This is a genomic window from Nonomuraea sp. NPDC003560 (assembly GCF_042878785.1).
GTDB lineage: Bacteria > Actinomycetota > Actinomycetes > Streptosporangiales > Streptosporangiaceae > Nonomuraea.
The window spans coordinates 1-56,851 of sequence record NZ_JBIAOF010000022.1 but is presented as its reverse complement, the minus strand read 5'-3'; the positions used below and the strand labels follow the sequence as shown (position 1 = coordinate 56,851).

At 69.9% G+C, this 56,851-nt stretch carries 48 protein-coding genes; 16 read left to right on the top strand and 32 right to left on the bottom strand.

Annotated elements, in window-relative coordinates:
- Positions 1-56: 56 nt before the first annotated feature.
- From ACFYUV_RS49540 to ACFYUV_RS49495, 10 genes are all read right to left on the bottom strand, one after another.
- On the bottom strand, positions 57-1,334 hold the full coding sequence (locus ACFYUV_RS49540; RefSeq protein WP_387682800.1) for a TIGR02679 family protein: 1,278 nt from the start codon (positions 1,332-1,334) through the stop codon (positions 57-59).
- Positions 1,331-5,458 (bottom strand): TIGR02680 family protein, encoded by a 4,128-nt coding sequence (locus ACFYUV_RS49535; RefSeq protein WP_387682798.1) that lies wholly within the window; start codon positions 5,456-5,458, stop codon positions 1,331-1,333. Before ACFYUV_RS49535 ends, ACFYUV_RS49540 begins: the two co-directional genes overlap by 4 nt.
- The gene (locus tag ACFYUV_RS49530) at positions 5,458-6,609 is read right to left on the bottom strand and encodes a TIGR02678 family protein (RefSeq protein ID WP_387682796.1); all 1,152 of its coding nucleotides are present in this window, start codon (positions 6,607-6,609) and stop codon (positions 5,458-5,460) included. The genes ACFYUV_RS49535 and ACFYUV_RS49530 overlap by 1 nt, the downstream gene beginning before the upstream one ends.
- Positions 6,606-8,138 carry a TIGR02677 family protein gene (locus ACFYUV_RS49525; protein ID WP_387682794.1) on the bottom strand — a complete coding sequence of 511 codons (1,533 nt, stop codon included), beginning with the start codon at positions 8,136-8,138 and terminating at the stop codon, positions 6,606-6,608. The genes ACFYUV_RS49530 and ACFYUV_RS49525 overlap by 4 nt, the downstream gene beginning before the upstream one ends.
- Before the next feature lie 551 nt (positions 8,139-8,689).
- Positions 8,690-9,256 carry a site-specific integrase gene (locus ACFYUV_RS49520; protein ID WP_387682792.1) on the bottom strand — a complete coding sequence of 189 codons (567 nt, stop codon included), beginning with the start codon at positions 9,254-9,256 and terminating at the stop codon, positions 8,690-8,692.
- Positions 9,257-9,376: 120 nt separating this feature from the next.
- Positions 9,377-10,360 carry an MBL fold metallo-hydrolase gene (locus tag ACFYUV_RS49515; RefSeq protein WP_387682869.1) on the bottom strand — a complete coding sequence of 328 codons (984 nt, stop codon included), beginning with the start codon at positions 10,358-10,360 and terminating at the stop codon, positions 9,377-9,379.
- Between the two features lie 2 nt (positions 10,361-10,362).
- The gene (locus ACFYUV_RS49510; protein ID WP_387682790.1) at positions 10,363-10,779 is read right to left on the bottom strand and encodes an SRPBCC family protein; all 417 of its coding nucleotides are present in this window, start codon (positions 10,777-10,779) and stop codon (positions 10,363-10,365) included.
- Positions 10,776-12,023 carry a M24 family metallopeptidase gene (locus ACFYUV_RS49505; protein ID WP_387682788.1) on the bottom strand — a complete coding sequence of 416 codons (1,248 nt, stop codon included), beginning with the start codon at positions 12,021-12,023 and terminating at the stop codon, positions 10,776-10,778. Before ACFYUV_RS49505 ends, ACFYUV_RS49510 begins: the two co-directional genes overlap by 4 nt.
- 68 nt (positions 12,024-12,091) lie before the next feature.
- Complete coding sequence (locus ACFYUV_RS49500) at positions 12,092-14,806, bottom strand: AAA family ATPase (protein ID WP_387682786.1); 2,715 nt, start codon at positions 14,804-14,806, stop codon at positions 12,092-12,094.
- Positions 14,807-15,010: 204 nt separating this feature from the next.
- Positions 15,011-15,259 carry a cupin domain-containing protein gene (locus ACFYUV_RS49495; protein ID WP_387682867.1) on the bottom strand — a complete coding sequence of 83 codons (249 nt, stop codon included), beginning with the start codon at positions 15,257-15,259 and terminating at the stop codon, positions 15,011-15,013.
- 613 nt (positions 15,260-15,872) lie between these two features.
- Here ACFYUV_RS49495 and ACFYUV_RS49490 point away from each other — a divergent pair.
- A complete protein-coding gene (locus ACFYUV_RS49490; RefSeq protein ID WP_387682784.1) occupies positions 15,873-16,931 on the top strand; it encodes an FAD-dependent monooxygenase in 1,059 nt (352 codons plus the stop codon).
- Positions 16,932-17,407: 476 nt separating this feature from the next.
- On the opposite strand, the gene ACFYUV_RS49485 is transcribed toward ACFYUV_RS49490, so the two are convergent.
- The 3 genes from ACFYUV_RS49485 to ACFYUV_RS49475 form a co-directional block, all read right to left on the bottom strand.
- Positions 17,408-18,319, bottom strand: coding sequence for a hypothetical protein (locus ACFYUV_RS49485; protein ID WP_387682782.1), 912 nt, complete (start codon positions 18,317-18,319; stop codon positions 17,408-17,410).
- Positions 18,316-18,654 (bottom strand): PadR family transcriptional regulator, encoded by a 339-nt coding sequence (locus ACFYUV_RS49480; protein WP_387682780.1) that lies wholly within the window; start codon positions 18,652-18,654, stop codon positions 18,316-18,318. Before ACFYUV_RS49480 ends, ACFYUV_RS49485 begins: the two co-directional genes overlap by 4 nt.
- 348 nt (positions 18,655-19,002) lie before the next feature.
- On the bottom strand, positions 19,003-19,893 hold the full coding sequence (locus tag ACFYUV_RS49475) for a LysR family transcriptional regulator (protein ID WP_387682778.1): 891 nt from the start codon (positions 19,891-19,893) through the stop codon (positions 19,003-19,005).
- Positions 19,894-20,021: 128 nt separating this feature from the next.
- Between ACFYUV_RS49475 and ACFYUV_RS49470 the strand changes: the two genes are divergently transcribed.
- The 3 genes from ACFYUV_RS49470 (at position 20,022) to ACFYUV_RS49460 (ending at position 22,903) form a co-directional block, all read left to right on the top strand.
- A complete protein-coding gene (locus tag ACFYUV_RS49470) occupies positions 20,022-20,468 on the top strand; it encodes a carboxymuconolactone decarboxylase family protein (RefSeq protein ID WP_387682776.1) in 447 nt (148 codons plus the stop codon).
- 69 nt (positions 20,469-20,537) lie between these two features.
- Positions 20,538-21,986, top strand: coding sequence for an MFS transporter (locus ACFYUV_RS49465; RefSeq protein WP_387682774.1), 1,449 nt, complete (start codon positions 20,538-20,540; stop codon positions 21,984-21,986).
- Positions 21,987-22,018: 32 nt separating this feature from the next.
- On the top strand, positions 22,019-22,903 hold the full coding sequence (locus ACFYUV_RS49460; protein ID WP_387682772.1) for an NAD(P)-dependent oxidoreductase: 885 nt from the start codon (positions 22,019-22,021) through the stop codon (positions 22,901-22,903).
- A gap of 106 nt (positions 22,904-23,009) precedes the next feature.
- Here ACFYUV_RS49460 and ACFYUV_RS49455 read toward each other — a convergent pair whose 3' ends face one another.
- Entirely contained in the window at positions 23,010-23,507 is a 498-nt protein-coding gene (locus tag ACFYUV_RS49455; protein ID WP_387682865.1) for an SDR family oxidoreductase, read from the bottom strand.
- On the opposite strand from ACFYUV_RS49455, the gene ACFYUV_RS49450 reads away from it, so the two are divergent.
- The 3 genes from ACFYUV_RS49450 (at position 23,488) to ACFYUV_RS49440 (ending at position 27,140) form a co-directional block, all read left to right on the top strand.
- Positions 23,488-24,078, top strand: coding sequence for a hypothetical protein (locus ACFYUV_RS49450; RefSeq protein WP_387682770.1), 591 nt, complete (start codon positions 23,488-23,490; stop codon positions 24,076-24,078). The two genes, ACFYUV_RS49455 and ACFYUV_RS49450, sit on opposite strands and share 20 nt — an antisense overlap.
- Positions 24,079-24,661: 583 nt before the next feature.
- On the top strand, positions 24,662-25,882 hold the full coding sequence (locus ACFYUV_RS49445; RefSeq protein WP_387682768.1) for an FxsB family cyclophane-forming radical SAM/SPASM peptide maturase: 1,221 nt from the start codon (positions 24,662-24,664) through the stop codon (positions 25,880-25,882).
- Between the two features lie 10 nt (positions 25,883-25,892).
- Positions 25,893-27,140 (top strand): HEXXH motif domain-containing protein, encoded by a 1,248-nt coding sequence (locus ACFYUV_RS49440; protein ID WP_387682766.1) that lies wholly within the window; start codon positions 25,893-25,895, stop codon positions 27,138-27,140.
- On the opposite strand, the gene fxsT is transcribed toward ACFYUV_RS49440, so the two are convergent.
- Positions 27,094-29,532, bottom strand: coding sequence for an FxSxx-COOH system tetratricopeptide repeat protein (fxsT, locus tag ACFYUV_RS49435; protein WP_387682764.1), 2,439 nt, complete (start codon positions 29,530-29,532; stop codon positions 27,094-27,096). The two genes, ACFYUV_RS49440 and fxsT, sit on opposite strands and share 47 nt — an antisense overlap.
- 238 nt (positions 29,533-29,770) lie before the next feature.
- On the opposite strand from fxsT, the gene fxsA reads away from it, so the two are divergent.
- The 5 genes from fxsA to ACFYUV_RS49410 all read left to right on the top strand — a co-directional run bounded on the left by fxsA (position 29,771) and on the right by ACFYUV_RS49410 (position 37,146).
- Positions 29,771-29,926, top strand: coding sequence for an FxSxx-COOH cyclophane-containing RiPP peptide (fxsA, locus tag ACFYUV_RS49430; RefSeq protein WP_358300759.1), 156 nt, complete (start codon positions 29,771-29,773; stop codon positions 29,924-29,926).
- Between the two features lie 86 nt (positions 29,927-30,012).
- Positions 30,013-31,965 (top strand): tetratricopeptide repeat protein, encoded by a 1,953-nt coding sequence (locus ACFYUV_RS49425; RefSeq protein ID WP_387682762.1) that lies wholly within the window; start codon positions 30,013-30,015, stop codon positions 31,963-31,965.
- 152 nt (positions 31,966-32,117) lie between these two features.
- Positions 32,118-33,386 carry an MFS transporter gene (locus tag ACFYUV_RS49420; protein WP_387682760.1) on the top strand — a complete coding sequence of 423 codons (1,269 nt, stop codon included), beginning with the start codon at positions 32,118-32,120 and terminating at the stop codon, positions 33,384-33,386.
- Between the two features lie 11 nt (positions 33,387-33,397).
- The gene (locus ACFYUV_RS49415) at positions 33,398-36,085 is read left to right on the top strand and encodes a P-loop NTPase fold protein (RefSeq protein ID WP_387682758.1); all 2,688 of its coding nucleotides are present in this window, start codon (positions 33,398-33,400) and stop codon (positions 36,083-36,085) included.
- Positions 36,086-36,234: 149 nt separating this feature from the next.
- Entirely contained in the window at positions 36,235-37,146 is a 912-nt protein-coding gene (locus tag ACFYUV_RS49410) for a CPBP family intramembrane glutamic endopeptidase (RefSeq protein WP_387682756.1), read from the top strand.
- Positions 37,147-37,154: 8 nt separating this feature from the next.
- Here the strand turns inward: ACFYUV_RS49410 and ACFYUV_RS49405 are convergent, their stop codons facing one another.
- A complete protein-coding gene (locus ACFYUV_RS49405) occupies positions 37,155-37,844 on the bottom strand; it encodes a response regulator (RefSeq protein ID WP_387682754.1) in 690 nt (229 codons plus the stop codon).
- Entirely contained in the window at positions 37,841-39,025 is a 1,185-nt protein-coding gene (locus tag ACFYUV_RS49400; RefSeq protein WP_387682752.1) for a sensor histidine kinase, read from the bottom strand. Before ACFYUV_RS49400 ends, ACFYUV_RS49405 begins: the two co-directional genes overlap by 4 nt.
- 227 nt (positions 39,026-39,252) lie before the next feature.
- Between ACFYUV_RS49400 and ACFYUV_RS49395 the strand changes: the two genes are divergently transcribed.
- The gene (locus tag ACFYUV_RS49395) at positions 39,253-40,929 is read left to right on the top strand and encodes a DUF4328 domain-containing protein (protein ID WP_387682750.1); all 1,677 of its coding nucleotides are present in this window, start codon (positions 39,253-39,255) and stop codon (positions 40,927-40,929) included.
- A gap of 53 nt (positions 40,930-40,982) precedes the next feature.
- Here ACFYUV_RS49395 and ACFYUV_RS49390 read toward each other — a convergent pair whose 3' ends face one another.
- The 11 genes from ACFYUV_RS49390 to ACFYUV_RS49340 all read right to left on the bottom strand — a co-directional run bounded on the left by ACFYUV_RS49390 (position 40,983) and on the right by ACFYUV_RS49340 (position 49,775).
- Entirely contained in the window at positions 40,983-41,378 is a 396-nt protein-coding gene (locus tag ACFYUV_RS49390) for a MerR family transcriptional regulator (protein WP_387682747.1), read from the bottom strand.
- Positions 41,379-41,924: 546 nt separating this feature from the next.
- Complete coding sequence (locus tag ACFYUV_RS49385) at positions 41,925-42,674, bottom strand: PP2C family protein-serine/threonine phosphatase (protein WP_387682745.1); 750 nt, start codon at positions 42,672-42,674, stop codon at positions 41,925-41,927.
- A 79-nt stretch (positions 42,675-42,753) separates the two neighbouring features.
- The gene (locus tag ACFYUV_RS49380; RefSeq protein ID WP_387682743.1) at positions 42,754-44,553 is read right to left on the bottom strand and encodes an ABC transporter ATP-binding protein; all 1,800 of its coding nucleotides are present in this window, start codon (positions 44,551-44,553) and stop codon (positions 42,754-42,756) included.
- Positions 44,550-45,035, bottom strand: coding sequence for a TlpA family protein disulfide reductase (locus tag ACFYUV_RS49375; protein ID WP_387682741.1), 486 nt, complete (start codon positions 45,033-45,035; stop codon positions 44,550-44,552). The genes ACFYUV_RS49380 and ACFYUV_RS49375 overlap by 4 nt, the downstream gene beginning before the upstream one ends.
- Positions 45,035-45,532 carry a MauE/DoxX family redox-associated membrane protein gene (locus tag ACFYUV_RS49370; protein ID WP_387682739.1) on the bottom strand — a complete coding sequence of 166 codons (498 nt, stop codon included), beginning with the start codon at positions 45,530-45,532 and terminating at the stop codon, positions 45,035-45,037. Before ACFYUV_RS49370 ends, ACFYUV_RS49375 begins: the two co-directional genes overlap by 1 nt.
- A 67-nt stretch (positions 45,533-45,599) precedes the next feature.
- The gene (locus tag ACFYUV_RS49365) at positions 45,600-45,779 is read right to left on the bottom strand and encodes a hypothetical protein (protein ID WP_125645566.1); all 180 of its coding nucleotides are present in this window, start codon (positions 45,777-45,779) and stop codon (positions 45,600-45,602) included.
- A gap of 96 nt (positions 45,780-45,875) precedes the next feature.
- Positions 45,876-46,748 (bottom strand): ArsR/SmtB family transcription factor, encoded by an 873-nt coding sequence (locus ACFYUV_RS49360; RefSeq protein ID WP_387682737.1) that lies wholly within the window; start codon positions 46,746-46,748, stop codon positions 45,876-45,878.
- Between the two features lie 51 nt (positions 46,749-46,799).
- A complete protein-coding gene (locus tag ACFYUV_RS49355; RefSeq protein WP_387682735.1) occupies positions 46,800-47,243 on the bottom strand; it encodes a S26 family signal peptidase in 444 nt (147 codons plus the stop codon).
- A gap of 239 nt (positions 47,244-47,482) precedes the next feature.
- Entirely contained in the window at positions 47,483-47,674 is a 192-nt protein-coding gene (locus tag ACFYUV_RS49350) for a hypothetical protein (RefSeq protein ID WP_352356176.1), read from the bottom strand.
- 122 nt (positions 47,675-47,796) lie between these two features.
- Positions 47,797-48,381 (bottom strand): hypothetical protein, encoded by a 585-nt coding sequence (locus ACFYUV_RS49345; protein WP_387682733.1) that lies wholly within the window; start codon positions 48,379-48,381, stop codon positions 47,797-47,799.
- A gap of 116 nt (positions 48,382-48,497) precedes the next feature.
- Positions 48,498-49,775, bottom strand: a complete 1,278-nt coding sequence (locus ACFYUV_RS49340; RefSeq protein WP_387682731.1) for a serine hydrolase domain-containing protein — start codon at positions 49,773-49,775, stop codon at positions 48,498-48,500.
- 193 nt (positions 49,776-49,968) lie between these two features.
- Here ACFYUV_RS49340 and ACFYUV_RS49335 point away from each other — a divergent pair, with 193 nt between their 5' ends.
- Positions 49,969-51,042: a serine hydrolase domain-containing protein gene (locus ACFYUV_RS49335; protein WP_387682729.1), complete on the top strand. Its 1,074-nt coding sequence runs from the start codon at positions 49,969-49,971 to the stop codon at positions 51,040-51,042.
- A gap of 68 nt (positions 51,043-51,110) precedes the next feature.
- Here the strand turns inward: ACFYUV_RS49335 and ACFYUV_RS49330 are convergent, their stop codons facing one another.
- Positions 51,111-51,251 (bottom strand): hypothetical protein, encoded by a 141-nt coding sequence (locus ACFYUV_RS49330; RefSeq protein ID WP_352356170.1) that lies wholly within the window; start codon positions 51,249-51,251, stop codon positions 51,111-51,113.
- Positions 51,252-51,478: 227 nt separating this feature from the next.
- Between ACFYUV_RS49330 and ACFYUV_RS49325 the strand changes: the two genes are divergently transcribed.
- Entirely contained in the window at positions 51,479-52,807 is a 1,329-nt protein-coding gene (locus ACFYUV_RS49325) for a WD40 repeat domain-containing protein (RefSeq protein WP_387682727.1), read from the top strand.
- A gap of 46 nt (positions 52,808-52,853) precedes the next feature.
- Here the strand turns inward: ACFYUV_RS49325 and ACFYUV_RS49320 are convergent, their stop codons facing one another.
- Positions 52,854-53,462: a DUF6461 domain-containing protein gene (locus ACFYUV_RS49320; RefSeq protein WP_387682725.1), complete on the bottom strand. Its 609-nt coding sequence runs from the start codon at positions 53,460-53,462 to the stop codon at positions 52,854-52,856.
- 161 nt (positions 53,463-53,623) lie between these two features.
- Here ACFYUV_RS49320 and ACFYUV_RS49315 point away from each other — a divergent pair, with 161 nt between their 5' ends.
- Positions 53,624-53,830, top strand: a complete 207-nt coding sequence (locus ACFYUV_RS49315; RefSeq protein WP_352356164.1) for a hypothetical protein — start codon at positions 53,624-53,626, stop codon at positions 53,828-53,830.
- 148 nt (positions 53,831-53,978) lie between these two features.
- On the opposite strand, the gene ACFYUV_RS49310 is transcribed toward ACFYUV_RS49315, so the two are convergent.
- Together ACFYUV_RS49310 and ACFYUV_RS49305 are read right to left on the bottom strand one after the other, a co-directional pair.
- The gene (locus ACFYUV_RS49310; RefSeq protein ID WP_387682723.1) at positions 53,979-54,953 is read right to left on the bottom strand and encodes a threonine/serine dehydratase; all 975 of its coding nucleotides are present in this window, start codon (positions 54,951-54,953) and stop codon (positions 53,979-53,981) included.
- Between the two features lie 17 nt (positions 54,954-54,970).
- Positions 54,971-56,851, bottom strand: a 1,881-nt coding sequence (locus ACFYUV_RS49305) for an MFS transporter (RefSeq protein WP_387682721.1), incomplete at its 5' end; no start/stop codon positions are given.

Genomic DNA, 56,851 nt, shown 5'->3' with positions numbered 1-56,851 from the left:
TCCACGTCCGGTAGATCGGGGAACATGCGGGCCGAGCGTTGAGACTACCTGGATGATCACAAGGAAGTCCGCAACTTCAGGTCAGCCATCAGCTCAGCGAGTACGAGCTCCTCCTCGACGCGTATGCCCCGTCGCTCCATCGCCACGGACAACTCCGGATCCCAGGGGGTCGGGCGTACCTGCCCGGCCAGCGGAGCCGACGAGGGCACGGCTCGGTAGGAGGCGGCGTCGAAGCGCCATGGCAGGAATCCGACCCGTTCGTGGACCGCGGCGGCGATGGCGATCCCGCCCCAGTCGAAGTCCCCGTGGTAGGCGAACGTCGCGCCGCCGGCTGCGAGCAGGTCCAGCAGCCGCCAGACGGCTGCCGACGGCCGGCCGCCGCCGCACACCAGGGGTGGGCACGAGGCTCCGAGTTCGTCGGCCGCCGCCGCGACCACCACCGGGTTCTCGCAGATCCTGACCAGGTTCGCGCGCAGTGGTGCTTCGTGGCGGAGGAGCTGACGCAGGGTCAGCACGCATGGCTCGCCCGCCGCCCTGGCCGCGCTGAGCATGCGTCCGGTGGGGGAGTGGTCGTCACCAGGAAGCCCCAGGCAGAGCACGAAGGAGGACAGGTCATCGAGGTGCACGCCGACTGCGGCCCAGGCCGAGCGGCGGGCGTCCGCGCCGCCTTCGCTCGCGTACGGCAGGCCGGACAGGGCACGCGCCGCAGACAGGGCGAGGGTCGCCAGCGGGCGTCCTTCGTCCAGCGCGTGGGCGTCCGCGCAGGTCTCGGCGGCGAGCCGGCCGAGGCGCGTGCCCGGTGACGGCAGTCGCTCCAGCACGGTGCTCAGCCGGTCGAGCAGGGTACGTGCCTCTCCGGCCGTGGTGGCGAGCCTTCTGACCAGGCCGGTGGACTCCAGCCACGATCGCCACCCGGACAGTTCGGGCCGCTCGCAAATGAGGGCGTCGAGCTTGGCGAAGGCCCGTTTCCAGTCCGCTGCTTGCGCGGCCTTCTCCCCCGTCAGGTCCCGGATCGGGCCACGTAGCCGGATGACGGCCTCGCTCAGCCCGTCCGCGGCGATGCCGCCCACTCGCAGGATGCGATCCACCTCGTCCAAGGAGACCGACAGGGAGGACCCGGCTCCCGCGCGGCGGCCGAGCAGCACCTCGGCCGCGCGGCGCTGTGCGGAGGTCGCCGTCGTGAGCGTCACCGTTCCTGTCAGCGGTTTGCCCTGTTCCAGGCGGCGGCGTGCCCGGTCGACCAGCCAGGCGGTCTCGTCGCCGCCCAGCAGCCGCCCCAGCCGCTCGCTCGCACCGCTGCCTGCCACGGAGCCGTTCGTGCTGCTGTCGCTCATCCGGCCGTGCCGTCCTCGTCCATGCCGAACAGACCGTCCTGCCGTACGGCGGGTACGGGGGAGGGCGCGGGCACAGCGATGGTGGGGCGTTCTGCCCGCCGCCGCTCGCGCCCGTCCCATCGCCAGGGCGTCACCAGCACGGCGTCGATGCCGTCACGTCGCGAGAGCTGGCAGATCGCCAGGCCGGGCACCTGTGGGTAGCAACCCCATTCGCGCTCGCTGGTCATCACCACGTCCATGTCGAACGTGGCCAGCAGACCCAAGCACTTGGCCCGGGAGTCGTCATCCACCCCGGCGAAGGCCTCGTCCAGTGCGACCAGGCGCGGCGCGTACGGGTTGCCCGCGGACTTGTAGTGGGCCGAGGCGGCGGCGAACAGCGGAACCGACGCCGCCAGCACTCGTTCTCCGCCGGAGGCGGGGCCGGTCGCGGCCCGCCACTGGCCGTCCTGAAGCCGCTGGATCGCGAACTCGTGCCAGGCACGATAGTCCAGCGCTCTGGTCAGGGCCTCGGTCCAGCCCGCGGCTGGATTGTCGGTGTGCTCACGGGCGATTCGCTCCTGAAGGAATGCCCCGACAGCGGACCGGTCGGCGGAGGACCAGGCATCCACGGTCTGGCGGAGCTTGCCTCTGATCCGGTCGAGCCCGTCGGGGGCGTTCTTGGCCGTCTTCCAGATCAGGCGCAGCCGCATGCCGGTGGAGGTGGGGCGGGATTCCAACTCGGCATTCATCTCCTGGACCTCCGACTCGGCCGCGGCGATCAGCTCATGCAGCGTGCCGGCGACTTCGTTGAGAAGGTGGTTCTCCAAGATCTCGCGTTCCTTGGCCGACAGAAGCTGTGCGCGCTGCCCGGTCTCCTCGGCCAGCGCCGCGGCCAGCTCGGGCATGTCCCTGGCGCGCCCCTGGAAGATCACATCGACGATCATGACGCCGTCGTGCAGGGTCAGGCCGACGGAGTGCCCGTGCCTGTCCATGGCGTCCGACAGCAGCTTGTGCTCCTCAGTGACCTTCTTCTGCACCCGGTCCCACGGGCCGTCGCCGTCGTCCACCGCGTCGAGCTCGGCGTTGACCGTCCTGGCCAGAAGCACGGCGGGTGTCGCCGCCCACTCCCCGCCCGTGTCGGGCACGTCCAGGCCTGTCAGCGCGACGTTCAGCAGGCCAGTGGCGGCGAACACCTGGAACTCGTGCACGGCGGCGTCGCGTGCGGTGATCGCATCCTCGATCTGTTTGCGCAGGTTGTCGCGTTCGCCCTCGGCCTTGCCGCGTTCCTGCAGAGCCTGCTGCTCGTGCAGGCGAGTGGAGCGTTCGGCGATGGCGCGCTCGCGTAGCTCGTGCTGCACCTGGTCGAGCCGGCGGAACAGCTCTTCCACGGCGGAGCCCGCGGTCTCGACCAGTGTGCGGTATGCCTCGGCTGCGGCGCCCGCCTCCTCATCCGCCTTCGCTGACAGTTCGGCGGCGTCGTCGAGCTGTTCCTTCGTCCTGTCGAGCTCCCCTGCGGCGTCCGCGGCGGTCTCGTGCGCGTCACGCCAGACTTGTATGGCGGGCCACAACTGGGCCAGGGCCAGCCGATAGCGGTTGAGCGCACCCTTGACCTCATCGAGCGCCGCGGGATCCGCGGGCAGGCCGACGTCCGCGGCGAACTCCTCAGCCCGGATGCCCGCCTCTCGGAGCTCGTCCTGCCGCTCGCGAAGCGCCATGCCCGCCGCGACGTGCGCGGCGTTGACCTCGTCACGCCGCTCGTAGGCGGTGGCGCGCTTGACGTTCGCCTCTCGCAACTCAGTGTCCGAAGGCAGGCCGCGGTGTTCCGCGGCGAGCCTGTCCCGGCGGGCGGCGAGCAACTCAAGCCGGCCGCGCAGCTCTTGGATCCGCCGATTGACCTGATCCAACTCCCCGCGGAGGGTCGCTAGCCGGGTCCTCCGCGCCGCCTCTCTGGCGCCCTCGCCGATGTAGCGAGCCTCACTCTTGCGCCAGGAGCCGGTGAGCACGCCGTTCGCCCATCTGCCGTCGGCCGCCACCCAAGCCCGGCCGTCGTGACCCGGCCCGAGCCCGATGGCGGACAACACAGCGTCCACGGCGCTGTCGGCCAGTGTCGCGGCCTGCCGATCGGCCCGGTCAACAGCCGGACGCAGGACGGCGGCACAGGACGGGCCGGACAGCGGCTCACCGGTGACGATGACGGTGTCGTCCGCAGCCAGCAACGTCCCGCCCGGCGTCACCCAGGCGTCCAGGATGCCGGCGGCCTCCAGCGCGGCTTCCAGCCCGGCCCGATGGTCGGCGGGCACCGCTTCGGTGAAGTCCACCACCTTCCACAGAGGTGCGCCGGGACGGTCGAGGCGGGTGGCGGGGTCACGCGTGTGAGGCACGGGCGGCGCTTCGTGGCCACCGGCCTCCGAACGGGAGATCTCTTCGGACAGGTCCGCGGCGGCCCGCCTCGCCTCCTGGATCTCGGAGTCCAGCGCTGCTCCCAACCGGCCGAGCGCGTCAGTGGCCGTTCTGGTCGCGTCGCCCACGGCGTTCGCGGCAGGGTTGGGGCCGTCGGTAGAGGCAGCCCAGGACTGCAGCGCCGAGATCACCTCATCGGGATCGTCCAGCCGCAGCTCGACGAGACCAGCCAAGTAGAGGGTGTACTTCTGAACGAGCCCGGTGACGGCCCCGCCCACCGCCTCTTCCGCGGCGACGACGCGCTGAGCCACGGCCTGTGTCTCCGCGGTCAGCCGCTCCACCTCGGTGCGCGCGGCCCTCATCCGCTCCTGGGCCCGGCGGATGCGGTCGATGAGCCGCTCCAGCTCGCCGATCGCCTGCTCCTGACGATCCGCCAGTGCCTCGGTGTCATGCTTGATCCGCGCCAGCTCCGGCTGGTCGGCCACAAGGAGATGATCCGGCCCCGTACGGGCCGTCCCGGGCTCGCACCGCGCCTCACGGGCGGCCAACACGGTCAGATCGTGCACCCTGTCGAGGTCGCGCCCTGCCGCGTCGGCCTTGTCCCGGGCCGTACGGGCTCGCTGCTCGCGCCGCTGCGCCTCGCCTGCGAGGCGGTCGCGTTCCTGCGCACAGCGGCGAGCATGATCGGCCAGCCGCTCGGCCTCCTGGCCGTACTGCTTGAGCCGCTCCGCGTCACGCATCTCGGGGCTCTCTCGAAGCGCGTCCCGGCGTGCCTCCAGCAGAGTCCGCTGTTCCTCCAGTTCTTCCAGCATCTGCTGCGCTGCCGCCAGACTCGCCTCCGCTGCGGCGTGGCGGCCCTCGGCCTCGCCGAGGTCCCGGCCCAGATGCTCGTAACGGCTGTGTGCCAGTCGTGGTACGGCGGCCTTGCGCTTGGCCGCGATGGCGGCGTAGCGACGGTAGTGGATCAGGAAGCCGGTCGCCGCCTCGCGCGCTTCCTCCAGTCCCCGCAGGGCGTCGCGCTCCTCGTCGAGGCCGCGGAACGCCTCGGCGACCGTGGCGATCAGAGCAGGGCTGAGTGGTGGCAGCGCCTCGGTGAGGGCGCGGGACAGCAGCTTCTCGTCCGGCTTCTTCGACAACTGCGGCTGGCGCAGCTGGATGAGCAAGTTCACCAGGGCCTCGTAGCGGTGCTCGCCGAGCCCGAAAAGCGCCTCGTCCACGGCCCTGCGGTAGTCAGCGGCCCGGTCGTACACCATCCCGCGGCCCTCGACGGCCTCGCGTAGCTTCTCCCTGGTGAGTACCACGCCGGTGGAAGAGAGCAGATGAAGTTCCGCACCGATGCGCTGTGGAGTGAGGAAGAACCAGTGCCGGACGATGCCGCGGTCCTTGACCGCTTTCAGCCCGCATCCGATCGTACGGAACTCCTCAGAACCGTCCGCCGTGCGTCGGCCGAACTCCATCCACGCGTAACCCAGCCGCTCGGAGTGCGGGTGCTTGCCGCCCAGCAGCAGGTTCCACTCCATACGCTTCTGCCGGTCGCCGTCCGGTTCGACGCGATGCGGGGCCAGCTCTCCGTCAAGCAGGAACGGCAGTGTCAGGGCCAGCACCTTGGACTTGCCGGTGCCGTTGTTGCCACGCAACAGCAGACGGCCGTCGTGAAAGTGGAACTCCTCTATGTCGTAATAGAACAGGTCGACGAGCCCGGCGCGCAGCGGCTTCCAGCGTTCGGAGGTGGGGGAAGTCAGCATCACTGTCCTTTGATCACGGGTTCGGCCAGTGCGTAGCGGGCGATGGCGGGCAGCCCCACAGCAGCGCCATCGGCGACGCGCACGAGCCGCAGCGCCGTCAGCTTGTCCAAGGCCGTGGCGAGCAGGCCGGTCTCGGCGCCCGGCTCGGTCACACCCTTACGCCAGAAGGAGGTGTGCTCGCGGGCCGCCTGCTGGACGAAGGCCTTCAGCTCTTCGAGCGTCAGCTCGCCGTGGACGGCCAGCTGCTCGGCCACCAGCAGTGTCACGTGGCCGTCGGTGTACTGCTCCGGCATGCGGACATCGGTCAGCTGGTCCTCGGGATCGACCATCGCGATGCCCTCAGCCCGAACTTCGGCCACCAGCCCGGTGGCCTCTTCCAGCCGACGGACGATGGCATGTCGCTGGGAGGCCAGGTACGCGCGCTCGGCTTCGTCGAGGTCGGCGAAATAGATCACTGGATCCTCCAGGAGCTTGCGGGTCAGCCGGCGGCGCAGCGCCTGGTTGCGCAGGTCGTCGGTGTCTGCGACCGGCTCAGCCATCAGCTCGGTGAGCCGCTCCCCGAACGAGGACGCGGAGATCGTGGACGGGCCCCGCGCGCCGGTGAGCAGCGTGGCCAGTACTGGCCTGCGTACGTCGTACAGCACGTCACCGGTCTCCGACAGGTACGCCTCCTCATCGCCGGCGACCCTCCTCAGCACGCCCCAGTCCAGCAGCATCCGCACTACCGCCACCAGATCGGCCCGCTCGGCACGGCTGTCGAGGGTGAAGACGAAGTCCAGTTCCGGCTCTGCCGCGGCCGACAGCACCTCTTCTGCCAGCCGGCCGAGCGTGGTCTGCGCGTCCGCCCGTTCGAGCGTGGCCAGAGCCAGGCAGAACAGTACGTAACGGCGCCGGCCGTACGGCTCTCCCGCCTTTCCCCGCGCCGGGTGCGTCGCGTCTTGCGCGTCGGGGGCGGTCTTGAACAGCCGCGCCGTGCCCGAGTCCGCCATCAGCCGCCAGCCGGTCTCGCGTGCGAGCCAGGCGCGCAGCTCGGTCACATGGCGGCGCACCAGCAGGAGCGCCTCGGGATCACGCTCGGCGGTGAGCAGCGGCCTGGCCAGCAGCGCGCGTAGCGCGGCACGCCGCTGGGCCCGCTCCTCATCCCCGATCATGGACCGGCCGTCAGGTCGGTGATCTCGATCACGTGCTCGGGCCCGGTGAGCACACCGTCCTCGGTACGGATCTGAACCTCGCCGCCATCGGCAACGAGCATCAGGCGTATCTCCATCGATCCGTCGGCACTCACCGTCTTCACCTCCGTGTCGCCTGGGCGGCGGGTCGCGAGCGCGTCGCCCAGGAGTCCCAGGAACAACCGGAAGGCTCGTGGATCGAGACTGTCCAGCTCCGACAGCAGGACCGGACCGTCGGTCCGCAGCGCGGCCCGAGCCGCGGCCGTCTCGCTCGCCTCCCGCTCGGCCTGCTCCACCAGCAACCTGCGGGCCTGAGAGCGGTCAGCCACCTTGTTCGGCTTACCGCGCCGCTCATAGGAGCCGGTGCGGCGAAGTTGCGGCGAGATCCTGATGGGTGGCGCCTCACGCCAGGGGACTCCTGCGTCGACCTCGTGCCATTCCGCCAGAGTCGCGGCCGTCACTGTCAGATGGCGGGATGGAGTCAGCCCGAACGCCGCCCGCCACAACCGATGCGCCGCCGCTTCATCGGGAGCCTCGGCGAACCAGCGCGCCAGCGCCCGGAAGTCCGCACTGCGATCGGAACGCCCGGACCGCCGCTCATTGAGCAGCCCCACCGTGTCGATCAGCTGCTTGATCGCCGTGATCGCCGCCTGGCGCAGCAGTCGTGCCTGCGACGGCCGACCGGCGCCCGTGGAGACGAACCAGTCCCGGAGACCGCGCCAGCGATTCGACCAGGAAGCGAACGCCGCTTCCTCGGCTCTGACGTACGCCTCCGCCGTCTCCTCCTCGTCGGGCACCGCGTCAGCGGCCTCGCGTCGCGCGGCCAGCCGGAGCAGCCGATCATGTTCGAATTTGTCCAGCTCACCCAGGAGCGTGGCGATCCGCGCGCCGGAGTTGGCGAGGTCGGCGATGAAACGGTTGATGTAGTCGATCAGCCGCTCCTTGTAGGCGATGAACCCCGCCACGTCGCCGTCGGAGAAGTCGATCGCGCGCCGCAACGAGGCCATGAACGCCTGCGCGTTGTCGGCCAGCGACGAGAACCGATCGGACAGGGACAGCAGCAGCAGGTGCGCGCGGGCAGGGTCGGGGTCCGCATCGCGAGCAAGAACGACCAGCGACTGCAACTGCTCGGCGATGTCTCCCAATGCCACAGACTGCAGCGCCCCGCGCTTCCCGATGGCGTCTTCGTAGAACGAGATCGCCTGCTCGGCAGCCTGTCCGGCATGCGTGAGCTGGAACAGGTACCGCTTACGGTGGAAGTCCTCCACGCTCGTGACCCTGCCGGTGTCGGCGTCGGCCCGTAGGTTGCCCCATTCCCGCAGCTTGTCCAGTGCCTGCGCGAGCGCGTCGTCATTGTCCCGCCGCAGCTCCGCCGCCACGTCCTCGGGCCGGAGATGCACGATGAATCGCTCCTTCGCTCGCGCGAACGCTCGGAGGATCCCCCGGTAGAAGGCCGAGTTCGGCGTGCTCAGGTGAGCGAAAGGCTGATGCTCCTGAGACGGGAATGCCATACCGACAGTTTCCCTGTTTAAAGGGAGTGTCGTGTTCAATGTCGGCGGAAGAGTTGCGGGAATGAGCAGAGTCTTTCCGCGCGGCCACATCACCACGCCTCTTGGCGCGGGGGCAGGTAGAGGACATCAGAGCGCTGATCGGGTACGGCTCAGGAGCAACACGCGCGACGGCCGCGTGCTCGATGCGTGCTCGTACGCCCCGTCACACGCCGTCAGGACACGGCACTGCCGGACGCGCGGAATGCGTGGAGACAGCACGAACCGCCACCAGATGGCACCGCGCGACACAAAAAGATTTTGCTTCTAATCCGACGGTCGCAGGTTCGAATCCTGTAGGGCGCGCTTTGATCATGGCCTGACCTGCGGCTATGTGGGATCGGATGCGTTCTAGAATTTTCGTCTAGCGGTTGCGTGCTCCGTACGTGCTCGGTTGCACCAACCCTGCACACCCCATGATCATCCGCCATCCCCGAGCCTGTGCGGCAAGAGCAGCGGCCCCGCCTCGCCGCGAGCAAGCGGCCGAACACGGGGCCGGACGCTTAATCCGACTGTCAGCTCCTCAACGAGACCACTCTCCCGCTCTCGCCCTGCTCTTCCTTGTCGAACAGCAGGGCCGCGGTCTTCTCGGCCGCCGCGGTGGCCACCTGCGGGTAGACGGAGGTGTAGGTGTCGGCGGTGAACGCGCTGGAGGTGTGGCCCAGCGTTTCCTGGACCACTTTCATCTCCACCCCGGCCGCCAGCATCAGCGAGGCCGCACCATGCCGCAGGTCATGCAGCCGGATGGGTGGCAGGCCGGCCAGGTAGGCCAGCCACAGGAACTGGTCGGAGGCGTGCTGGGGGTACAGGCGGTTGCCGTCAGGCTGGGTGAACACGAACCCGGTGTCGACCCATGCCTCGCCCATGGCCAGGCGTTCCTGCAGTTGCTGCTGTCGGTGGGCGCGCAGCACTTGGGCGGTGTCGCTGTCCAGAGCGATGGTACGTACCGAGGCGTCGGTCTTCGGGGTGCCTTCGTGGACCTGCCTGTGTCCAGGCCATGACGGGGGAGGGGCGGGACACGCTGGTGTAGGCGTCGATGGGATCGACCCGTCGACGCCGCCGGCCGACGCCCTGGTTGCCATGGGATGCCCGGCGGAGGATGGACACCAGCCAGGGCGGGACGGGGACGGTGCGGGTCTGCTTCATGTCCCGATGCTTCGGACCGCGTTCGTCGTGGGCCTGCCCCGAATCGGTGAACCGCTCTATCCGGCGGACGCCTCCATCGTGTAGAGGCGGTAGGTGGTCAGGATGTTGAGCCTGTGCAGGTTGCGGCACAGGTGCAGCATCGCGTCCTGAGCCTGGGGCGGCCCGAGGGCGGAGGCGAGCGCCGGGTCGAGGCGTTCGGCCCACGGATCTGTGCAGGACCGGGTGGTCTCCTCCAAGGTGCGGCCCTGCCGTGTCGCGGTGTGGACCTCCTCGTGGAGCCGTTCAAGGTAGGAGATCAGGGCATCGATGGCCCGGTGGCCGTCGCCGGCGGGGCCGTGGCCGGGCACGATGGTCCGCATCTCGGGCAGCGCCGCCTTCATGGCACGCAGGGTGGCGAGGTACGGCGCGGGTCCGCCCTGCAGCAGCATGTGGGCGATGCCGGCGTGGCACAGCAGGTTGCCGGTCCACGCCGTCCTGACGTCGGGCACGTAGACCACGGTGTCGCCTGGGCCGTTGCCGGGCCCGAAGTGCCACAGCTCAACCGTCCGGCCGCCCAGGTCGACCTCGGCGAAGGAGTCGAAGACGACATCGGGAAGTCGCCAGGTGGTCACCGCGTCGAAGAGGGCCTCGTCGCCGTACATGTTGCCCGATCTGACCTGCTTCTCGAAGCCGAGGTCGGTCATGTTGTCGCGGTTGGCGCGGGAGGAGATGATCACGGTGTCGGCGGGGAAGGCCATGTTCCCGAACGTGTGATCACCGTGGTAGGTCGTGTTGACCAGGTAGCGCAGCGGCCGGTCGGTCAGCTCGGCGGCCAGCGACTGGATCGTGCGCGACACGTCAGGGGTGATGCCGGCGTCGACCACCAGCGCGGCGTCCCGTCCGGCGATGAGCCCGTTGTTGTCCTTGGGCGCCGGGACGGCCATCAGCGCGTGGACGCCGTCGGCGAGCCGCCTTGGGACGAGCTCCAGACCGACCGGCGACAGGTTGGGACCGTTGTAGGCGGCGGGCCGCTCGGCGATCTCCCGCTCGGGGATGTGCATGCTCACAGCAGCGTCCCCAATCGCTCGAAGAGCTGCGGCACCTGCTTGCCGAGCTGGGTGCGCACCAGGTGCTCGGCCATCTTCGGCACCCCCTCCAGCTCCAGCCGGAACTCCACCCGGCAGCCGCCGTCGACGTCGCTGACTCGGTACGCCTGGCTCACCCCCGGCTTGGCCTGCGGCGGGGTGTGCAGCGTGAGCGATTCACCCGGCACGTAGTCGGCTACCGTCAGGCCGATCTCGGTGCGGCGGCCCATCACCTTGCGTACCTGCTCGACGTGGACGCCGTCACGCAGCGGCCCGTCCGCCCGCGACTCCAGGACGTCGGCCTGCCATTCGGGGAAACGCGCGGGGTCGGACAGGACGGCGAAGACAGCGGCGGCGGGACGCGCGTACGTCGTGGTGTGGTCGATGGTGATCACGGCCGGCTCCTCAGCAGCTGGGCGGTCAGCGGGTTCAGTTCGATGGGGTCGTCCTCGCCGATGACGACGGTGCCGCCCAGGTTGGTCAGGCGGTCGCCGATGACGGCGTTGGGTTCGAAGGCGAAGGTCATGCCGGGGGCGAGGGGCAGTTCGCCGCCCATCGTCGGCACCTCGAACAGCCGTCCGTAGCGGGCGGCCTCGGGCAGGCGGCGAAGCCCGGCGCCGAACCCGCACACCGGCCCCATGGGGTTGAGCGTGTGCACCAGCGGGTGCACGTTCCAGGCGCCGGCCTCCTCCAGCGGCGCGCGCATCGCCTCGACCAGGTCGCCGAAGGTGTTGCCGGGACGGGCGGCGGCCAGCCCGGCCTCGTAGGCGGCGCGGGCGACCTTGGCGCCCACCTCGATGTCGGGATGAACCTCGCCGACGGCGATGGCGACCTGGTGCTGGGTCTCCTTCATGCCGAACCGGCAGAACACCTCCGCCATGATCACGTCGCCGTCCTCGATGACGCGCGGCGCCTGCGGCCGGTAGGACCAGGCCGGCGGGCCCCAGGAGACGAACCCGGGCCCGGAGGAGATCAGCATGTCGGGAGCCGCCAGCCCGCGGCGGAAAGCGGCCGTCATGCCCGCGGCGTACACGTCGGCCTCGCTGGCGCCTGGCCGGGCCGCCTCGACCATCGCCTCGGCCATGGCGTCACCGGTGGCGGCGGAGTGGCGGACGACGGCCAGCTCCTCTTCCGACTGGCAGATGGTGGCGAACAGGTAGCTGAGCCCGACCGGCTGGAACTCCACGCCGGGCAACTCGGCCAGCACCTGGTTCCACAGGCCGTGCGGCATGATCGGGTTGATGTGGAAGGGCGGATATGGGTCCAGACCGAGCACGCCGACCTTCCCGCTCTCCAGGCGGTGCTCGCGCAGGACCTCCACCACCCCGGCCGCGTGCTTGGCGACGCGGATGCGCTCGGGCCGGATCCACAGCTCCTCGCCGCGGCGCAGCGCCTGGATGTGGTCGGCGACCGGCAGGGTCGACCAGGTCAGTTCGATCGGGTCGGCGTCACGGCAGAAGATGACGATCGCGCCGGGGCGGTCGTTGGTGAAGTAGACATCCGGCGCGAAGGGCGCGAGGTCCGCGCACTCGTGCTCGCCGTAGGCGATGAGCGCCTGCACGCCCTCGGCTTCCATGATCTCCCGTGCGAGTGCCCAGCGGCGGTCGCGCTCGGCGAGGGAGTAGGTGGGAACGTTCATGGAGGAGACGCTACGAAGGGTCGCCCTGACGTCGCTTCCGTCATCCTGCTGGAGCCGCCGCGGCTCGCTTAGGTCATCGGGCCCAACGCGGCCAGTTCACCGCGCGAGGAGACGCCCAGCTTGGGGAAGGCTTTGTACAGGTGGTAGGCGACCGTGCGCGGGCTGAGGAACAACTGAGCGCCGATCTCCCGGTTCGACGCGCCGGTGACGGCCAGCCGTACCACTTGGAGCTCTTGCGGGGTGAGCGTGGCCAGCGGGTCGTCGTCCTTGACGCGGCGGGCCGGCGAGGCGCCGGTGGCGCGCAGCTCCGCGGCCGCGCGGGCGGACCACGGGGAGGCGTCCAGCCGGTCGAAGGCCTCCATCGCTGTCTCTAGCTGGATGCGGGCCTCGGCGCGCCGCCGCTGGCGGCGCAACCACTCGCCGTACACCAGGCGGGTCCTGGCCTGGTCGAAGGGCTGCTCGTGCCGGCCGTGCACGGCGAGCGCACGCTCGTAGAGGCCCGCGGCCTGATCGTCGGAGGCCAGCAGGGCTCGTGCCCGATGCAGTACGGCGAGCGGACCGGGTTGCCCGACGCCCTCGGCCCAGGCCGCGTAGCGTCGCAGGACCGGTTCGGCGCGTCGCGGCGTGCCCGCCCTGACGGCCGCCTCGATGTAGTCCGGCCAGGCATACCTCCAGATGAACGCGTGCCGCGAGGTGCCCTCCGTCACCCTGTCCAGCCGGTCGAGCACCGCCTTGTTGCGACCTAGTCCGAGGTCGAGGATCACGCGCCCGTACTCGGCCCACGTGCCCGCCGGCAGCCAGGACCTGTCGTCGGCGTGCCGCAGGGCCTCGGCGGTGCACGCGGCCCACTCCTCCTCCATGCCCGCCACCCCGTACAGCCAGGCTTGGACGCCTCCCAGGTAGCCGCGCCAGAACGGCTGGCCGACGTCGGCGGCCAGGTTCAGCCCCTCGGCCACCGTGGCACGCGCCGGCCGGTGACGCCCGTCGATCAGCTGGGCGATGGCGAGGACCGTCATGGCCTGGGGGAGGCGGCCCAGGCGCCCCTGTGCCCGGCACTCCTCGACCAGGGTGGTCGCGCCGGTGAGCATCTCGTCGCGTTCCGCGCGGACGATCGCGTGGTAGGTGATGACCATGCGAACCTCGAACGGCACGGCCGTCAGCTCGCCCATACCGTCGGGGAAGGCCGGTACGGGGGTGGTGTCCCCTTCCAGGATCATGCGGAAGCCACGGTTGATCGCGCCCATCGCGGCGGCGAGCCCGCCACCGTCGGGTGCCAACTCCTCGGTGCGACGGGTCAGGGCGATCTGATCGGGGTGGGGCGCGCTGGTCCAGACGTAGAAGCCGGCGAGGCCGAGCAGCGAGAGCATCGTGGAGGGATCCGCCGTCTCGGCGCCCTCCTGCAGCAGCCGGGCGGCCTCGAGCGGCCTGTCGGCCTCGAATGCGAGCTGTGCCCGCACCCGGGCGAGTTCGGCCAGGACCGATCGGTCCAGCGTGGACGAGCCCGCCTGCCGCAGCGCCGCGGCGACCAGCTCGGCCGCCCGCCGGCTCAGCCCAGCCTCGGCGGCCGCCCCGGCGGCGGTCGTCCACCGGCGTACGGCGTGGGCCGGGTCGGCGGACAGCTCGGCCGCCCGCGCGTAGGCTGCCGAGACCGTCGCCTGCCCGCCGCGCTGCCGGGCGCGCAGCGCCACGCTTTCCAGCTCTCCGGCCACGCCCTCGTCCGGTCGCAGGGTGACGGCCGCCAGGTGCCAGGCGCGCCGGTCGTCGTCGACCGCATGTGCCAGGGCCCGATGTGCGGTCATCCGGGCGGCGATGTCGCAGGCGAGCAGGACCGCTGTGCGTACGAGTGGATGACGGAAGACGACACCGGCCGCGCTGACCTGGACCAGTCCGGCTCGCTCCGCCGGCGCGAAGTCCGCCAGCGAGGCGTCGAGCCGGCCGAGTGCGGCGGCGAGAACCTTCAGCTCGCCGCGGTCGTCCAGGGCCGCGGTGAGCAGGCAGGAGCGAGTGGCGGCGGGGAGAGCGGCGATCCGGGTGCGGAAGCTGGCGAGCACGCGGTCCGTCACCGGCTCCACCGGCCCGAGAGAGAAGGCCAGGGGGGTGAAGGCGCCCGCCCGTTGCTCGGGACTGAGCATGCGGGGCAGCTCGATCAGGGCCAGCGGGTTGCCCTGCGCCTCGGCGACGAGTTGATCGCGGACGGCGAGCGGCAGGTCCGCCGCCTGCTCGGCCAGCAGATGCCCCGCCGTGTCGGCGTCGAGCTTGTCCAGCCGGAGCTCGGGCAGCCCCCCGCCGGGGAAGGTACCGCCGTCCTCCCGCGCCGCGAACAGAACGACGACGGGCTCGATGTGCAGGCGACGCGCGGCGAACACCAGGGCGTCGGCGGATTCGCTGTCCAGCCACTGCGCGTCGTCGACCAGGCAGACCAGGGGTTCCTCCGCGGACAACTCCACGAGGAGGCTGAGTGTCGCCAGGCCGACGAGGAAGCGGTCTCCTCGGGGCGCCTCGCCGAGGCCGAGCGCGCCCAGCAACGCCTCCGCCTGCTGCGCGGGCAGCGCGCCGACGCCGTCGAGTACGGGGCGCAACAGCAGATGCAGGGCGGCGAAGGGCAACTCGGCCTCCGACTCGACCCCGGCGACTCGCAGCACGCGCCCGGGCGTCCGCCGGGCGGCGTACTTCAGAAGGGCCGTCTTGCCGATGCCCGCCTCGCCGCGCACCACCAGAGCGCCGCCCGGTCCGTCGAGCATCTGGTCGATCCGGGCCTGTTCCGCCTGACGGCCGTGCAACATGAAGATCCTCAGCAGTCACGGCGCATCCACTCGATCGCCGGAGGTGCACGACCTTCCCCTGCGCCCAATCCGATCATATGGGCTTTCGGCGGGCATAGTCGGACTCGCCGCTCGGTCATCGTGGAGTGTGACCTGCCGGTACTTTGCACGTGGTCGGGACGGATCGGAGCACCGCGGGGTGGAGCCTCACGACAGACCGTCGAATCAGCCGGGGGCAAGGCTCGCGGAGCGAGGGTCTCGGGCGCCGGCATAGATCACTACCATCGTGAAGTGGGCCGGTTCTGGGCCTCGGCTGCCGTAGGCGCGCGGGCGGTCGCCTCGCATACGGAGTGCGTCGCCCGCGGCGAGTTGGAAGAGCGCTCCGCCGACGGTGACCGCGACGCTGCCCGAGTGGAGTTGCAACAGTTCTCGGGCCGGGCGGATGCGCGGGCGTGGAGATCTTGTCGCCGGCAGGCAGCCGGAACTCCCGGAGCTCGGTGAAAGGCGGCTGGCTGTCGTTGATCAGGAGCCTGGCGCGGCCTTCGGAGCGAACCACGGCGTCGGCGGCACGGGACACGCGGTCAAGTCCCGCAGGGGGCGCCACCAGCTCTGCGCCTGCCGAAGATTCCGTCCACGCAGGTCAAGCCGCTTGTCGTGCCGGCACGACTGGGCCCACCGCTCCGTGATCGAGTTCATCCGAGGCATCCGAATACCGGTGAGCACCCTCGTGATGCCGCCTTCGGCGAGGACCTCGCTCATGAGCACCGGAACCTCCCATCCCGATCTCGGATCAGGAAGCGCGCCCGGCAGCCCGCGTCGTTCAGATCCGTCACCAGATTCCTGATCACCTGGATGACCCGGCTCGCGCTCGGGTGAGCGAGCTGGCTCGGGTCCGGCGTGGCGTAGCGCGGCCGATAGCGTACCGTGCGCGTATAACTACTCTGTGCCAAATGAAGTGCAGAAGGTGATTTGTGTCGGCGGCGGGCCCGCCGGCCTGTATTTCGCGATCCTGATGAGGCTGCGCGATCCTTCGTGTGACATATCCGTTTTCGAGCGCGATCCGGCGGGTTCGACGTACGGCTGGGGCGTGACGTACTGGGGCAGCCTGCTCGACCGGCTGTACGCGAGCGATCCCGAGTCGGCCCGCGCCATCGGCGAGGCGTCCGTGCGGTGGCATGACGGGATGGCCCTCGTCGGCGGCCGCACCACCACGCACCGCGGCGACGAGGGCTTCGGCATCGGCCGCCACCGGCTGCTCGGCATCCTGGCCGACCGGGCGATCGCACTCGGTGTGCGGGTGGAGTTCGAGCGCGAGATCCTCGGCGAGGTCCCGGACGCCGACCTGGTGGTGGCCGCCGACGGGGTGAACAGCCCGCTGCGCGGCCGCCACGACTTCGGCACCGAGGTCGCCACTGGGGGCAACACCTACATCTGGCTCGGGACCACCAAGGTCTTCGACGCCTTCACCTTCGCCTTCGTGGAGACCGAGCACGGCTGGATCTGGTGCTACGGCTACCCCTTCGACGACGAGCGCAGCACCTGCGTGATCGAGTGCGCGCCCGCCACGTGGCGCGGGCTCGGGCTCGACCGCGCCGACGAGGCGGGCAACCTGGAGCTGCTGGACAAGCTGTTCGCCGACCTGCTCGACGGGCACCGGCTCGTCGGGCGCGGGCAGGGCGTCGCGCAGTGGCTGCGCTTCCAGACCGTGACGAACCGCTCCTGGCACCGCGGCAACCTCGTCCTGCTCGGCGACGCCGCGCACACCACGCACTACTCCATCGGCGCCGGGACCACGCTCGCGATCGAGGACGCCATCGCGCTGGCCGGCGCGATCGAGCGCCACTCCGCCCTGGCGCCCGCGCTCGCGGCCTACGAGCGGGAGCGTAAGACCGCGTTGTTGCCGGTCCAGAGCGCAGCCCGCCACAGCGCGCGGTTCTACGAGGACCTGCCGCGCTACCTGCGCCTGGAGCCCGCGCAGATGTTCGCGCTGCTCGGCCAGCGGCACTCGCCGCTGCTGTCGTACCTGCCGCCGCGGCTGTACCACCGGCTCGACCGGGCGGCGAGCCGGCTGGAGACGCTGCGCAAGATCAAGCGCTGGGCCGGGCACCGGATCGCCGGGTCGTCACTGCAGTCGTTGTCGCGCTGACGGGGTCGGCGCAGGTCGCGGACAAGGCGCGCGATGACGGAGTGGACCCTGCCGCCCACTCCCGAGGCCGAGCTGCGTGGCAGGCCCGGACCAGAGGGGACCGTGTGGGCAGGCCGCCGAACCGGCCGACATTCGCTCGCGGAAGATCTGCCCGGCTGCCATCATGCAGATCAAGCACCCTGTGACGCCGTACAACGTCCAGCGTTGACTGACCAGCTGGCGGTGTCAGGCCAGCAAGGTGCCCGGCGTCACGATGCGATGGAGGCGAGGCTGCGTGGGCAGTCGTCGCGCCAGCAGCAAATCTCTACGTCCTTGGAGGTACCGCCCTGCGTGAGTAGCGTCAACCAGCCGAACGACCGGACCATCAGCAGATACGGCAGGCGTAGAACACGAGGGTCGCGGATGGAAGGGCAGGCCAGATGTCATGCACAGGTTTCGGCGCCGCCCACGCAACGGCGCCCGCCCCGAGTGGTGTGCTATTTCGGCGGTGGTGGTTTGCGCTTGGTCTTGATGCCCAACCGTTTCCTGAGCCACTTCACACTCCCGTGAAAGGCTGGGATGACCGGTAACGCCAGAACCGCGGACCCCCACCCTTGTTGGATGTACACGTTGCTGATCGCCAGAACGAGCAGAGGGCCGAGAACGCCCCACGTGCGGAGATGGCTCGTGAGCGTCCAGTACATGAAGATCTGAATGCGGCGCATCAGGAAGGCGTGCGGTCTGAGAGCGAATCGAAGTTGGGCCACTTTCCCGAGTTGCCGCAGCGCGTATTTCAGCTGAACGAACTGGCCGGTGCGGGCCTTGGCCAGGAAATGCAGTTCCGCACGCCATTCCTCCAGGTAGCGGTCCCGGGCCGCGGACGGCAGAAGGCGCGCCTGTAGTTGGAGCAAACGTAGAGCTGGAGAGGCGAGCTGTTTCAGTTCCCGCCGGTCAGTTGGCTGAGCCGAAAGCTTGTGCGCCAGGGTCAGCGAGGCATCGAGGTTCAGGTTGAGCTTGCGGGTATCGTCTCGCCCGCTGTCGAGGTGGTAGGAGGAGTCGCCATGCATGGTCAGACTCAACGACTGAGCCAGCAAGACTGCGTGCGAGGCCGCTCTTTCCAGATAGACGGTGAGCCGACTGTCGAGTTCCAGAGGCAGTGACCTCTGCATCGTGCAACGTAGTGCGCGCGCGAGCAGGATGGACTGACCAAGAAGCTCCTTGAGCGTGCCAGAGCTTTCATCCCCCTGTTTGAAGAGGTTGATCTCGATGTAGGCGCCAACGTCTGAGTAGTACGTCAGGTCTCGGAGGAGTTCACGCGCATACGTATAGGCAGACGAGTCCTCTGCCTGTTCAACATATGCCCCCAGCGCGCCGATGGTGTGAGAAGGAGTGACGTCGCCATCGGTCATGCCAGGTCACCGAGATGCCGGGGCTGACTCATCGAGCCTGATTTCGCGATCTTGGCCTGGGCTTGCGCCAAGGCGATACGTGCTTGTTCGGCGCCGTCAGTGGTGAGCTTGTAATAGCGACGGCGCGGCCGGCCGACCTCATGGGGATCCACATCCTCGAAATGGCTTTCGAGCCATCCGACGTGCTCGAAGCGGGCGAGAATGGGATGGATGGTGCCGGGTTGAAGTCCAGCGGCGGCGCAGATCTCCAACCCGTACATCTCGCGTGTCGGCACCTGAAGGAGAGCCCGAAGAACCAGTTGGGTCGGTACCGTCATCCGAGGAGTTGCACCCATGCAGGAACTCTAACTAGGGGTGAGCGGCTAGGTACTCCCTTTTCGGCATTTCACGTTCGCCGGCCATCACGCACTGCACCAACTGCCCATCACTCTCGATCGTGTGCGGTGCCTCAACTCGGACGCTGCTGCTGAGCTGCGCGTTTGCCGGATGATCAGGCTGCTCTGTGGTACTCGTTGCTCAGGCCGGTGACGGTCCTTCGACGATGGATCCGGGAAGTCATGTCGATCACCTCGCTGCGATCGTGCCGCTCACCATGGTTGAGCAGGTGATCGAGGCACTCACGGCGTAGCGTTTCCACGAACCGCTCCGCGAACGCGTTCGTGTGCGCTTGCTGAGCAAGTGGCTCAGGCCTTGGGGGCGTGCTTCTCCACGGCCATCCTGGCGAAGGCCAGGGCCTTGGCGGAGACGCTCGCCGTACGCCATATCAGCGCGTACTCGAACGGCCCGATGTCGTGGAACGGGACGTAGACCAGGTTGGGCCGTGGATAGTAACGGGTGCCCTGGGCGGCGGCGATCGTGACGCCCTCGCCCGCCGCGACGAGGGCGAGCAGTTCCTGCCAGTACTTCGTGGTGGTCGAGTGATGGATGGGCCGCCCGGCCGGGGTGCGATCAGGTATGTGACGCGCCTGGAAATAGCCCGGCAGGCCGTCGATGAGCCGCAGGTTCTCATCTCCGAGATCCTCGATGGAGATCGACGTACGGCCGGCCAGGCGGTGCGAGGCGGAGACGGCGAGCATGGTCCGGTCGCGCACGAGCACCGGGCCCACGGTCAGATCGGGCTCGTCCACGGGCAGTTCGATCACCTGCAGGTCCAGCTCGCCCCGTCGCAGCGCGCTGTACCTGTCTGACAGGTGGACTTCGCGGATCTGCACCTCACACCGCGGATGCGAGGCTCGGAACGCCTCGACCACGGTCATGACCCGCTCGCTGGCCAGCGGGCTGGAGAAGCCCACGCGCAGCACCTCGCCGGTGCCGCGCGCGGTGTTCGACGCTTTGGCCACGGCTTCGAGAATCCCGTGGCAGTGCGGACCGAGGTCTTCGCGCAGTTGCCTGCCCAAAGGTGTCAGGGCCACCCGGCGGCTGGTGCGCTCGAACAGCGGGCCGCCGACCCGGCGTTCCAGCGCCTGGGTCATCTGGCTGACCCGGGCGCGTGACACGTGCAGGCGGTCGGCCGTGCGACCGAAGTGCAGCTCTTCGGCCAGTACCAGGAACGTCTCCAGCTCCTGCCAGTTCACCGGCACCCCCTTTCGGTAAGGGCACCTTACCGAGCGGTGAGAACTTTGCCGTTGTTCGTGACCATCTGCCGGATTCACACTGCTTCAGGCAGACGACCACCGACCGCGACGAAGGGCTGAACCACACGATGACCAGGCAGCGCATCGAACTGGCGGCAGCGTCGCCACGAGCCGTCAGCCTGATCACCGACCTGGAGGACGTGCTGCGGCGCGAGGGCTTGTGCGACGACCGGTTGCGCGAACTGGCGCGCATCCGGGTCGCCCAGCTCAACGGCTGCGCGTACTTCCTGGCTCTGCGTTCCGCGGAGGCGATCCGCCTGGGCGAGCGGCAGGAGCGGCTCAATGAGCTGGCGGGCTGGCGCGACTCGCGCCGGTTCACCGACTCGGAGCGCGCTGCCCTGGCTCTCGCCGAAACGATGACCAAGCTTCCGGCCGACGGCGTGCCCGACGACGTGTACGGCGCGGCGGAGAACCTGCTCGGTCCCCACAACCTCGCGAATCTGATCATGGCCGTGTCCGTCGCGAACGCGCTCGATCGCATGTGCCTGACCGCGAGGGTCTCCCCTCCCCGCTAGGTCTCACCAGGCCTGACATCCCCACGGGGCGGCTTCGCGCTGCCCTGATGCATCCCAGAAGAGGAAGAGATGACACCTCGCGAACCCCTGGAAGCCCCCGACCCTCGGAGATGGCCGGCGCTGACCCTCTTGGTGGCGTCCTTCTTCATGGTCATCGTCGACTCCCAGATCGTCATGCTGGCCCTGCCCTCCATCGAGAGCGAACTCGGCTTCTCCCCGGGCGGCGTCCAGTGGGTGATGAGCGCGTACCTGCTGAGCTTCGGCGGCCTGCTGATGTTCGGCGGGCGCACCGCCGACCTGCTCGGCGGCCGCCGGATGTTCCTGTTCGGCACCGCCCTGTTCGGACTCGCCTCAGTGCTGTGCGGCCTGGCCTGGAACGACTCGGTGCTGATCACTGCCAGGGTCGTCCAGGGCGTCGCCGCCGCGATCATGACACCGACCGCGATGGCGGTGCTCATGCACACCTTCGCCGAGGGGCCCGAGCGCAACAAGGCGCTGGGCATCTGGACCGGCGTCGGCGCCTTCGGCGCGACCGCGGCGCTGCTCATCGGCGGCCCGATCACCGACGGGCTCGGCTGGGAGTGGATCTTCTACATCAACGTCCCGGTCGTGGTGGCGGTCCTGGTCCTCGGCCCCCGTCTGCTCAGGACGACGCCGGTCCAGGACGGCCGCCGCCGCTTCGACCCGGCGGGCGCGGCGACCATCACCGCCGCCATCGCCCTGCTGGTCTACGCCGTCTCCGAGGCGCCGCTGGTCGGCTGGGGCAGCGGCCGGACCATCGGCATGCTCATCGGCGCCGCCGTCCTGTTCGTGATCTTCACCGTGATCGAGAACCGGTCGCAGGCCCCGCTGGTGCCGCTGCGGATCTTCCGCTCCCCGACCGTGGTCGGCGGCAACATCCTGATGCTCATCGTCGCCATGACGGTGTACGGCGGGGCGCTCATCACCTCGCTCTACGCCCAGCAGGTCCTCGGCTACAGCGCGGTGAAGTTCGGGCTCAGCACCGCGATCTACGCGGTCATGTCGATCATCGGCGCGAACGTCAGCGCCCGGCTGGTCGCCAAGGTCGGCTACAAGCCCATCGCGATCGCCGGCATGACGCTGCTGGCCGGCGGCCTGCTGCTGCTGACCCGGATCGACGCCGACGGCGGCTACTGGAGCGACCTGTTCTTCGGCCTGGTCGTCTTCGGCTCCGGAATCGGCAGCACCAACGTCGCGGCCTCCATCGCCTCGCTCACCGGCGCCAAGCCCGAGGAGTCCGGCCTGGTCTCCGGCATCAACAACGCCGTCTTCCAGATCGGAGCCGCGCTCGGCATCGCGATCGCCTCGTCGGTCGCCTTCGCCTCCACGACGGCCGCCGACGCCGAGGGCCTGAACGACGGGTTCCAGGCGGGCTTCCTGGCCACCGCCGTCTTCGCGCTGGCCGGGCTCGCGACGGCGCTGCTCCTGCTGCTGCACCGGGCCAGGAAGACGTCCGCACAGGGCACCGGCAAGCACTCGGTGCCCGTTCACCACTGACCCGACCACCACACATCACCAAGGAGCGCGCAATGACAGACGACAACGTGACCGTCATCGGGCTGGGCTCGATGGGTACGGCCATCGCCGAGGCGTTCATCAGGGCAGGACACCCCACGACGGTGTGGAACCGTACGTCGCGCAAGGCCGCACTCCTCGCCGCCAGGGGCGCGATCCACGCGGAGGCGATCGAGGACGCCGTGGCCGCGAGCCCGTTGATCATCACCTGCCTGACCACGTACGAAGACACCCGCCAGGTCCTGCAGCCGGTCGCCGCCGCCCTGTCGGGGCGCACCCTGGTCACCCTGAACAGCGGGTCCCCGGCCGGTGCCAGGGAGACGGCCGTCTGGGCCGGCTCCCACGGGGCCCGCCACCTCGACGGCGCGGTCAAGAACGTGCCCGCAGCCGTGGGGGCGCCGGACACCCTGATCTACTACAGCGGGGACAAGGCCGTCTTCGACGCCTGCGCGCCGACGCTGACGACACTGGGCGGTGACACCGTCCACCTGGGCGACGAGGTCGACCTGGCCGCCCTGTACGAGATGGCGGTGGGCGCCCTCCTGCTGCCCACGCTCGTCGGCTTCTTCCAGGGCGCCGCCGTCCTCCGGGCGCGCGGGCTGGACGCGGGCAGCATGGTGCGCTTCACCGGCAAGTGGCTGGACATGATCAAGTCCCTGCTCCCGGTGTACGCCAGGGAGATCGACAGCGGTGACTACAGCGACGCCGCCTCCTCCGTGAACCTGTTCCTGGCCGGAGCGGCCCACGACGAAGACCTCGCGCGGGAGACGAACGTCGACGTGGCATGGCTCGGCCCGCTGAACGACCTGCTGAGGCGAGCCGCCGAGGCCGGCCACGGCGACCACAGCATCGCAGCTCTCACCGAGGTGCTCGGCAGGCCGGCCTCACCCTCCGGCTGAGGAGGGGAGGGGCGCCGTATCCACTCCCTCGTGCAGTCGCGGCCGCCCATGGGAGCTTTTCGTTCGAACGAGTGCCATCGCGACAAGCCGGTCTCGGCGGAGGCGGTCAGCTGGGCTGGCCGGTAGGCATGATGGTGACCTGCTGGAGGTTCGCCCGCGGTGGCAGACTCGCGATGAACCCGACGGTCTGCGCGACATCCTGCGGCGTGAGCCACTCCATCGTCTCCTTGGAGCCCTCCAGCCACGCCCGCGCGCCCTCGTCGGTGACGTGACTCTGCAGCTCGGTGCCGACGATCCCCGGCTCGATCGCCGAGACCCGTACGTTCTTGGCCCCCAGCTCGGCCCGCAGGTGCCGGGACAGATGAGTGACGTACGCCTTGGTCGCGGAGTAGACGGCGAAGTTCGGGAAGATGTTCTGCGCCGCTATGGAGGAGGTGTTGATCAGGTCGGCCACGCCGCGCGTACCTGCTGCCGCGACCAGCTGGGGGACGAACGCGCCGATCACGTTCATCAGACCCGTGATGTTGAGGTCGATCTGGCGCTGCCACTGATCGGCGGTCAGCTCCTCGATGGGGGCGGGCAGCATGACGCCCGCGTTGTTCAGCAGCAGGTCGGCCCCGCCCAGCTCGGCCGCGACCCGTTCGGCGGCGGCCCGTGCCGCCGCCGTCCAGACCCTCCATGACGTGCCCGCCTTCGTCCTCGGCCGCCGTACGGACGTCCTGGCCGCCAACCGCCTGGCCCGCGAGGTGCTGACCGATTTCGAGGCCCTTGCCGTGCCTCAGCGCAACCTGGCCCGCTACTACCTGCTCGACCCCGAGGCCCGAATCCGTACCGGCGACTGGGAACGCGTCGCCGCGGAAACCGTCGCCATGCTCCGCCTGGAAGCCGGTCGCCATCCCCAGGATCGCCGGCTCGCCGACCTCGTCGGCGAGCTCACCCTGCGCTCGCCGGAGTTCAGCTCCTGGTGGAACGAGCACCGCGTGCTGCGCCGCACGCACGGCACCAAGCACTATCGCCATCCCCTCGTCGGCGAGCTGCACTTCCACTACGAGTCCTTCCAGCCTCCGGGCGACCCCGACCAGACCTTGTGCGTCTACAACGTCGAGCCGGGCTCCCCGACCGCGCAGGCGCTCCGGCTCCTCAGCAGCTGGGTGGCGCCCACCGCCGCACCTTGACGGAGCAACCCGATCGGACGGGCCACCACGCAGAGATCGAAGACGGCGTTCGCCGCGCTCGGTGCGCGCTCGTACGCTCCGTCACGCGTCGTCAAGGCGCAAGCGAGACCAGACGATCCACGAGTTGACCTGCTCTTTTGCGTGATCGCTCCGGTTGCCCCGTAGGCAGCGGGAGGCGGTCCGAAGCAGCTCTGCGCCACTCCTCACGGAACGTACGCGGCATGCTCGCCGCGACGTTCTCCCAAGGCCGGCGCGGTAGTTCGGAAGCCCGGAACGGCGAAGGACCCCGAGGCGTCCCGGGGTCCTGCCGTAGCCCCGGAGTCACGCCGCGAGCACTTCCAGGAACACGCGGATCGGCCGGCGCCGGCAGCTCGCGTTCGCCACGCGAAGCCTTCGCAGAGTCATGACCTGGATGGACGTGATTATCGGCCGGCGCAATGACACCAGGACCTCGCATTTCATTGATTGGCGTGGCCGGTGTGCGATTCGAGCAGTAAAGCGATCACGGCCCGGCGCTGCCGGCCCGCGACGGAGCCTCCCCCATTTGCCCTGGGTCGTCTAGAATTGGCAGCGTTGAAGCGGGGTGGTCTCTAGCTTGACATCTAACGCAGAGAATCAATCATGGGAGTGGCCTTCAGCGCTCGATGTCGACGAACTGCTTCGTGGCGGGTGGCGGGCGCGACCTTTCCGGCAATTCCTTCTTAAAGTCCATAGCCGCTGCAATTTGGCGTGCGACTACTGCTATGTCTACACCCTGGCCGATCAGAGCTGGCGGGGGCGGCCGATGGTGATGGACCCTCAACTGGTCTCCATCGCCGCCCAGCGGATCGCCGAACACGCGGCTGATCATGATCTGCCGTCGGTGCGAGTGGTTCTGCACGGAGGGGAGCCGTTGCTGGCGGGTCACGAGTACCTCGCGAAGATCGTGGAGTTGGTGCGGTCCGAAGTGGGGCCGGGGCTGCGGGTCGAGGCGGTGCTGCAGACGAACGCGGTGTTGCTGGACGAAGCGGCGCTGTCGTCGTTCGACGCGATGGACGTCCGGGTGGGAGTGAGTCTCGACGGCGGTCCCAGGGAGAACGACCGCAATCGGCGGTTCGCCGACGGGCGGGGGAGCTACCCGGCGGTGATGCAGGGGCTGACACGGCTCACCAGCGAGAGGTTTCGTCACCTGTTCAGCGGGCTGTTGTGCACGGTCGATCTGCTCAATGATCCCGTCGAGACCTATGAGGCGCTGAACGCTTTCGATCCGCCGACCATGGACTTCCTGTTGCCTCATGCGACCTGGGACACGCCGCCGCCGGGATGGAGGAAGCCGGCTACGGCGTACGCCGACTGGCTCATTCCGATTTTCGACCATTGGTACGAAAGCGGCAGCGACAGCGTGATACGGATATTTCAGGAAATCGTGAGTCTGTTGCTCGGCGGCGGCTCGGCCAGCGAATCCGTGGGCCTGACGCCGTCCACGGTCGTCGTGATCGAGACGGACGGCACCATCGAGCAGACGGACTCCCTCAAGGCGGTACGGCAGGGCGCCCCCATGACCGGCTTGAACATCGTGGACCATTCCTTCGACGAGGCGCTCCGACATCCCGGCATGGTGGCGCGCCAGCTCGGTTGGGAAGCGTTGAGTGACACGTGCAAGGCATGCAAATTCGGGCGAGTGTGCGGCGGCGGGCTCTACACGCATCGTTACCGCTCGGACGACGGCTTCAAGAACCCGTCAGTCTATTGCGATGATCTGTATCGATTGATCGATCACATTCGTGAACGCCTCGTCGCCGACCTGCGCGGGTCGGTTCACTGAGGGGAGCGACATGCGGCTCGACTCGTACACCGTCCCTCAAGATCTTCTTGACCGGCTGGCGCGAGGGGGAGGTGGCGCGGAGGCAGCCCAATTCCTGGCCGAGACGCAGTACAGCAAGCATCTGCTGCTCCTCAGAGGGGTGGCGGAGGAAGGGCGGGCGGAAGCTGCCTATGATCGGCTCGCCGAGATCGCCGCACAGGCTCCTGAAGCGGTCAGGTACGTGATCGGCTATCCAGCGGTCGGTGCGTGGGCCAAGAGCACTCTGCGGGCATTGATCACTGGACGGGCGGATCCGCTGGCCGTGGCGCAGCTCGGTGCGGTCGCGGCGGCGGCCGCCTGCCGGGCCGGGCTACGGCTGCGGGTCCAGGTTCCCGCGCCGGGCGGGGTGATCACGTTGCCCTCGCTGGGGCAGCTCGTCCTGCCGACGGACGAGGACCAGCTCATCGAGCTGGAAACCGGAACGTCCAGATGCACCCCGCTCCATCGGATCCGCTCGGCCGACGGCGCGATCGAGCTGGTCGTCGACGATCTGGATCCGCATCGCTGGCCGGGCCCCACCGTGATCGACGGCCGCCTGCCGCCCGACGACCTGCGGCGCTGGCGGCGTCACGTCGCCGCCGCCTGGGAGCTCCTGGACAAACATCATTGGACGACCGCCGCTGAGTTGCGCGCGATCGCCCGGGTGCTCACCCCCATCAAGGCGGCCCAGAGCGGCCGGGACAGCGCGACGTCCCGCGTCACCTTCGGCACGGTGGCGATGTCGACTCCGCCCGATCACACCTGGCTCGCGTCGACGTTCGCGCACGAGCTCCAGCACGCCAAGCTCAACGCCGTACTCGACCTGGTGGAGCTGACGCTTCCGGACGAGCGGCGCTACTACGCGCCCTGGCGCGGTGATCCACGCCCGCTGTCCGGTCTCCTGCACGGCGCGTACGCACACCTGGGCCTGGCCGGATTCTGGCGCCGTCAGCGCGACTCCGAGCGCGGACTGCGTCCCCACATCGAGTTCGCACGCTGGCGCGCAGCCGCGCTGGAGGTGACGGGGACCCTGCTCGACAGCGGGAAGCTGACGCCGGTCGGCGAACGGTTCACCGGACTGCTCCGCCGTACCCTGTCCTCCTGGATGAAGGATCCGGTGCCTCCCGCCGCCGCCGAGGCGGCGGCGCGGGAGGCGGACGAGCACAGAGCGGCCTGGCTCGCCAGGAACGGCGTCACAGGGACAGCGGATCGAAGTCCCAGTCGATCCGCTCGCCCTTGAGCGCCCGGACCATGTCGGGCGTGGAAGTGCGAGAGATGCGCCGGAGGTTGTTCATGATCTCCGTTCGCAGCGCGGCCGCCTCCTCGTCGGCTCCGGTGTCGCTCAGGTCGATGGCGAGGTTGACGGCGCCGAAGGTGGTGAGGAAGTGCTCCTTTCCGAAGAACCCGCGCAGCCGCGCCAGGCTCTCCTCGCCCAGGCGGCGAGCGGTGTGGCTGTCGCCCAGCGCGGCGTAGTCGGAGGCCAGGTTGACGGCCGCCATGAGCGTGTACTCGTGCTCGGCGCCGAGGCGGGCGAGCAGGCCCTCGTACGCTTCGGAGTTCTCCTCCCGGGCGCGTTCGGGGTCGCCGCGAAGCCGGTGGAGGAGCGCGAGGTCGGCGCGGCAGCCGTAGGTGAACGGGTGTCGCGGGCCGTAGATCGTGTGATACCTCGGCAGAGTGTCCTTGACGAGCGCCATCGCCTCGTCCAGGTTGCCGGCCTCGCGCAGGCTGTTGGACAGCGCGATCGCGGTGGCCATGGTGTCGGGGTTGTCCCGGCCGAAGAGCTTTTCCAGGCGGCTGAGCGTTTCCTTGGCCAATTCCAGCGACGCGGTGATGTCACCGGCGCCACGCCGGGCGATGGAGAGGTCCTTGGCGGTCTTGATCACGATGGGATGTTCCGCGGTGAGCTCCCTGAGCCCGTAGGCGTAGACCTCCTCGCCCAGGTCGACGGCCTCCTCGTAGGCGCCGCAGAGCCGCAGCACCTGTGCCAGGCCGTTCCAGGCGTTCTGCACGTCCCACTTGCCGACGCCGTGGGTGGCGCCGCTCATCTCCAGGTAGGCCAGCTTGTGCAGGTCGCGCGCGGTGAAGTAGTCGCTCAGCAGCGCGTGGTCGAGCGCGAGGTTGTTGAGCAGGCGGAGAGTCACCGGATGGGTCGGGCCGAAGACGCGCTCGAAGGCCGCCAGCGACTCCTTGTCCTGCTTCTGAGCGGCGGCGAAGTCGCCCAGCGCGCGTAGTGAGGCGCCGTAGGAGTTGGCCGCGCCGAGGGTCTCCTCGTGGTCGGGGCCGAGCACGCGCTGCATCATTGCCAGCGTCTCCGCGTTGAGCAGGCGGGACTCGTCGAACTCGCCGAGTTGCCAGAGCACGTTGGCCAGGTGGCGGCGGATCCGGAGCACGTCGGGGCTCTCCGGGCCCGAGGCGGCCGTCCAGGTGTCGCGGAGATGCTCGGCGAAGGTCCTGGCCGACCGGTAGTCGCCCACTCGGTAGAGGAAGCGGACGAGCGTGATGCAGAAGTTGCGGGGATCCGCCTCGGCGCAGTCCGCGAGGCCGGACGGCTCGAAATGGGGCAGCAGCTCGCGGAAGGCCGCCCACCTGGTGGTGTCCTCCGGGTCGACGGGCGCGCCACCGGCCAGCAGCAGGTGGACTTCGTGCCGGATCTCGCCGCGTTCCCGCTCGTCGACCGAGTCGCGCAGCAGCGCCTGGATGAGGCGGTGCACCTGGACGGTGCCGGCGGCGGACTCGACCTTGAGCAGGGCGAACCGGTTGAGCTCGCCGAAGGCCCGGCTCAGCAGCAGCGGGTCGGACAGGATCGGGCCGATGCGCGCGGCGCCCTGGGTCTTGTTGCCGCGGCGGAACAGGTCGCGGGGGATCGGCTCGGGACCGAAGAAGGCCAGGCACCGCAGCACGGTGGCGGCCTCGGGCATGCGTTCCTCGATCGCCTGGACCGACAGTTGCCAGGCCGCGGTCATCGAGTGGGGATATTCGGTGGCCTTGCCCAGAGCGAGCAGCCGCCGTGTCTCTTCGCCCAGCGCTTCGAGGTACTCGTCGGTGGACAGGCCGGTCGTGAGCTGGAGCGCCGCCGCCTGCTCCAGCGCCAGGGGCAGGTCACCGAGCGCCTGCGCGAGGGCGTCGGCCTCGGCGTGGGGCATGTCGCGTTCGAGGCGCCTGCGGAGGAACTGGATGCTCTCGTTCCGCTCGAAGACGTCCACCGCCACGCTCTCGCTGGCCGCGCTCCAGCGGATGTTGCGGGAGGTGATCAGGACGTGCCCCGGCCCTCCGTCGGGGAGGAAGTCCTTGATCGCCTCGGGCTCGTCGGCGTTGTCGAAGATCAATAACCATTTGCTGTACGGCTCGCCGCGCTGGAGCGCCCTGCGCACCGAGGCCGCGGCCTCCTCGATGCCGACGGCGCTGGCGGGAGCGCAGTTGAGGTCGGCGGCCAGCCCCGCGAGAGCGGCGGGGACCAGGGCCGGCTGGTCGGCCGAGATCCACCAGACGAGCTCGTACGATCCCCGGAAGCGCCAGGCGAACTCCGTGACCAGCTGGGTCTTGCCGACCCCGCCGAGGCCGTGCAGGGCCTGCGGGACGGGCGTGTGCGCCACCACGGCTGCGGTGGTCGACAGGTGCAGGCTCTCTCTCAACCGGTCCAGCAAATGCTCACGTCCGGTGAAATTTCGGTTACGGGCTGGGATTTTCCCCCAGATGTTCGGCATCCGAATCGGCCCGTACTCGTTGACCTGCTCGCTCACGTGGTCCTCCGGCCATGGTCCTCGTTGCTCACATCTTATAGATTGATTCCTGAAAAATACCGACGCAGAATCGTCTGAAGAAGCAAATTGCGCGGAGCTGGTTACGGCTGACCGAAAACCAGGAGAATGCATGGAAGAAGAGAGCACGATCGGCATCATCGACCTCGGCGTCATCGACCTCGATGCACTCAGGAACCTTCACTCTCCGGTGCTCAGGCGAGCCTACCTGCGGCTGGCCGAAGACCCGGATGACCTCACCGTCGCCGGCTGGAGCTCGGCCATATAGTCATATCGATTGCGACAATTCTCCATCTGCCATCGGATGGTGCCTGTATTCCTGGCAGAATCGCGGCAATGGGGCGAGGCACGGTGATGAGATCCAGCAGCAGCTCGGTCCCGGATGCATGGCCGTATGTCGGTACGCGCGCCTACGCCAGGGCGGACGACGCCCGCTTCGTCGGCCGTGAGACCGAGGCGGCCGAGGTGGCCGCTCGCTGGCGAGCTGATCCGATCACGATCGTGCACGGCCCTCGTGGCGTGGGGAAATCCTCGCTGATCGCCGCCGGAGTGCTGCCCCTCCTCGATTCCTACAGCGCCGACGTGCTGCCGATCGGCAGGGTGTCACGGCGATCCTCGGTGCCGGCCGCACTCGCCGGCGGTGGCAGGAACTCGTTCGTGCTCGCACTGCTGTCGTCATGGGCTCCGCACGAGGCGCCGACGCATTTGTCCGGCCTGACGATCTCCGCCTTTCTGCGCACGCGCCCCCTGCGGCTGGACGCCTCCGGCGCTCCGGTGCCGATCATGGCGGTCGTCGATCAGGTCGAGGAGTTGTTCACCGCCCATGACCGGCAGCGCCGGCACTGTGAGCAGCTGATCGAGCAGATCTTCGCCGTGCTCGACGGCGACCTGCCCTTCCATCTGCTGATCGCGGTCGACGACGATCATCTGGATGAGGTCGTCCGGCACAGCCGCGTGACCACGCCTCCCTACCGTCTGGGGCCACTTCGGCGCGAACAGGCCGTCGCCGCCTGCCGAAAACCCTTGGAGGAGCTGGGCCACACCTTCGCCCCTGGAGTCGCCGAGGGGCTGGTGGACGACCTGGCCGACGCGACCGGCCAGGTCGAGCCCCTGCTGCTGCAGATCGCCTGCACCGCACTGCTGAGCCCGCCCCAACCCGAGCTGATCGGCGACCTCGACGGCCCCGACGAGGCGATCGCCGCCTACTGCCGGCGGCAGCTGGAAGAGGTCGCCGCCGACCACTTCCATGCCGACCCGGAAAAGCTCCGCACCCGACTGCGCGAGACCTTCGGCTCGCCGGAGGTCGTGACCTCGCCGAAGGCCGTGACCTCGCCGGAGGTCGTGACGGAGACAGCCGGTCTCCCGGCTCCCGTGCTGAAGGCTCTGGCGGACCGCTATGTGCTCGCGAGGGTGCCCGACGCTTCCGGCTGGCGAATCTGGCACGAACGATTGCTCCCCGCGTTGTTCCAAGGCGGCGCCCTTCCCGGCGGCGCGGTCCGCATCCGCCCGGACGAGCGCCTGCGGCTCGCGGAGTCCGCCGTGCTCGCGGGCGAGTTCGAGGTGGCCGCCCGGCACGGGAGGCTGGCGTTACGCGAGGCACGGCACGACGGCCGGCTGAGCGCCGCGATCGAATCCCTGCTCGGCGACGTGGCCTACCTGCGGGACGACCTCGACGAAGCGGTGACCCACTACCGCAGGGCCACTCAGCTGTATGTCGCGCAGCCGGGTACGGACGTGCTCGCGGCGACCCTGCTCACCGCCACGGGCCGGGTTCTCCTCAGGCAGGGCAGGACCGACGAGGCCATCCGGAAGCTGCAGGCGGCCGCGCGGCGCAGCCCGGACGATTCCGCCATCCAGACGGAGCTGGCCTGGGCGCTGTGGTACGGCGGCCACGAGCGCACCGCCGTCGACGTGCTCGACGACGCGCTGATGAGAGAAGGGAACGCGCCGGAGGCGCTGCAGGCGCGTGGCGAGATCCTCTCCGACCTGCAACGGCCCGCCGGAGCGCTGCGTGACCTGGAGCGGGTGCGTCCGCTCCAGCAACCCTCGACCCGGGCCGCGTACGCCCTGGCCCTCGCATTGAGCGGCGACGTGCACATGGCGGTTCGGGCCATCCCGCCCATGGAGACGGTCCAGGACGGCTCCACGCTGCTGCGCGCCGCCCGCGTCATGGAGGCCGCCGGCAACCACGACGAGGCGGTACGGCTCGCCCGCCGGGCGCGGCAGAGCACGACCAGCCCGCTCCTTCCGCCACGGCTGGCCGCCGAGGCAGACCGGTTGAGCGTGACCGAGCCCCGCACTCGTTGACAGCCACGCAGGTAATGTCCTGCACCGGGGAGTGCATCATTTAGTCTCTGACAATGCAGCCGCCGTCACCCCACCGCCGCGGATCACGGGACACTGTGCTTGAGCACAGGACGGCAGGAGTGGCGGTGGAGACCAGACAAGCTCCGAGTGGCTTGACCTCGCTGTTCGCCACCAACGCGGGCTTTCGCCGCTCCTGGACGGCATCGACGCTGTCGATGATGGGCGCGCGCACGCTGAGCGTGGCCTACCCGCTGCTCGCCATCGCGCTCACCGGATCGCCCTCCTGGACCGGCTGGGTGGTGTGCGCCGCCACGCTGCCCGGCCTGCTGTGTTACCTGCCGGCGGGCACGGTCGTCGACCGGGTCGGCCCGAGGCTCGTCATGACCTGGTGCGAGCTGGCCAAGGGCCTGTTGATGGCCGTCACCTGCGGTGCGTTGCTCCTGGGGAGCCTGCAGATCGAGCATCTGCTCGTGGTGGCCTTCGCCGAGGGATGTCTGACGGTGTTCTCGTCCGTCGCGGAGATCGCGCTGGTCCCGGCGGTGGCCCGCCCGGCGGAGGTGGACACGGCGCTCGCCGTGCACGAGACCACCGTTCACGCCGTGGGCCTGACAGGGCGGTCGCTGGGAGGGGTGCTCTACGCGTACGGCCCGGCGATGACCTTCCTGGCGAACGCGGTGGCGTTCCTCTCCGCGGCGGCCACGCTGGCCCGCACGCCGGTGCGGCGGACCCCGGCCCGGCCGGTCAGGCTCTCGCTCACGGAGGAGATCCGCGTCGGGCTGAGGGAGATCTGGACGAACGACTTCCTGAGGTCCGCGACGATCCTGACCGCTTTGATCAACTTGGTCGTGCAGGCGCTGACCGTGGTGTTCGTGACCCATATGACGCAGACACGGGAGAGCCCGGCGTTGATCGGCGTCATCCTGGCGACCGCGGGGGTGGGCGGGGTGGTGGGGGCGCTCATCTCGCCGCAACGCCAGAGGATCGCCGGGAAGGTGCCGGCCTACCGGCTGGCCGAGATCATCGGCCTCACCCACCGCGGCCGATCGATGTTGCTGGTGCACACCTGGGTGTGCGCGGCGGCGCTGCTGCTGGCCGTGACGACCGCGCTCTCGCCCGGAGCCTTCGCGCTGGCACTGCTGATGATCGGCGTGGCGGGTGGGCTGAGCAACGTGACGATCCGTACGGTGATCAGCCGGGTGCCGGCTGACAAGCTGGCTCGGGTGGCCGGCGTCTCCCGGCTGGTCAGCTACGGCGGAGGGGCGCTCGGCCCGGTGCTCGCCGGGCTGCTCTACGCATGCGCGGACGTGTGGGTCACCACCACCACATTGGCCGTCGCGATGGTCACGCTCGCTTTTGCCGCCACCATGGTTCGGCCCTTCAGAAAAGGGCTTTCGCCCGGCTGGCCCCCGCAGAAAGCCTGAATAATCAAGGCATGCCGATCGCGCGCTTATTTGTCGTGGTGGTCCTGGCCGTGGGCACGGGGTTCGGTGCTCCCCAGTTCCTGGACAATTCGGCGCTGTCCATCTCACTCGAGACGTTCCCGCGCGTGCCCGTGCAGGTCACCGTCGTGAATCCGGGACCGGCCGTGACGGCCCGCATCCAGGTCGCGGGCCCTGCCGCGAGCGCGGTGAGCGTCCAGGGAGGCGGGTCCGTTCAGCTTCCGGCGGGCGGGAACACGACCGTCACCCTGGTGCCCGGGCCACGGCTGCGTGAGACAAGCGGGCAACTGGTCCTCTACGCCGAGACCGGAGTGGCGCGGCGGGAACTGCGGGTGGTGCCGCGGCACCTGCTTCTGCGTTTGTGGCCCTTTCTCGCCGGTGGTCTGATCCTTGTGGGGCTCCTCGCCTGGCTGATGTGGCGCAGGCGCAGGCCGCGGGTGGAACCGGCCTCCTCCCTCAAGGAGGAGGAGCAGGCCCCGGCCGGATTCACGCACAGCGACGAGCCGGCGGTCACGGACAGCCTGGGGCGGGCGGAGTACGCGCAGGCGCTGGCGCTGCTTGCCCACTCCGCCTCTCCGCCCATGGTCATCGGTGTCTACGGCGAGTGGGGGATCGGCAAGACCTCCCTGCTCAAGCAGGTCAGACAGGTGATCGACGATCAGTACGGCGACTGCGCACACGTGTGGTTCGACCCGTGGCGGCACCAGTACGACGACAACCCGGTGCTGCCGCTGCTCCACACGCTCGTCGCGGAGCTCGGACTGGCGAAGAAGGAACAGGTGTCGCGCACGCTGCGGACCATCTCCGAGGTGCTCGGCTCTCTGGTGCTCTCCTCGACGGCCCGGGTGAACCTGGCTGACGTGCGCAGCAGTCTCAAGGAGTACGACGAGCAACATTTCCGTATTCGTTCGGATCGTGCGCGGCTGGATGAGTACCTCACCGATCTGATCGCCCAAGCTCTGGCGGAGACGGGCAAGAAGCGGCTCGTAGTGTTCATCGACGACCTCGACCGATGCGCCGGCGATCAGGTGGCCGGACTGCTGGAGGCGCTCAAGCTCCATTTCAACCGCGACAACTGTGTCTTCTTCCTGGCCGTCGCCAAGGAACCGCTGCTGGTGGCCCTTGGGGAGAAATACAAGGGTCTGCAGGTCGACCATTATCTGGACAAGATCATTCAGTTTCCGTTCGAAATGCCGAGGCTGTCAGCCGCCGCCTTCGACGACTATCTGCGGAGCCTGCTCCCGGAAGAGATCATGCCCACGCGCGACTTGCTCCGCATCGGGCTGCCACGCAACCCTCGGTCGATCAAACGGTTTCTCAACGTCCTGATATTGCAGGACCGGATCGCCAAGGCGAGGAAGCTGTCTCCGTACGACGTCTCCACCCTGGCGGCGATCCTGCTGATCAGGGAAGGAGACGGTGAGTTCTACGCCAGGCTGGCCCAGGACGCCAGCCTGTTGCAGCGGATCACGGAGGATCTCGACACCGCCGAGGAAGGACGGCAACTCGATTGGAGTCAGTTGCCCCTTCAACTCGTCTCCAGGTTCCGGGACTCCCACCGGGCTGTGCCCGCGGACGTGAGCGCGTACATCGATCTGGTGAGATCCACCCCCATCCCGGAGCACAGCGAGGAGGAGCCGAAGGCGGTGCCGCCGGTGGGGCAGCCGCTCGTCGCCGCCGCCAGAGGGGAGCTGGCGGAAGGACTCGCGGTGCTCGCCGAGCGGGTGGAGCGGCAGGTCGGACAGTTGCTCCCCGCCGGGGGCGCCGTGCTGGCGCAGGATCTCGACATGGACGGCCGGGCGATCACGCTGGACGACCTCGTCGCCCGCTGGGACCGGGGCCTGCTCGTGGTCGGAGCGTCAGGCGCCGGCAAGACAGTGCTCGCGGCCCGAATCACTCTTCGCCTGCTGGAGGAGGGCGGTGGTCCCGTTCCGGTCTTCGTGAGCCTGCGGTCGCTGGACCTCAGCCGCCCGGGGTTCGAGATGTGGATGACTCATGCGCTCGTCCAGCAGTACCGGACGCCGATCACCGAAGCCCTCGCCATGGTCAATCGGCAGCGCCTGATCTATGTGCTCGACGGGCTGGACGAGGTGGCCGACCCCGCCGACCGCGACAAGATCGCTCAGGAGGTGGTGCGCTGGCACGAAGTGACCGGGGCCAAGATCACTGTCACCGATCGCAATCCTGGCCAGGGCCATCCGCTGGTAGTGCACCAGGACTTCGTCAAGGTGCGGGTGAAGGGGGTCACCGAGCAGGAGATGTCGCGCCTCCTGGGCACGTGGAAGGGGTCGCAGGCGGACGCCGAGGAGCTCGCGGGCGCGCCCGCGCTGCTGGCCAACCTGTCCGACTCGTGGCTGCGCGAGGCGTCGGCGGAGGGGCGCGATCTCGTCGAACTCTACGCCGACCGTGCGATGGCGATGCTCGATGAGGGGCCCGCACTGCGAGAGATCCTGCGTGACGTCGCGCGACACCTGATCTCCCGGGATGGGACGAGCTTCGACGACGAGAGCCGGGAGATCAGAAACATCTTCCGGCACCACGGCAAGCACGGCCGGCAGGTGCCGCAGTCGCTGGAGGAACTGGTCAGGGCCGGGCTGCTCCGCCGGCTCTCGACGAACGAGTACCAGTTCGTGCACCACCGTCTGCTCAAGTACTTCGCCGAAGGGGGTTCTGGACAGTAGTGACCTGATGCCTGAGGGCCTTCGTCCGGTATCCCTCGTGAGAGCTATCGCTGTGTCCGTTCCAGGGGGATGGCATGCCCGGCTCCGATCCCTAGCCTCACTTGAGCCGCGGAAGACACCGCGGACATCTGATCGAAAGGATCGCGATCGTGGCGCCCCCTGAGCATCCGAGAATTGAGCATCCGAGAACCACCCCTTCGCACACCGGTTCGGCCACGGCCCGTGACCGGTTGCGCAGGTTCCGGTTCCCCGTCCTGCTGGTCGCGTTGTTCGGTGTGATGTCGGTGACGACCGGGATCAACCAACTCGTCTCGCCCGTACCGATCCTCGCCCTGCCGGTGGGGGTCGGCCTGGCCATCATCGCCGTCATCTGCTACCGCTGGTTGTGCCGGGTCGTCGAGCTGCGTCCGGACGTCCCCGAACTCGGGAAGACGCGGCGATGGTCCCAGCTGTGGCGCGGGATGTTGCTCGGGTCGGGCCTGTTCGCCGGGCTGATGGCGCTGATCGCGGTGTTCGGTGGCTGGCAGGAGCTGTCCTGGGGTTCCTTCGGCGGCTTCCTCGGCACCGCGGGGCTGATGGCCGGCGTCGCCGTGACCGAAGAACTGCTGTTTCGCGGGGTGGTGTTCCGCATCATGGAGGAACGTGCCGGCACTGTGATCGCCCTGGTCGTGTCCATGCTGCTGTTCGGTGCGATGCACCTGGTCAACGGCAACGCCACCCTGTGGGGCGTGTTCGCGATCGCCTTGACGGGTGGAGCCATGCTGGCCGCCGCCTACGTCGCCACCCGCTCGCTGTGGCTGCCCATCGGCCTGCACTTCGCCTGGAACTTCGCCCAAGCGGGGATCTTCGGTGTCACGGTCTCCGGATCGGCCGCGCCGCCCGAGGGCCTGCTGAACGTCACGCTGTCCGGCCCGACCGCGCTGACCGGCGGCGTCTTCGGCCCTGAGGCCAGCCTTTTCGCGCTGCTGGTCTGCTTGGCGCCCACGATTCTCCTGCTGCGGCGGGCCGCCCGCGCCGGCCGGATCCGGCCTCGGCCGCACCGCGCCGAGCCCTCCGCCTGACCGCCGTGTCAACCCTGATCGGCGGCCACCAGTCCCACCCGGTAGGCGAGCACGACCGCCTGTACACGGTCGCGCAGGTCGAGTTTGGTCAGGATCCGCGACACGTACGTCTTGACGGTCTCGATGCTGATGGACAGTCGTGTGGCGATCTCCGCGTTGGACAGGCCCTCGGCGAGCTGTTCGAGTACTTCCAGCTCCCGCTGGGTCAGCGCCCGCACGACCTCCTGCAGGGCCGGGCGGGCGGAGTCGGTGGGGCGCAGGCGCTCGGCGAAGTGACCGATGAGGGCCCGGGTGACGGCGGGCGCGAGCAGGGAGTCGCCGCGCGCGACGGTGCGTACGCCGTCCACCAGTTCCTTCGGCCGCGCGTCCTTGAGCAGGAAGCCGCTGGCGCCTGCCCTGAGTGCTTCGTAGGCGTACTCGTCGACGTTGAACGTGGTCACCACCAGCACCTTCACCGGAGCGGCGACGCCTGGACCGGCCAGTCGCCTGGTGACCTCGATGCCGTCCAGGACGGGCATCCGGATGTCCATCACGACGACGTCCGGCAGCAGCCGCCGGGCGGCCTCGAGCGCCGCGCGGCCGTCCGCGGCGTCCCCGACGACCTCCATGTCGGGCTGGGCGGAGAAGATCGTGGTGTAGCCGGTGCGCACCAGCTCATGGTCCTCACAGATGAGCACCCGGATCGGCGTACTGGTCATGCGGTGCTCCTGAAGGGGATGAGGGCCCGGACGGTGAACCCGCCCCCGGGCCGGGCGCCGGCGGTCAGCTGACCGTTCAGCATCTGGACGCGGCGGCGCAGCCCGTCCAGCCCTCGCCCCCCGGACGGCACGGCGGGACCTTCCACCAGAGCGGACCCGTCGGTGGTCACCTCGATGTCGATGTGGCCGGCGCGGTGGTGGACCGCGACCCTGGTGGGCCGGCCGGTCGCGTGCTTGATGGCGTTCGTGAGGGCTTCCTGAACCACCCGATACGCGGCCAGCTCGACGTCGACGGGCTGAGGAAGGCGCTCGCCGTGTTCGGTCAGTTCGACGGGCTGGCCGGAGACGCGGGCCTGTTCGACCAGGTCGGCGATACTGCCGAGGCCCGGCGCACGGTCCGTGAGCGCGTCGTCGCCGGTCGCCTCCAGCACGCCGAGCAGATGCCGGAGCTCCGTCAGCGCCCGCCGGCCGGTGTCGCTGATGGCGGCCAGCCCTTGCCCTGCGCGTTCCGGTGCGGTGCCGACCAGGAACTGCGCGGCGTCGGCCTGCACCACGATGGCGGTCACGTGATGGGTGACCACGTCGTGCAGCTCACGGGCGATGCGGGCGCGTTCGTCGGCGCCGGCCGCCAGCGCTCCGAGCCGCCGCCGTTCGGCCTCCTCGGCCCGCCACCGGCGCATCCCGGCTCCGGCCATCCAGATCACGACCAGAACCAGGTAGAAGGCGACGAAGTCCGGGATCCGGTTGGGGGATCCCAGCTGGCTCAGGACGACCGCGAGTGCGGCGTAGCCGGCGCTCACCGCCGCCGCGAGCGTGCGACGGTGCCGGGACTGTTGGGCTCCGGCCGTATACAGGGCCAGGTAGAAGCCGACGCTGGCGAACGTCGGCGGACAGCAGAGCGCCTGATGAACGGCGAAGGCGGCGCCGATGACGGCCAGGCATGCCGCCGGGTGACGGCTGCGGAACGCCAGCGGCGCCGATTGCGCCACGGTCAGCACCACCGCCAAGGCGTCGGCCGGTCGCTTCGGCAGGTCACTGAGCTGGGCTCCGATGACGGACAGCGTCGGTACGAAGGCCAGCGCAGTGAGCGTCGCCGCGAGCGCGCCGTCCTTGACCAAGGACGGCCGGGCTCTCCACCAGGCCGGCCATGAGCGGACGGCCAGGGGAACGCGCGCGAACACCGGTGTAGTCTAACGGCCCGCTGCCCGTACCCGCGGTACTCAGGACCTGGCGCCGTAGCGAAGCAAAGCGGCGGTTTCGGCGGTGGGCCGCCGTGCTGTGCATGGGCCCGGAATGAGGTCCGGTGCGGTCAGCGGGCCTGGCGCGGCCGGTTTTGCCATATTTCTGTGCCCCTCTTTTGGAATCATCGACACCGACCGGCGATGATCTCGACGAGGAATGAGTCACCATGACCGACCCCCTACGCGACGGCGACCCGGCTCACATCGGCTCCTACCGGCTGCACGCAAGGCTCGGTGGGGGCGGGATGGGAGAGGTGTTCCTGGGCCGCTCCCCGGGCGGGCGCCTGGTCGCCGTCAAAGTGGTGCGCCCGGAGCTGGCCGGCAACAGCGACTTCCGGCGCCGCTTCACTTCCGAGGTGGACGCCGCCCGCAAGGTCGGCGGGTTCTACACCGCCCAGGTCGTGGACGCCGACACCGACGCCGTCCGGCCGTGGCTGGCCACCGCCTACATCCCCGGCCCCTCCCTGCACCAAGCCGTCGACGAGCACGGGCCGCTCCCGGTGGAGTCGGCCGCCGTGCTCGGCGCCGGGCTGGCCGAAGGACTCGCCGCCGTGCACGCCTGCGGGATGGTGCACCGCGACCTCAAACCCGGCAACGTCATCCTTGCCGAGGACGGGCCCCGCCTGATCGACTTCGGCATCGCCCGCGCCCTGGACGCCACCAGCCACACCCAGACCTCCACCGTGCTGGGCACCGCCGCGTTCATGTCCCCCGAACAGGCCATGGGCCGGGAGGTCGGGCCGCCCTCGGACGTGTTCTCGCTCGGCTGCATGCTCGCCTTCACCGTGACCGGCCGCAGCCCCTTCGGGACGGGGCCCGTCCACGCGGTCGTCTTCCGCGTGGTCCACGCCGAGCCCGATCTTCAAGGAGTGCGCGCCCCCCTGGCCGCTCTGGTGGCGGCCTGCCTGGCCAAGGACCCCGCCGTCCGGCCCGGCCTGGAGCAGGTGCTGACCCGGCTCACCGCGCTCGTTTCGCCCGACCAGGGGCGGTGGCTGCCTGAGGCGCTCACCCAGGTCATCGCCGACCGCCGGACCCTGGCGCTGACGGCTCTTCACGACCCGGCCACCGCGACCGACGGTGGCGGCCCCCGAGCGATGGCGCCACCACCGTCCGGCCACGCGAATCCGCCGGGCGCACCCCAGCCCTTGCTGGTCAACGAACGCCGCCATATGCGCGGCCGTGACCCCCTGCACTCCGCCACCGGCCAGCAGATCGCCGCCTATGTGCTGCTTGCCCTCTTCACCCTGATCTCCGTCAGCACAGTGGTGTACCAGCTCGATTTCGCCGACGACGCGAGACGGTGGCACCGGGTGGAGAGCTACGACGAAACTGAGACGGTCGGCCAGATCATGCTGGCGGCCCAGGTCGTCTCCGGCGTGGGATTGACGACGTCCTGGCTGCTCTGGTTCTTCCGGGTACGAGTCGTCGCCGAACGGCTCGCGCCCGGCCGGCTGCGCTACCGCCCCTCCATGGCCGCATTCGGCTGGTTCATCCCGATCGGCAACCTTTGGCTGCCCAAGCAGATCGCCGACGACATCTGGCACGCCTCCAGCCCCCCTGGACGCGGCGGCACGACAGCCCCGGCCGGTCTGCTGCACACATGGTGGGCCCTGTGGCTGGTCACTTTCCTGACCTGGCCCCTCTTCTGGATCGAGTGGACGACACTCCTCACCAAGGACTACGACTCCGAGACGTACGAGGACACCCTTGGCCTGAGGTACGAATTCACGTGGGCGACCTGGGCCAGCGTGGCCGTGCACGTGCTGGTCGTACCGACGGCGATCGTCACCGCCCTGTTCGTGCGGCGACTGGGCGCCATGCAGGCGGCCAGACTCGACACCTGACGACCGAACGGCCGGTCCTGATGCCCCCGGGTGTGGCCGGGGGCGGAAGGCGGTCAGTGGCGCCGGCGGAGTTCTTCGTTGATGCGCAGCGCCTCGGCGAGCTGGTCTTCCAGGATGATGATGCGGCAGGCCGCTTCCAGCTGGGTGCCGGCGTCGACGAGTTCGCGGGCGCGGGCGGCCAGGCGCAGCTGGTAGCGGGAGAAACGGCGGTGCCCGCCCTCGCTGCGCAGCGGCTCGATCAGCTTGGCGGCGCCGAGGCTGCGCAGGAACGCCGGGGTGACGCCGAGGAGCTCGGCGGCCCGGCCCATGCTGTAGGCGGGATAGTCCTCGTCATCGAGCCGCTGCCCGAGACTGCCGGCCGCTTCGACCTCCTGAACCGGGTGATCGCCGGTGGGGCTGGGCCGCTCCCGCTTGGACGCGGTGACCGTTGCCAGAGGTGTTTGATCCATTCAACCTTCCCGAATGCGAACAGGGGCCCCGGCGCCATGATGCGCCGGGGCCCAGAGGTTTAACACCATCGACCGGCCCTGCCTGCGTGCTGCAGGGGCGGTTCACTTATGCCGCACCAGCCGCCCGATGCGGGGGTGCGGGGATCGCGTAAGCGTGACCGTAGACCACCGTCCTGTTCGTGGAGCTGCGGTACCCGTGCGGCGACATGCGGCCGGCGACGGGCGATCCTGATGGCGTTCAACACTCCTTTCCGGTTATCCGTACCTCGGCGCCCCGATCGCTGGCGCCGACTTTCCGTAATCGGCAGCGCGTCCACCGCCCCGGCCCTTCTTGCTCAACCACACTGGCCGCGGCAGTCCGACCTTCTGCCCTACCTCGTTCTGTACTGCTGTCCACGTTCGTCCGGGCAGCCTCATCGTGGTGCTCGTGCTGCCCTCGTGGATTCATCCCTTGCGATGTCAGGAACTCTAGCTCCCCTTGGCGCGAATGTCTACAGTGGCGACTACAGATTTTCTTTCGCATCAGAGGTAAGAGCCCGCCTCGCGCTAGTCGATGAACGTGTATTCCTCTCGGTGCTCCTCGAAATCGACGAATTCGACGACGACCATGGTGATGTTGTCCGGACCGCCGTGCTCCACGACAAGGGCTTCGAGGCGATCGGCCACATCCGCCGATCCGCCGGGGCCGCTCAGAACGTCCATCAGGAGCGGGTGAGGGACCGCCGCGCCGAGTCCGCCGGTGCACAGCAGGATCCGGTCACCGGCGTGCAGGCGGAAAGTCACCAGGTCAGGGACGCGTTTATGGGGGCGTCCATCAAGGAAGTTCGGGATGCGTTCCGGTGAGCTCGGCGCGCCGGGGGCCTCGGTCGTGCCGTGGGCACGACTCGCGGTCGTCCAGATGAGTTCAGCGGCTCCGCCGGCGGTTCGTCGCGTGAAGTACGCCTGTGTATCGCCTGCGTCGGTGAAGACCGCCGTGGTCCCGGACCACGCCATGGCAACCAGGTCGGCGCCCATGCCCGCCAGTTCGGGTTGCGCTTCGATCCTTCGCTGAAGGGACTCGTTCGCGGATCTGAGCGCATGTTCGACAACGGTGGTCAGGTCTGAGGGATCGATTTCGCGGTCGTACTTCCGCAGGGTTTCGGTCACGAGGTGGCTGGCGACGTCGCCGGCGACTCGTTCCCTGCGGCCGTCGGCGACCGCGAACAAATAGGGACCTGTGCAGATGTCGTCCACGATGTGCCGGCGCGCGGACCCGGGACAGGTGCGGGAGGCCGCGTTCCAGGTGAGGTTCACCATTTTCGTCTGCCTGCCGGTTCGGGGCGGGGGTTGTCGGCTTGATCAGTCTGCCATCGTGTACATCTGGCCGGAGGCGGCTTCAGGCGTGCTCGACGGTGTAGCCGCTGGCCTGGAGGGTGAACAGGCGGGCGTATTCGCCGCCGGTGGCCATGAGGGTGGTGTGGGTGCCCTGTTCGGCGACTCTGCCCTCGGCCAGCACCACGATGAGGTCGGCGTCCTTGACCGCGCTCAGCCGGTGGGAGATCAGCAGGCTGGTGCGGCCGGCCCGATGCTCGCGCAACCTGTGGTGGATGGCGTGCTCGGCCTCCGCGTCGAGTCCGGCGCTCGGCTCGTCCAGGACGAGCAGGTCGCGTTCGCCCCTGATCAACGCTCTGGCCAGGGCGAGCCGTTGCCACTGGCCGCCGGACAGCACGACGCCGGAGGTCTCGGCCGCGTCCAGGAAGCGGTTGCTGAGCAACGTGTCGTAGCCGTGCGGCAGGGCGTCCAGCGCCGCGTGCACCCCGGCCAGCCGGGCCGCCGTCCTTACCTGCTCGGGCGAGGCGCCGAGTGAGCCGAGCGAGATGTTCTCCGCCGCCGTGAAGTCGTAGGCCACGTAGTCCTGGAAGACCGCGGTCAGCCGGGAGCGCAGTTCGGCGGGGTCGGCGTCGCGCAGGTCCGTCCCGTCCCAGCGGACCGCGCCGCGCGACGGGTCGTAGAACCGGCACAGCAGTTTGACCAGCGTCGACTTGCCGGCGCCGTTGAGCCCCACGAGCGCGACGCAGGCGCCGTGGGGGATGGTGAGATCCACTCCGCGCAACACCCACGGTCGCCCCTCGCCGTAGCGGAACCAGACGTCCCGCATCTCGATCCCGGAGCGGAGGGCGGGCAGCGGGCGGGGCGGGCGGCGTACGGGAAGGTCCGGGGCGGCGGAGACGACGGCGCGGTAGTGTCCGAAGACCAGCAGCGCCTGGTGCAGCCGGGCGAGCTGGGTGACCCCGCCCGACAGCGCGCCCTGCACCCCGGCGACGGCGGCGGCGAAGACGGCCACGTCGCCCACGCCGAGCCGGCCGCCGGCGATCGCCCAGATCAGTCCGGCGCCGCCGATGGCGGCGCCGAGCAGGGCGAGCAGCCCGTGTCCCGCCAGCGCGCGCCGTTCCAGGGCCTCCTCCTGGCGGTTGACCGCGCGGATCTCGCCGAGGAGACGATCGCGCAGGTACGCGCCCAGCCCGAACAGCCGCACCTCCTTGGCCGGCTCGACCTCGGTGAGCAGGCCGGCGTAGAAGATCTGGCGGCGCATCGCGGGGCTGATCTGCCATTCGAGACCCACCTTGCGCCTGCTCAGCGACAGTTGCACGCCCAGCGACGGCAGCGCCGACAGCAGGACGATCGCCGTCATGACCGGGCTCAGCGCCGTGAGCGCGGCGACGAACCCGGCCAGCGTGACCAGGCCGCGCACCAGCGACAGGCCGGGGGCCAGGATCTGGTTGGCCGCGCCGGTCCCGGCCTGCTCGGCCAGCCTGAGCCGGTCGCGGAAGCGGGGGTTCTCGAACGGGCCCAGGCCGACGAAGGCGTTGACCGAGGTGAACAGGCGCTCGCGGGTCAGCAGGCCCAGGCCGCGGCGCAGCCGTCCGTCGGTGTGTTCGGTGAGGTGCGGCAGCAGCGCGGCGACCAGGCCGACCACGCCGAGCATGATCGTCGGCATCAGTACGGCCCGGCCGCCCGCCAGGCCGTCCAGGATCAGCTTGGTGCACCAGGCGGCGGCCACCGGCGTCGTGCCGCCGGCGAGGACGGCGAGCACCGAGCAGACGGCGGCGACCGGGGCGGCCCGCCAGGCCGGCCCCCACACCGTCACGGCCCGCCCGGCCAGCCGCAACACACCGGGCGAGACGTCGTGGGTCATGCGGTGACGGGAGCGCCGAGCCCGGCCACGGTGACCGCGCGCGACCTGACCCGGCCGGACTCGTCGAGCAGGTAGAAGGCGGGGAAGGCGGAGTTGGGGAAGGCCAGGCAGACCGGCCCGTTGGCGGGCTCGGCGATCACGGTGGCGCTGCCGCGCAGCGCGTCCGTGTAGCTCTCCCCGCCGGGGCCGGACACGACGGCGAGCACCTGCGAGGGGGAGTAGCCCGCGTTGGCGACGAGCTGGAGGAACGGCGGCAGTTGCCCGGGGCAGGCCTGGCACTCGGTGTCGAAGAAGCCGATCACCGAGGGCCGCCCGATCCCGCGCACGTCCGGGACGGTCGAGCCCACCGGCAGCAACGGCGGCCCCGAGGGAGCGGCGTGCTGCTCGGCGTGGCGCACCCTGCGGATCACCGCGAACGTCAGCACCAGGTTGAGCGCGCTCATGACGCCCACGATGACCAGGGCTGCGATGACGTACGGCATCAGAGGTTCCTCTCCAGGAGAAGGTCGGCGAGGTCGTCGAAGAGCACCAGCACGGCGGCGAGCACCGCGGCGGCGACCAGCGCCAGCGCCACCCCGGCGAGTTCGACGCGCCCGCCCGGCGTCACCCAGCCGGTGACCGCGACCGCGATCAGCAGCAGGTTGCGCACGATCTGGGCGCGGCTCAGCGGAGCGGCGGTGACGCCGAAGCACCGGCAGGCGGCGGCGGAGCCGCGGCGCAGGCCCAGCAGGATCGCGGCGGCGAAGGCCGCGAGCAGCACGGCGGCCAGCACGAACCCCGCGCGCTCGCCCAGGGCGAGCAGCGCCGCGGCGGCGCTCTCGCCGGCCAGTACGGCCACCGCGACCGGCGCGGCGGGCAGCCCGGGAGCCAGACCGGGGATGGAGGACACGAAGGCGCGCCAGCCGGTGGCCTTTCCCGCCAGCGCGGCCAGGAAGACCAGGCAGAGCACGGCCCTGCAGCCCAGCTCTATGTACGGCATGGCGCTCCTTCACGGGTGGTGCCGCCCACGACCCCCTGCGAAGGGGGCGTGGGCGGGGTGTGGAGGGTCAGCAGCACTCGTAGCAGGACACGTAGGTCGTGCAGTCCGGCCGCACGCAGGTCCACGCGGTGTGGTCGAGCCAGTGGTAGCACCAGCACTCGTAGGGGCACCCCCTGGCGTCCGCGGTGCTGGCGGGCAGCAGGGCGCCGAGCATCCGGTCGCCCAACGCCTTGAGTGTGCGAGTCATCCGACCTCCTGGGTGAGAGGGGCTGTATTCGCCTGATCATCACCATCGGGTCAGGGGAGGGGCAATCCTTTCGGACCGCCACCGAAATGCGACAAATCAGGCGCTGTATTCGAGGAGTTCGTGGCCCAGCGAGGTGAGCACGTGCCGCACGGCCCGACCCTCGCGGTAGGTGTTCACGAGCCCCGCCAGCCGCAACGCCGTCACGTGCTCGGACACCGTGGACGCGCTCACCGCCAGCGACCTGGCCAGCTCGCCGGTCGCCGAGCCGCCGCCGATCGAGCGCAGCACCCTGGCGCGGGCCTGCCCGACGACCTGGGCCAGGGCGTCCACCGACGCGGGACGCCGGGCGCCCTCGTCGCCGGCCGGATAGGCGATGACCGCCCTGCTGCCGCCGCGGGGCGGCGACAGCGCGAGGAAGCAGCGGCTGGCGCACATCAGCGGCGAGAACGCCACGCCCCCGTCGCCGAGCTCCACCGGCGACGGGCACAGGTCCGAGGTGTCGATCTGCAGGGCGCAGCCGTACCAGCTCAGCCTGGGGGTGAGCCTGGGCAGCGTACGGCCGAATCCCCGCACGCAGATCAGCTCGGAGTAGCGGTTCACGTGGGCGTTCAGGCGGTGGCGGATCGCGTCCCACTCGGGGGCCACGCAGCTGACGTAGAAGGCGCGGAGCGCGTCGGCGACGTCACCGAGACCGGGCTGGACGTCGAGCTCGTCGTTGAGCGTGCCCGCGCCGGGCGGCAGCGGCAGGTCGGCCCAGAGGAAGCCGGACACGCTGTGCGGCGCGTGGTGGACACGCCGGACGAACGGCATGGCTCTGGCGGGCGTCCTGCGCGCCAGATCCCGCCACGGCGATCCGGGTACGGCGAAGCCGGGATGATGCAGGCACAGGGCGGCGAACAGGGTGTGGTGCAGCGGGGAGATGGTGAAGGTGGTCGCGGCCAGTCCTGCGGCGGAAAAGACCAGACGCATATCCCAGCCCCGTTGTCAGGAAATGTCCGGACATAATGGAGTATGCGGCTGTTAAGACGTACTAACAAGGGTGCGTAGGACGACCCCCAGAACCCGATCGGCCGGGACGAGGCCCCACAACCGCGAGTCCGCGCTGATCTCCCCGTCCCCCAGCACCACGAGCTTTCCCGGCGGCACCGTGGCGGGCAGCCCGGGGCACTGCGGCGGCACCGGTTCGCCCGGCAGCGCCGCGACCCGCTTGACCACCCAGTCGGCGGCCGCGACCTCGGGCAGCGGCCCGTCCCGCCATCGCATTCCCGGCCCGATCGGTTCGAGCACCACGATCTGCCCGCGCCGGACCGCCTTCCCGCGCAGCACCAGCAACCGGTCGCCGGGCCGCAACGCCGGCACCATGCTCTCCCCCCGTACGGTCACCACCGCCAGCCGGCGCCTGGCGGCGAACGCGACCACGACCAGCAGGGCGGCGGATCCGGCGAACACGGCGATCATGGGCATGGCGCGAGCGTAAACGTCCGGCCTGTGGGGCTCAAGAACTCGTCCGGTCGGACGGGAGGGGCTGAAGTCCTGTCCACGACGGACACCGTCGCCCGGCGAGGGTGACGCTCGGACGGCGTGGGGCGCCCGTTCCTCGGGGGTGAACACTCATGGGGACGGGCGCGGTTCTGCGGCGTCGAGGAACACCTCGTTCCTGCAGCGTGGAGGCTTGCGCGGGTGACCTCGCGGTGGTGATCCGGCTAGTCGGGGGAGCGCAGGAGCATTGCCTCCACCTCGGAACCGGCGTCGGCCGTGCAGACGTACGTGGGCCTTCCGGTCGCCGGGTCGACGGCGTACAGGGTCGCCCGCTTGCCGCACTTCGAGCACCAGGCGTCCGGCCCGCCGCCGAGTTCGGCCAGGCCGACCTTGATCTCTGGGATAACAAAAGCCATGCGGGCAGCGTAGGTCGGCATGGTCAGGACGTCCGTGGTGACAGGGCGTCATGCGGAATCCATGCCCGCAGATTGTTCGACACGGGAGGTGCCGGGCCTGGTGGTGGCGCGGTGCGGAACGGTCAGTACACGTTCGAGGTCCCTTGCCGGAGCTCTCCGGCGACATGCCAGTAGATCTGGATGTCGAATCGGCTCAGATTGGCCACGCGATCCTCGCCGCCCAGGAAAAGCGGAACGTCATGAGCCAGGCACTCGCCGAAGCCCAAGGGGGCCGTGTCGATGGCACGCCACTCCTCGTAGAAAGTCTCGGCCAAGGCTTCGTCGGCGTGGTCGACCAGCTCGCCGTCGTGGAAATCGGAAAAGGGCACCGGGATCTCCAGGACCTGGCCGGTCCCCGGCTCCAGCATGAGTATCGGAGGGTCTTCCGTCTCGTGTGCTCGTAGGTCCAGAGAGAACTGCCGCCCCAGCCAGTCGAACCCGAAGCACGACAGATCGCCGAACTCCGGAAAGGCGTGCGCGGCGAAGGCGTCGGCCTCTGCGCGAGATGCCCACGTGTGAATCCGGTACAGGCCGTCGTCGAAAGTGGACCCGCCGAACTCTGACAACAGCTTGTCGGTCACGCGGCGGCGTCCGCCGGGAAGAGGGGCGCCTTCGTCGGTCCCCGCATTCGCCGTCAGGCCATGGGCTTGCAGGAACCGATTCAGCATTTCTACCGCTTCGTTCTTGAATGACGTGCAGTCCCGCCCTGCCGGTTGGTTCCATGACGCCCGCACCGCCGTCGTGGGCGGGCGGGCGCCGGTTGCCGGTGAACGGCGAGGGCCTGTCAGAGGTAGGTGCCGTACAGGTCTACGGCGGGCCAGGTGGTCACCGCGTTGGCGGCCTTGTGGAGGGCCGGGTCGATGTCGGCGTAGCTCAGGCCGGAGGCGTCGTCGCGCTGGTTGAAGAGCGCGGCCCAGGTCAGCCCGTCATACCGCCGCACCAGCAGGGTGTAGGTGCCGGGGAGGCTGCCGGTGTGCCAGGTGTTGCGGCCGCCGGTGACGTTGCGGACCGACCAGCCGCAGCCGTACCACCAGCCGTCGCCGTTGACGCCGGTCTCGGGTTGGGCGAAGGCCCGGGAGATCGACGTCGAGGTGAGCACGGAGCCGGCGGCGTCGAAGATCCCGGCGAAGCGCACCAGGTCGACCGCCGTTCCCAGCCAGCCGCCGTGCGCGTCCATGTTCTCCAGGTTGAACGAACCGTACGGAGCCGGGACGGACGTGCCGGAGGCGTCGAACACCGTCTTTCCCGTGTACTTCGCGACGTACGGCACCTCGCCGGTGACGGCGCCGGCCTTGAGCGTGCGCCCGAGCCTCATCCGGGTGATCCCGCGCGGCCCGAGGATCTTCTGCTGCACGTACGTGCCGTACGGCATGCCGCTGACCTTCTCGATGATCCGGCCGAGCAGCAGGTAGTCGTAGTTGGCGTAGGCGTACGTGCTGCCGGGGTCGTGGTCCAGGGCGAGGCCGCCGGCGTACCGCATGATGTCGGCCTGGCGGACGGGCAGCGCCGCGCCGAGCGCCCTGGAGACCGCCAGGTCGCTGAACATGGGGTCGGCGGTGATGGACGAGTCCCAGCCGCCCAGGTGCTGCAGCAACCTGAGGACGGTCACGTCCTTCAGCCGGGGATCCACCGTCCTGCCGGACGGCGGCGTCAGGGGGAGCAGGTCGGGCAGCCGGTCGGTGAGCTTGAGCTTGCCGTCCTGCACCAGCTTGAGGACGGCCGCGCCGGTGATGGGCTTGCTCAGGCTGGCGATCCGGAACAGCGAGGTCGGCTGGGTCTTCAGGGTGGTGCTGGTCGTCCAGGTGTAGCCGCGGGCCAGGACGAGCTTGCCCTTGCGGGTGACGGCGAGCGATCCGCAGGAGAGGTTACGGGCCTGCATGAAAGCCTTCATGGTGCTGTCGAAACTGCCCAGCCCGGCTCCCAGGGTTCCGGTCGTCTTCCACGTCCCGGCGGCGGCGTGCGCCCTGCCCGGCTGACCGGCGACGAGCCCGGCGCCGGCCAATCCGAGCCCGGCCAGGCCCATCGTCCGGCCGAAATCGCGTCGGGTCAGCCTGTCAGGCATCCGTCTTCCTCCTTGATCGAACAAAACACCACCGGGCAAACTACCTCAAACATCGCCGCTGGTGGCGCAGACCGCCCGAGCCGGGCGTGGTGGGGCAGTCCCCACCATCCGGACACCGGGCGGCATGATCGATTCCGGTGCTCGGCAGCCACAGGATGGGCACATCACCTCGTCCAAGGGAGTTGCCCAGAACATGCGTAGGTATCTTGCCGCAGCTGCAGCCGCCGTCGTCCTGCTGGGCGCCGCGTCCCCCGCGCCGGCCGCCGCCAAGCCGTCGTCGCCCACCTTGCAGCAGCAGCTTGACCGGTTGACCCAGCAGGACGGGCTGGCGGGTGCGCTGGTGTCGGTGCGTGAGCCCGGCGGCCGGGTCAGGACGTGGACGTCCGGCGTCGCCGAGCGCGGCTCTGACCGGCCGATGGTCGGCGCGGACGCGCACTTCCGCATCGCCAGCGTGACCAAGTCGGTCGTCGCGGCCACCGTGGTGCGCCTGGCGGACCAGGGCAAGATCGATCTGGACGCCCAGGCGGAGCGGTACGCGCCCGGTCTGCTCGACGGCAGGCCGATCACCGTGCGGCAACTGCTGACGCACACCAGCGGCCTGCCCGAGTACCTGCCGCTGATCGACCCGGCCCGCCTCGGCACCGACGCCGACGCCTACTTCCTGCGCCTCGCCCTGGACGCCGAGCCCACCGGCGAACCCGGCGAGAAGTGGGCCTACTCCAACACGAACTACCTGGTGGCCGGCATGCTCATCCAGAAGGTCACCGGCAAGGACTTCCGGACGGTCACCCGCCAGGGCGTCCTGAAGAACCTGCGGCACACCTACTGGCCGCGTCAGAACGAGCTGGACATCCGCGGCGAGCACGCCCACACCTACGGCGTGAACCCGTTCGACCCGAAGAGCCAGGGCAAGGTGGTCGACACGACCCTGGAGCCCGGCTACCTCTTCGGCGCCTCGGGCGGCCTGATCTCCACCCCCGACGACCTGAACCGCTTCTGGCAGTCCCTGCCCGCCTCCACGATCAAGACCGTGCTCGCCCGGACCGTCCCCGCCAACGACCCGCCGAAGGCCGACTACAGTCTGGGCGTCTACTCCTACCCGTTCGCCTGCGGCCCGGCCTGGATGCACGACGGCGGCCTGCCCGGCACCCGCGTCCTCAGCGGCCGCGACCGCTCGGGCCGCGCCGTCACCCTCTACGTGACCGGCACCCCGAAGAGCGACGCGCACATCTTCGAAGCCTTCGGCACCGCCCTGTGCGGCAGGTAGCCCAGGCCCGCCGGGGGAGCCGTCACGGGCGGGAGCCCGATTCGGGCCGGCTGCTCGCGCCACCGGCGTCAACGGCGCAGCAGCAGGCGCAGCAGGCGTAGCGCCCGGGAGCGGCGGGCCGAGTCGGCCGAGAACATGTAGATCATGGCGGGGAGTGTCACCAGCGCGGCGCTCGTCACGACCAGTGCGGCGAGGTGGGGCAGCATCATGGAGCTTCCCTTCGTGAGTTCGGCATCGCCTCGGCCGGTGCCGAGGGCGCGATATCAGGATGGGGCGCGCCGAAGTGCCGTTGACGATCTGTGCCAAGGTCTTACGCGATCCGATGAACCCGTACGTCGGCTGACAGAAACTGACGGTTCCCGGCCCGGATGGCGATGTGCACGGATCCGTCACGGGTGGGTTTGGCTCTCCGGGATTCTGGAATCCTGACATCACCATGTCTCCGCAAGCCCCCCTGCCGGAGGATCCCCTCGCCGTTCTGCGCGAACGCCTGCGGGACCTGCATCTCCACGCGGGCGAGCCCAGCAGCCGGGCTCTGGCCAGGCAGACGGGCGCGATGAGCCACTCCACCGCACACGGGGTGATCCGCTGCGTCAGCCTGCCTCGATGGGGCAACCTGGAGCTCGTGGTGGAGGCGTTGCAGGGCGACGTCACGGAGTTCAAGGCCCTGTGGATCGCCGCCCACGACCTGCGTTCGCAGCGCGGTCGCCCGCTGGATTCCGAGACCGGGCCCACGGCCCGGACGGAGGACACCCAAGGGCCGGCCTCCGATCCACCGCATGAGCTGTACCGGCCGGTGGACGGGGCGAATGCGGAAGGTCACTCCGGCGCCGTCTGGTCGGTGGCCTTCCATCCGGACGGGCGCATCCTGGCCAGCGGCGGCGGCGACGGGACCGTGCGGCTGTGGGACACGGTGACGGGCAGGCCGTGGCGGGAGCCTCTGCTGGGCCACACGGGTGCGGTCGTGGCGGTGGCCTTCCATCCCGACGGGGATCTGGTGGCCAGTGGTGGCAGCGACAAGACGGTACGCCTGTGGACGATCGACGGGCTGCGACCGGTGGGTGAACCGTTGCACGGCCATGCCGGCACTGTCTGGTCGGTGGCCTTCCACCCGAACGGGCGCATCCTGGCCAGCGGCGGCATCGACGGCACCGTGAGATTGTGGGACATCACCACGGGAAGGCCGGTGCGGGGGCCGCTCATCGACCATGACGGCGCCGGCTGGGCCCTCGCCTTCGACCTCGACGGACGCCTGCTGGCCAACGGCGGGGACGACGGCATGGTCCGGTTGTGGAACACGACGTCCGGGCAGCCGGTCAGTGAGCCGTTGGCAGGTCACAGCGGCGCGGTCGTGACGGTGGCCTTCCACCCGGACGGGCACGTCCTGGCCAGCGGCGGCGACGACGAAACGGTGCGGTTGTGGGATCCCGCGTCGGGACGCGCCACGGCCGACCCCTTCGTCGGCCACATCGGCCCGGTCCGGTCGGTGGCCTTCCATCCGGGAGCGGACCTGGTGGCCAGCGCCGGCGATGACGGGTTGGTCCGGTTGTGGCAGCTCGATTCCGGAAAACAGGTGGGGCGGCCTCTCGACGGCCACACCGGTCCCGTCCGGGCCATCGCCTTCCACCCGCACGGGCATCTGCTCGCCACCGCGGGCGCCGACAGGAAGGTGCGGTTGTGGGAGAGCACTCAGCCGCCCGACCACCAAGTGCTGTACCGGCGCATCGACAACCTGCACGCCCGCTTGCGCGGGTCGAGGCCATAGAGGCGGTCGCCGGGCGAACGCCTCGGGATCCGTACCGAGGTGGTGATCATACGTTTCTGATCCTGGCGGCGAGGAATCGCATGTCCAGCATGCTCTGGGAGAAGGCGACGCCGGTGAGCTTCTTCGCCAGCGCGAACGATCGCTGGAACGTGGCGTGGAGGCCCGGACCTTCCCACTCGTGGTGGGGATCCAGCCCAACCTCCCACATCTCCAGAAACAATCGGTCGGGCTCACTGCCCATGCGTGTTTGAGGGGAGAGCTGGTTGAAGCAGGTGATCTCTTCGCCGTCGATCGCATAGGTGAAGTGGTCGTCGGCGTGGAGGTTTCGGCTGATCGACACGACCTCGGTCCCTTGGGAGAGAGTCGGCAGCAGGCGGTTGAAAGCGGCTGATCCTGTCCAGAGTTGGACGAGCACCGTCCAGCCCGCCGTCTCGAGCGCGCCCACGTAGTCACTGCGCAGGTTGTCGGCGTCGATGCACTCCATCGTTCGTTCCTGGAGACCGTCGAAGGTCACCTGCTCGATGTCGCCGGGCCCTGCACCGAGGCGGGTCAGCGCTTCGCGAGGGGGGAGGGAACGGGCGAAGGACACACACGAGACGTCATAGAACGGGCCGTACGTGGCCAGCCAGTCGAACTCCTTGTACGCGTCTCTCACGTCAGCGCTCCCGTGATCAGTTGCCGGACATCATCGCAATGATCTCCGAGAGGCGCGGACGACCGGTCGGCGCCGGGAGCGGGCACCGAAAGAGCCGTTGCTGATGACAGGTGGCGGCAACGGTGCGACTGTGAAGGCAGGGCGACCTGCTGGAGGAGATCGTGGAACACCCCGAGCTGACCACGGACATGGTTCTCGCCGCCGTCCGGGATCATGGATTCGCGGCCTATGACGTCCTGGTCAAGGATTTCCCGTCGGAGGTGGTGGTCGCGGAGTTCACGAAGGCGGCCAGGTCGGGCTTCACCACCTTCGGCGTAGGAGTGCACCTGGCGTCGTTGACGGACAAGGGGCGGGAGCGTCTCGGTTAGGCACAGTCTGCGAGCTCTGCGGGGCGCCGGATGCCGGCCGGGGTGACGGCACAACGGGCCGGGGCGGTCGGGGCGGAGTGATCGTCCGATGTGGCGTGGTGACGGCGCTCGCGGGCGCCGCCACCACAGCCGTTGGCTCCGGCCTGGATCAGGTGCTTCGTGCCAGTGGCTCCTGGCTGGTTTCCGGGGTGATCGCGACGTTGCCGCCGGAGAGGACCGCGACGACCGGCCCCGGCGGCAGGTGCGCCTGGTGGGTGAGGTAGGCGGCGGTGGCCACCGCGCCGCTGGGTTCGGCGCGTTCCCCCAGCTCCCGGTGGAGCAGGCCGGTGGCGGCGTCGATGGCGTCCTCGGTCACGGTCACCATGTCGTCCACGTACCGGTGGATGTGCTCCCAGGCCAGGGCGCCCAGCACCGGCGCGCGCAGGCCGTCGGCCCGCGTGCGGTAGGTCAGCTCCACCGGCCACGCCGTGCGCGTGCCCGACCGGAAGCTGGCCGTCCCGTCGGCGGCCAGCTCGGGCTCGACGCCGACCACCCGGATCGCCGGGTCGGCGGCCTTGACGGCGACCGCGATGCCGGCCAGCAGGCCGCCGTTGCAGACGGGCACCAGGACGGTCCCCGCGTCCGGCAGGTCCAGGCAGATCTCGGTCCCGGCGCTGCCGTGCCCGGCGATGACGTCGAACGCGTCGGAGCCGATCACCGTCGCGCCGAACCGGTCGGCCAGCGCCAGGCACGCCTCCTCCCGCAGCGCGGGCGGGACGATCACCACCTCCGCGCCGAGCCGGCGCGCGGCGCTGACCTTCAGCTCGGGCGCCGTGTCCGGCAGGACGACCGTCGCCCGCACCCCGTGCTCGGCGGCGGCGTAGGCGATGGCCTGGGCGTGGTTGCCCGACGACTGCGCCACCACGTGCCGGACGCCGCGCCCGGCCAGCCGGCCCACGGCGTTGGCCGCGCCGCGCACCTTGAAGGAGCGGGTGGGCTGCCGGTTCTCCGGTTTGACCCAGAGCCGTTCGCCGGGCAGCCGCAGCAGCGGCGTGCGCCGGACGTACGGCGCGATGCGGTCACCGGCCGCCCGGACGTCGGCCGCGGTGACCAGCCGCGCGCCCGCCGCCCCCTCCGTTTCCATGGGTTCAGCACCGCCGTTCATGCGCTCAGCACCCTTTCCTGGATGGCGTCCAGGTCGGCCGCGGCCTCCGAGGGCGGGGCGGCGTCCGGGACGAGGTCCTCCAGGTGGTGCAGCGGCCGGTGCCGGAGCCCCAGCAGCCCCCAGAGCACCAGGAACACGCCGCTGGCCAGCAGCACCACCCCGGCGCCCCCGCCGGGGCCGGTGGCGAACCGTCCGGCCCAGTCCGCCAGCGGGCCGGCCGACAGGAAGCCGATCGGCTGCATGGCCGTGGCGATCATGATGTTCACCGCGAGCACCCGCCCCTGCAGCTCCGGCCCCACCTTGACCTGGATGATCGACAGCCAGTGCGCGTTGCCGATGCTCATGCACGCCAGCCGGACGAACAACCCGGCCGCGACCAGCCACACGACCGGCCACACGCCCATCAGCACCACGCCGATCCCGGAGCCGACGACGAAACCGATCATGCCGGTCGCCCGCCGCCGGGTGCCGCCCCACACCAGCACCACGCCGGTGCCCACGGCCGCGCCGACGCCGCCGACGGCGGTCACCGCGCCGAGGTCGGCCGAGTCGCCGATGGCCAGCACGACCGGGGTGACCAGCACCCACATCAGCGCGGTGCAGAAGTTCACCACCGCGAAGTAGAGCGCCATCACCATCAGCGGCCGCCGCCGGCGCAGGAACCGCCACCCGCCGGTGAGCGCCGCCGTGAACGTCTCCTCGCGCCGGTGGAACAGCCGGTCGGGGAAGCGCACCAGCAGCAGCGTCAGCACACCGACCGCGAACGTGGCCACGTCCACGGCCACCACCGCCGACAGCCCGAACAGGCCGATCAGCGCGCCGCCCGCGAGCGGCGCGACCACGTTGCCCGCGCCGAAGCCCACGTTGGCCAGCGCGTTGGCCTGCGGCAGGTACGGTTTGGGCACCAGCTGCGCGATCGCCGCCAGCCAGGCGGGCTGCTGGAACGCCGACACGACCGAGGTCACGCCCACGATGAGGCAGACGTTCCAGAACTCCAGCCGATCGCTGGTCAGCAGCAGCACCAGCGCCACCATGGCGATCCCGGACAGCGCGTCGCAGGCCAGCATGATCTTGCGCCGGTCCACCCGGTCGGCCAGCGCGCCGCCCAGCGGGGTGAGCAGCACGGCCGGGATCTGCGCCAGCATCGTGACCAGCGCCAGGTCCAGGATCTCGCCGCTGCGCTGGTAGGCCCACACGCCGAGCGCGAACGAGCTCAGCGCCGTGCCCAGCGCCGAGACGATCTGCCCGCCCGCGACGGTGTAGAAGGACCCCAGTCTGGTGCGTTCGGGCGGGCGCACCGGATCGGGCAGCGTTCCGGCCGCCCAGCGGGTCAGGTGCGCCAGCACGACGGCGGCCAGCGGCTCGGCCTGGTGCCGCAGGAAGTAGTGACCGGCCCTGGGCAGCACGGCCAGCTCCACCCGCGGCGCGAACGCCGCCCACTCGGTGTAGCGCTCCTCGTGCAGCTCGGTGGCGCGGTCGCGCTCCCCGACCAGGCTCAGGATCGGCGCGCGCAGCGGCGTGCCCTCGCCGGCCAGCTCCTGGCCGAACCACTCCTGCGCCTGGTCGGCGTCGTGCCGCATGGCCCGTACGGCCGTGCGTTTGGCGGCCTCGTCCATGTCGTCGAGCAGCCCGCCGGAGGCGCGCAGCGCGTCGCGGAACAGCCGGTCGGACACCCAGCGGTCACCGCCGAACAGCCGCCTGGCCAGGCCGGGCAGCCGTGCGGCCGGGAAGCTGGCGGCGGCGATCACGCCCAGCACGGGCACGCCGTCGGCCTCCAGCTTCCGCGCGAGCGCGACGGCGGGCGCGGAGCCCACGCAGTGGCCGTAGATCGCGACCGGGCCGGACGCGGTCGCCGCCACTTCGGCGGCCAGCACGTC

What these genes read in the sequence shown, in the direction of transcription:
- ACFYUV_RS49540 (WP_387682800.1), bottom strand. Translation starts at nt 1,334, where the DNA reads ATGAGCGACAGCAGCACGAACGGCTCCGTGGCAGGCAGCGGTGCGAGC.
- ACFYUV_RS49535 (WP_387682798.1), bottom strand. Translation starts at nt 5,458, where the DNA reads ATGCTGACTTCCCCCACCTCCGAACGCTGGAAGCCGCTGCGCGCCGGG.
- ACFYUV_RS49530 (WP_387682796.1), bottom strand. Translation starts at nt 6,609, where the DNA reads ATGATCGGGGATGAGGAGCGGGCCCAGCGGCGTGCCGCGCTACGCGCG.
- ACFYUV_RS49525 (WP_387682794.1), bottom strand. Translation starts at nt 8,138, where the DNA reads ATGGCATTCCCGTCTCAGGAGCATCAGCCTTTCGCTCACCTGAGCACG.
- ACFYUV_RS49520 (WP_387682792.1), bottom strand. Translation starts at nt 9,256, where the DNA reads ATGGCAACCAGGGCGTCGGCCGGCGGCGTCGACGGGTCGATCCCATCG.
- ACFYUV_RS49515 (WP_387682869.1), bottom strand. Translation starts at nt 10,360, where the DNA reads ATGCACATCCCCGAGCGGGAGATCGCCGAGCGGCCCGCCGCCTACAAC.
- ACFYUV_RS49505 (WP_387682788.1), bottom strand. Translation starts at nt 12,023, where the DNA reads ATGAACGTTCCCACCTACTCCCTCGCCGAGCGCGACCGCCGCTGGGCA.
- ACFYUV_RS49500 (WP_387682786.1), bottom strand. Translation starts at nt 14,806, where the DNA reads ATGTTGCACGGCCGTCAGGCGGAACAGGCCCGGATCGACCAGATGCTC.
- ACFYUV_RS49485 (WP_387682782.1), bottom strand. Translation starts at nt 18,319, where the DNA reads ATGACCGATGGCGACGTCACTCCTTCTCACACCATCGGCGCGCTGGGG.
- ACFYUV_RS49480 (WP_387682780.1), bottom strand. Translation starts at nt 18,654, where the DNA reads ATGGGTGCAACTCCTCGGATGACGGTACCGACCCAACTGGTTCTTCGG.
- ACFYUV_RS49470 (WP_387682776.1), top strand. Translation starts at nt 20,022, where the DNA reads ATGACCAGGCAGCGCATCGAACTGGCGGCAGCGTCGCCACGAGCCGTC.
- ACFYUV_RS49465 (WP_387682774.1), top strand. Translation starts at nt 20,538, where the DNA reads ATGACACCTCGCGAACCCCTGGAAGCCCCCGACCCTCGGAGATGGCCG.
- ACFYUV_RS49460 (WP_387682772.1), top strand. Translation starts at nt 22,019, where the DNA reads ATGACAGACGACAACGTGACCGTCATCGGGCTGGGCTCGATGGGTACG.
- ACFYUV_RS49450 (WP_387682770.1), top strand. Translation starts at nt 23,488, where the DNA reads ATGACGCCCGCGTTGTTCAGCAGCAGGTCGGCCCCGCCCAGCTCGGCC.
- ACFYUV_RS49440 (WP_387682766.1), top strand. Translation starts at nt 25,893, where the DNA reads ATGCGGCTCGACTCGTACACCGTCCCTCAAGATCTTCTTGACCGGCTG.
- fxsA (WP_358300759.1), top strand. Translation starts at nt 29,771, where the DNA reads ATGGAAGAAGAGAGCACGATCGGCATCATCGACCTCGGCGTCATCGAC.
- ACFYUV_RS49425 (WP_387682762.1), top strand. Translation starts at nt 30,013, where the DNA reads ATGAGATCCAGCAGCAGCTCGGTCCCGGATGCATGGCCGTATGTCGGT.
- ACFYUV_RS49415 (WP_387682758.1), top strand. Translation starts at nt 33,398, where the DNA reads ATGCCGATCGCGCGCTTATTTGTCGTGGTGGTCCTGGCCGTGGGCACG.
- ACFYUV_RS49405 (WP_387682754.1), bottom strand. Translation starts at nt 37,844, where the DNA reads ATGACCAGTACGCCGATCCGGGTGCTCATCTGTGAGGACCATGAGCTG.
- ACFYUV_RS49395 (WP_387682750.1), top strand. Translation starts at nt 39,253, where the DNA reads ATGACCGACCCCCTACGCGACGGCGACCCGGCTCACATCGGCTCCTAC.
- ACFYUV_RS49390 (WP_387682747.1), bottom strand. Translation starts at nt 41,378, where the DNA reads ATGGATCAAACACCTCTGGCAACGGTCACCGCGTCCAAGCGGGAGCGG.
- ACFYUV_RS49385 (WP_387682745.1), bottom strand. Translation starts at nt 42,674, where the DNA reads ATGGTGAACCTCACCTGGAACGCGGCCTCCCGCACCTGTCCCGGGTCC.
- ACFYUV_RS49380 (WP_387682743.1), bottom strand. Translation starts at nt 44,553, where the DNA reads ATGACCCACGACGTCTCGCCCGGTGTGTTGCGGCTGGCCGGGCGGGCC.
- ACFYUV_RS49375 (WP_387682741.1), bottom strand. Translation starts at nt 45,035, where the DNA reads ATGCCGTACGTCATCGCAGCCCTGGTCATCGTGGGCGTCATGAGCGCG.
- ACFYUV_RS49370 (WP_387682739.1), bottom strand. Translation starts at nt 45,532, where the DNA reads ATGCCGTACATAGAGCTGGGCTGCAGGGCCGTGCTCTGCCTGGTCTTC.
- ACFYUV_RS49365 (WP_125645566.1), bottom strand. Translation starts at nt 45,779, where the DNA reads ATGACTCGCACACTCAAGGCGTTGGGCGACCGGATGCTCGGCGCCCTG.
- ACFYUV_RS49360 (WP_387682737.1), bottom strand. Translation starts at nt 46,748, where the DNA reads ATGCGTCTGGTCTTTTCCGCCGCAGGACTGGCCGCGACCACCTTCACC.
- ACFYUV_RS49355 (WP_387682735.1), bottom strand. Translation starts at nt 47,243, where the DNA reads ATGCCCATGATCGCCGTGTTCGCCGGATCCGCCGCCCTGCTGGTCGTG.
- ACFYUV_RS49350 (WP_352356176.1), bottom strand. Translation starts at nt 47,674, where the DNA reads ATGGCTTTTGTTATCCCAGAGATCAAGGTCGGCCTGGCCGAACTCGGC.
- ACFYUV_RS49345 (WP_387682733.1), bottom strand. Translation starts at nt 48,381, where the DNA reads ATGCTGAATCGGTTCCTGCAAGCCCATGGCCTGACGGCGAATGCGGGG.
- ACFYUV_RS49340 (WP_387682731.1), bottom strand. Translation starts at nt 49,775, where the DNA reads ATGCCTGACAGGCTGACCCGACGCGATTTCGGCCGGACGATGGGCCTG.
- ACFYUV_RS49335 (WP_387682729.1), top strand. Translation starts at nt 49,969, where the DNA reads ATGCGTAGGTATCTTGCCGCAGCTGCAGCCGCCGTCGTCCTGCTGGGC.
- ACFYUV_RS49330 (WP_352356170.1), bottom strand. Translation starts at nt 51,251, where the DNA reads ATGATGCTGCCCCACCTCGCCGCACTGGTCGTGACGAGCGCCGCGCTG.
- ACFYUV_RS49325 (WP_387682727.1), top strand. Translation starts at nt 51,479, where the DNA reads ATGTCTCCGCAAGCCCCCCTGCCGGAGGATCCCCTCGCCGTTCTGCGC.
- ACFYUV_RS49310 (WP_387682723.1), bottom strand. Translation starts at nt 54,953, where the DNA reads ATGGAAACGGAGGGGGCGGCGGGCGCGCGGCTGGTCACCGCGGCCGAC.